Annotated in this window: 51 protein-coding genes, 1 tRNA gene and 1 pseudogene (2 of these 53 running past the window's edge); 20 read left to right on the top strand and 33 right to left on the bottom strand. The window is 41.5% G+C overall.

Annotated elements, in window-relative coordinates; all coding sequences use genetic code 11:
• From lgt to HUN01_RS14440, 5 genes are all read left to right on the top strand, one after another.
• Positions 1–652: the 3' portion of a prolipoprotein diacylglyceryl transferase gene (gene lgt, locus HUN01_RS14460; RefSeq protein ID WP_181931863.1), read on the top strand. The gene continues 224 nt to the left of window position 1, outside the view; the window shows 652 of its 876 coding nt (coding positions 225–876); the start codon falls outside the window, past its left edge; its stop codon occupies positions 650–652.
• Positions 653–862: 210 nt separating this feature from the next.
• Positions 863–1,687: a precorrin-4 C(11)-methyltransferase gene (gene cobM, locus HUN01_RS14455; protein ID WP_181931862.1), complete on the top strand. Its 825-nt coding sequence runs from the start codon at positions 863–865 to the stop codon at positions 1,685–1,687.
• A gap of 129 nt (positions 1,688–1,816) precedes the next feature.
• Positions 1,817–2,170, top strand: coding sequence for a phenylpyruvate tautomerase MIF-related protein (locus HUN01_RS14450; RefSeq protein ID WP_181931861.1), 354 nt, complete (start codon positions 1,817–1,819; stop codon positions 2,168–2,170).
• Positions 2,171–2,250: 80 nt separating this feature from the next.
• Positions 2,251–3,345: a dual-specificity RNA methyltransferase RlmN gene (rlmN, locus tag HUN01_RS14445; protein ID WP_181931860.1), complete on the top strand. Its 1,095-nt coding sequence runs from the start codon at positions 2,251–2,253 to the stop codon at positions 3,343–3,345.
• A gap of 107 nt (positions 3,346–3,452) precedes the next feature.
• Positions 3,453–3,923: a hypothetical protein gene (locus tag HUN01_RS14440; protein ID WP_181931859.1), complete on the top strand. Its 471-nt coding sequence runs from the start codon at positions 3,453–3,455 to the stop codon at positions 3,921–3,923.
• A 288-nt stretch (positions 3,924–4,211) separates the two neighbouring features.
• On the opposite strand, the gene HUN01_RS14435 is transcribed toward HUN01_RS14440, so the two are convergent.
• The 3 genes from HUN01_RS14435 to HUN01_RS14425 form a co-directional block, all read right to left on the bottom strand.
• The gene (locus HUN01_RS14435; RefSeq protein ID WP_084227354.1) at positions 4,212–4,394 is read right to left on the bottom strand and encodes a replication restart DNA helicase PriA; all 183 of its coding nucleotides are present in this window, start codon (positions 4,392–4,394) and stop codon (positions 4,212–4,214) included.
• 972 nt (positions 4,395–5,366) lie between these two features.
• Entirely contained in the window at positions 5,367–7,451 is a 2,085-nt protein-coding gene (locus HUN01_RS14430) for a LysR family transcriptional regulator (protein ID WP_181931858.1), read from the bottom strand.
• A gap of 22 nt (positions 7,452–7,473) precedes the next feature.
• Positions 7,474–8,523 carry an LLM class flavin-dependent oxidoreductase gene (locus HUN01_RS14425; protein ID WP_181931857.1) on the bottom strand — a complete coding sequence of 350 codons (1,050 nt, stop codon included), beginning with the start codon at positions 8,521–8,523 and terminating at the stop codon, positions 7,474–7,476.
• A 569-nt stretch (positions 8,524–9,092) separates the two neighbouring features.
• On the opposite strand from HUN01_RS14425, the gene sfnG reads away from it, so the two are divergent.
• The 3 genes from sfnG (at position 9,093) to HUN01_RS14410 (ending at position 13,260) form a co-directional block, all read left to right on the top strand.
• Positions 9,093–10,190, top strand: coding sequence for a dimethylsulfone monooxygenase SfnG (sfnG, locus tag HUN01_RS14420; RefSeq protein WP_181931856.1), 1,098 nt, complete (start codon positions 9,093–9,095; stop codon positions 10,188–10,190).
• A 270-nt stretch (positions 10,191–10,460) separates the two neighbouring features.
• Positions 10,461–11,669 carry an SfnB family sulfur acquisition oxidoreductase gene (locus HUN01_RS14415; RefSeq protein WP_181931855.1) on the top strand — a complete coding sequence of 403 codons (1,209 nt, stop codon included), beginning with the start codon at positions 10,461–10,463 and terminating at the stop codon, positions 11,667–11,669.
• A 406-nt stretch (positions 11,670–12,075) separates the two neighbouring features.
• The gene (locus tag HUN01_RS14410; RefSeq protein ID WP_181931854.1) at positions 12,076–13,260 is read left to right on the top strand and encodes an acyl-CoA dehydrogenase family protein; all 1,185 of its coding nucleotides are present in this window, start codon (positions 12,076–12,078) and stop codon (positions 13,258–13,260) included.
• Positions 13,261–13,288: 28 nt separating this feature from the next.
• Here the strand turns inward: HUN01_RS14410 and uvrC are convergent, their stop codons facing one another.
• Entirely contained in the window at positions 13,289–15,166 is a 1,878-nt protein-coding gene (uvrC, locus tag HUN01_RS14405; protein ID WP_181931853.1) for an excinuclease ABC subunit UvrC, read from the bottom strand.
• A 603-nt stretch (positions 15,167–15,769) separates the two neighbouring features.
• On the opposite strand from uvrC, the gene HUN01_RS14400 reads away from it, so the two are divergent.
• Positions 15,770–15,949, top strand: a complete 180-nt coding sequence (locus HUN01_RS14400) for a hypothetical protein (RefSeq protein ID WP_181932686.1) — start codon at positions 15,770–15,772, stop codon at positions 15,947–15,949.
• Between the two features lie 21 nt (positions 15,950–15,970).
• Here HUN01_RS14400 and HUN01_RS14395 read toward each other — a convergent pair whose 3' ends face one another.
• The 8 genes and pseudogenes from HUN01_RS14395 to HUN01_RS14360 form a co-directional block, all read right to left on the bottom strand.
• Complete coding sequence (locus tag HUN01_RS14395) at positions 15,971–16,393, bottom strand: response regulator (protein ID WP_181931852.1); 423 nt, start codon at positions 16,391–16,393, stop codon at positions 15,971–15,973.
• Positions 16,394–16,972: 579 nt separating this feature from the next.
• Positions 16,973–17,866, bottom strand: a complete 894-nt coding sequence (locus HUN01_RS14390) for an NF038130 family PEP-CTERM protein (RefSeq protein ID WP_181931851.1) — start codon at positions 17,864–17,866, stop codon at positions 16,973–16,975.
• A 403-nt stretch (positions 17,867–18,269) separates the two neighbouring features.
• Entirely contained in the window at positions 18,270–19,502 is a 1,233-nt protein-coding gene (locus HUN01_RS14385; protein ID WP_181931850.1) for an LL-diaminopimelate aminotransferase, read from the bottom strand.
• A gap of 66 nt (positions 19,503–19,568) precedes the next feature.
• On the bottom strand, positions 19,569–19,904 hold the full coding sequence (locus HUN01_RS14380; protein ID WP_069073954.1) for a thioredoxin family protein: 336 nt from the start codon (positions 19,902–19,904) through the stop codon (positions 19,569–19,571).
• Between the two features lie 98 nt (positions 19,905–20,002).
• Positions 20,003–21,040 (bottom strand): annotated as a pseudogene (locus HUN01_RS14375) (IS630 family transposase); the annotation flags it as partial.
• A 367-nt stretch (positions 21,041–21,407) separates the two neighbouring features.
• Positions 21,408–22,193, bottom strand: a complete 786-nt coding sequence (locus HUN01_RS14370) for a PspA/IM30 family protein (RefSeq protein WP_181931849.1) — start codon at positions 22,191–22,193, stop codon at positions 21,408–21,410.
• Positions 22,194–22,519: 326 nt separating this feature from the next.
• A complete protein-coding gene (locus HUN01_RS14365) occupies positions 22,520–23,272 on the bottom strand; it encodes a PspA/IM30 family protein (protein WP_181931848.1) in 753 nt (250 codons plus the stop codon).
• A gap of 320 nt (positions 23,273–23,592) precedes the next feature.
• Complete coding sequence (locus HUN01_RS14360) at positions 23,593–24,963, bottom strand: hypothetical protein (RefSeq protein WP_181931847.1); 1,371 nt, start codon at positions 24,961–24,963, stop codon at positions 23,593–23,595.
• Between the two features lie 180 nt (positions 24,964–25,143).
• Here HUN01_RS14360 and HUN01_RS14355 point away from each other — a divergent pair, with 180 nt between their 5' ends.
• On the top strand, positions 25,144–25,683 hold the full coding sequence (locus tag HUN01_RS14355) for a DciA family protein (RefSeq protein WP_181932685.1): 540 nt from the start codon (positions 25,144–25,146) through the stop codon (positions 25,681–25,683).
• Positions 25,684–26,125: 442 nt separating this feature from the next.
• On the top strand, positions 26,126–26,440 hold the full coding sequence (locus HUN01_RS14350) for a hypothetical protein (protein WP_181931846.1): 315 nt from the start codon (positions 26,126–26,128) through the stop codon (positions 26,438–26,440).
• A gap of 127 nt (positions 26,441–26,567) precedes the next feature.
• Here the strand turns inward: HUN01_RS14350 and menB are convergent, their stop codons facing one another.
• Positions 26,568–27,401 carry a 1,4-dihydroxy-2-naphthoyl-CoA synthase gene (gene menB, locus HUN01_RS14345; RefSeq protein WP_181931845.1) on the bottom strand — a complete coding sequence of 278 codons (834 nt, stop codon included), beginning with the start codon at positions 27,399–27,401 and terminating at the stop codon, positions 26,568–26,570.
• A 141-nt stretch (positions 27,402–27,542) separates the two neighbouring features.
• Between menB and HUN01_RS14340 the strand changes: the two genes are divergently transcribed.
• Positions 27,543–28,427: an Rpn family recombination-promoting nuclease/putative transposase gene (locus HUN01_RS14340; RefSeq protein ID WP_181931844.1), complete on the top strand. Its 885-nt coding sequence runs from the start codon at positions 27,543–27,545 to the stop codon at positions 28,425–28,427.
• Between the two features lie 234 nt (positions 28,428–28,661).
• Here HUN01_RS14340 and HUN01_RS14335 read toward each other — a convergent pair whose 3' ends face one another.
• Positions 28,662–29,753 (bottom strand): hypothetical protein, encoded by a 1,092-nt coding sequence (locus HUN01_RS14335; RefSeq protein ID WP_181931843.1) that lies wholly within the window; start codon positions 29,751–29,753, stop codon positions 28,662–28,664.
• A 230-nt stretch (positions 29,754–29,983) separates the two neighbouring features.
• Positions 29,984–31,738, bottom strand: coding sequence for a 2-succinyl-5-enolpyruvyl-6-hydroxy-3-cyclohexene-1-carboxylic-acid synthase (gene menD / locus HUN01_RS14330; protein ID WP_181931842.1), 1,755 nt, complete (start codon positions 31,736–31,738; stop codon positions 29,984–29,986).
• 165 nt (positions 31,739–31,903) lie between these two features.
• On the opposite strand from menD, the gene folB reads away from it, so the two are divergent.
• From folB to HUN01_RS14315, 3 genes are all read left to right on the top strand, one after another.
• The gene (gene folB, locus HUN01_RS14325; protein ID WP_181932684.1) at positions 31,904–32,272 is read left to right on the top strand and encodes a dihydroneopterin aldolase; all 369 of its coding nucleotides are present in this window, start codon (positions 31,904–31,906) and stop codon (positions 32,270–32,272) included.
• A 936-nt stretch (positions 32,273–33,208) separates the two neighbouring features.
• On the top strand, positions 33,209–34,492 hold the full coding sequence (locus HUN01_RS14320; protein WP_181931841.1) for a diguanylate cyclase domain-containing protein: 1,284 nt from the start codon (positions 33,209–33,211) through the stop codon (positions 34,490–34,492).
• Between the two features lie 36 nt (positions 34,493–34,528).
• Complete coding sequence (locus HUN01_RS14315; RefSeq protein ID WP_181931840.1) at positions 34,529–35,089, top strand: sugar O-acetyltransferase; 561 nt, start codon at positions 34,529–34,531, stop codon at positions 35,087–35,089.
• A 3-nt stretch (positions 35,090–35,092) separates the two neighbouring features.
• On the opposite strand, the gene HUN01_RS14310 is transcribed toward HUN01_RS14315, so the two are convergent.
• The 10 genes from HUN01_RS14310 to HUN01_RS14265 all read right to left on the bottom strand — a co-directional run bounded on the left by HUN01_RS14310 (position 35,093) and on the right by HUN01_RS14265 (position 47,632).
• A complete protein-coding gene (locus tag HUN01_RS14310) occupies positions 35,093–35,473 on the bottom strand; it encodes a calcium-binding protein (RefSeq protein WP_181931839.1) in 381 nt (126 codons plus the stop codon).
• Positions 35,474–35,910: 437 nt separating this feature from the next.
• Positions 35,911–36,894, bottom strand: a complete 984-nt coding sequence (locus HUN01_RS14305; protein ID WP_181931838.1) for a DUF1517 domain-containing protein — start codon at positions 36,892–36,894, stop codon at positions 35,911–35,913.
• Positions 36,895–37,468: 574 nt separating this feature from the next.
• A tRNA-Lys gene (locus HUN01_RS14300) sits at positions 37,469–37,540 on the bottom strand.
• A gap of 61 nt (positions 37,541–37,601) precedes the next feature.
• Entirely contained in the window at positions 37,602–39,851 is a 2,250-nt protein-coding gene (locus HUN01_RS14295) for a PAS domain-containing sensor histidine kinase (RefSeq protein WP_181931837.1), read from the bottom strand.
• A 354-nt stretch (positions 39,852–40,205) separates the two neighbouring features.
• On the bottom strand, positions 40,206–40,766 hold the full coding sequence (locus HUN01_RS14290) for a hypothetical protein (RefSeq protein WP_181931836.1): 561 nt from the start codon (positions 40,764–40,766) through the stop codon (positions 40,206–40,208).
• Positions 40,766–42,004 (bottom strand): glycoside hydrolase family 10-like protein, encoded by a 1,239-nt coding sequence (locus tag HUN01_RS14285; RefSeq protein ID WP_181931835.1) that lies wholly within the window; start codon positions 42,002–42,004, stop codon positions 40,766–40,768. The genes HUN01_RS14290 and HUN01_RS14285 overlap by 1 nt, the downstream gene beginning before the upstream one ends.
• 611 nt (positions 42,005–42,615) lie before the next feature.
• Positions 42,616–44,088 carry a glycolate oxidase subunit GlcD gene (gene glcD, locus HUN01_RS14280; protein ID WP_181931834.1) on the bottom strand — a complete coding sequence of 491 codons (1,473 nt, stop codon included), beginning with the start codon at positions 44,086–44,088 and terminating at the stop codon, positions 42,616–42,618.
• A gap of 189 nt (positions 44,089–44,277) precedes the next feature.
• Entirely contained in the window at positions 44,278–46,167 is a 1,890-nt protein-coding gene (gene glmS / locus HUN01_RS14275; protein WP_181931833.1) for a glutamine--fructose-6-phosphate transaminase (isomerizing), read from the bottom strand.
• Between the two features lie 359 nt (positions 46,168–46,526).
• The gene (psaC, locus tag HUN01_RS14270; protein ID WP_012411495.1) at positions 46,527–46,772 is read right to left on the bottom strand and encodes a photosystem I iron-sulfur center protein PsaC; all 246 of its coding nucleotides are present in this window, start codon (positions 46,770–46,772) and stop codon (positions 46,527–46,529) included.
• A gap of 623 nt (positions 46,773–47,395) precedes the next feature.
• Positions 47,396–47,632 carry a hypothetical protein gene (locus HUN01_RS14265; RefSeq protein ID WP_181931832.1) on the bottom strand — a complete coding sequence of 79 codons (237 nt, stop codon included), beginning with the start codon at positions 47,630–47,632 and terminating at the stop codon, positions 47,396–47,398.
• Positions 47,633–47,841: 209 nt separating this feature from the next.
• Between HUN01_RS14265 and HUN01_RS14260 the strand changes: the two genes are divergently transcribed.
• A complete protein-coding gene (locus HUN01_RS14260) occupies positions 47,842–48,210 on the top strand; it encodes a Dethiobiotin synthetase (RefSeq protein WP_181931831.1) in 369 nt (122 codons plus the stop codon).
• Positions 48,211–48,298: 88 nt separating this feature from the next.
• On the opposite strand, the gene HUN01_RS14255 is transcribed toward HUN01_RS14260, so the two are convergent.
• Complete coding sequence (locus HUN01_RS14255) at positions 48,299–48,910, bottom strand: hypothetical protein (protein ID WP_181931830.1); 612 nt, start codon at positions 48,908–48,910, stop codon at positions 48,299–48,301.
• Between the two features lie 158 nt (positions 48,911–49,068).
• On the opposite strand from HUN01_RS14255, the gene HUN01_RS14250 reads away from it, so the two are divergent.
• From HUN01_RS14250 to HUN01_RS14240, 3 genes are all read left to right on the top strand, one after another.
• Complete coding sequence (locus tag HUN01_RS14250; RefSeq protein WP_181931829.1) at positions 49,069–49,329, top strand: ribbon-helix-helix domain-containing protein; 261 nt, start codon at positions 49,069–49,071, stop codon at positions 49,327–49,329.
• 2 nt (positions 49,330–49,331) lie between these two features.
• Positions 49,332–49,637, top strand: coding sequence for a type II toxin-antitoxin system RelE/ParE family toxin (locus tag HUN01_RS14245; protein ID WP_181931828.1), 306 nt, complete (start codon positions 49,332–49,334; stop codon positions 49,635–49,637).
• Between the two features lie 126 nt (positions 49,638–49,763).
• Entirely contained in the window at positions 49,764–50,681 is a 918-nt protein-coding gene (locus HUN01_RS14240) for a WD40 repeat domain-containing protein (protein ID WP_181931827.1), read from the top strand.
• Positions 50,682–50,714: 33 nt separating this feature from the next.
• On the opposite strand, the gene HUN01_RS14235 is transcribed toward HUN01_RS14240, so the two are convergent.
• The 5 genes from HUN01_RS14235 to HUN01_RS14215 form a co-directional block, all read right to left on the bottom strand.
• A complete protein-coding gene (locus HUN01_RS14235) occupies positions 50,715–51,161 on the bottom strand; it encodes an HNH endonuclease (RefSeq protein WP_181931826.1) in 447 nt (148 codons plus the stop codon).
• Positions 51,151–51,411 (bottom strand): hypothetical protein, encoded by a 261-nt coding sequence (locus HUN01_RS14230; RefSeq protein WP_181931825.1) that lies wholly within the window; start codon positions 51,409–51,411, stop codon positions 51,151–51,153. Before HUN01_RS14230 ends, HUN01_RS14235 begins: the two co-directional genes overlap by 11 nt.
• A 72-nt stretch (positions 51,412–51,483) precedes the next feature.
• Complete coding sequence (locus HUN01_RS14225; protein ID WP_181931824.1) at positions 51,484–52,506, bottom strand: zinc-dependent alcohol dehydrogenase; 1,023 nt, start codon at positions 52,504–52,506, stop codon at positions 51,484–51,486.
• A gap of 105 nt (positions 52,507–52,611) precedes the next feature.
• Positions 52,612–52,797 carry a hypothetical protein gene (locus HUN01_RS14220; RefSeq protein ID WP_181931823.1) on the bottom strand — a complete coding sequence of 62 codons (186 nt, stop codon included), beginning with the start codon at positions 52,795–52,797 and terminating at the stop codon, positions 52,612–52,614.
• A 55-nt stretch (positions 52,798–52,852) separates the two neighbouring features.
• Positions 52,853–53,923 carry a glycosyltransferase family 4 protein gene (locus HUN01_RS14215; protein WP_181931822.1) on the bottom strand — a complete coding sequence of 357 codons (1,071 nt, stop codon included), beginning with the start codon at positions 53,921–53,923 and terminating at the stop codon, positions 52,853–52,855.
• A 456-nt stretch (positions 53,924–54,379) separates the two neighbouring features.
• Here HUN01_RS14215 and xth point away from each other — a divergent pair, with 456 nt between their 5' ends.
• The gene (xth, locus tag HUN01_RS14210; RefSeq protein WP_181931821.1) at positions 54,380–55,162 is read left to right on the top strand and encodes an exodeoxyribonuclease III; all 783 of its coding nucleotides are present in this window, start codon (positions 54,380–54,382) and stop codon (positions 55,160–55,162) included.
• 133 nt (positions 55,163–55,295) lie between these two features.
• On the opposite strand, the gene HUN01_RS14205 is transcribed toward xth, so the two are convergent.
• Both HUN01_RS14205 and HUN01_RS14200 read right to left on the bottom strand, forming a co-directional pair.
• On the bottom strand, positions 55,296–56,384 hold the full coding sequence (locus HUN01_RS14205) for a T3SS effector HopA1 family protein (protein ID WP_181931820.1): 1,089 nt from the start codon (positions 56,382–56,384) through the stop codon (positions 55,296–55,298).
• A gap of 100 nt (positions 56,385–56,484) precedes the next feature.
• Positions 56,485–57,671 carry the 3' portion of a phosphotransferase family protein gene (locus HUN01_RS14200; protein ID WP_181931819.1) on the bottom strand. Its footprint extends 55 nt past the window's final position, so 1,187 of the gene's 1,242 nt are visible here — the last part of the coding sequence; the start codon falls outside the window, past its right edge — the gene reads right to left on this strand; it ends in the stop codon at positions 56,485–56,487.

Below are 57,671 nucleotides of genomic sequence, written 5' to 3'. Positions count from 1 at the left end.
CGCACGGCTGTATTACGTTTTCTTTGAGTGGCCCAAATATGCTTCAACTCCAGAAAAAATCTTTGCGATTTGGGAAGGAGGTATTGCTATTCACGGAGCTATTCTTGGTGGCGTTTTGGCTGCGTTAATCTTTGCCAAAATCAAGCAGGTTTCTTTTTGGCAACTAGCAGATTTAGTAGCGCCTTCGCTGATTTTAGGTCAAGCGATCGGACGTTGGGGCAATTTCTTTAATTCTGAAGCTTTTGGTGATCCTACTGATTTACCCTGGAAGCTGTATATTCCACCAGACCATCGTCCTCTAGAATATGCTAGTGCTGATTACTTTCATCCCACCTTCCTCTACGAATCTCTGTGGGATTTAATGGTGTTTACGCTACTAATAACGTTGTTTTTCCGGTCTTTAGCCGGTAAGCCACGTCTGAAGGTAGGCACACTATTTCTAGTTTACTGGCCAGCTTATAGCTTAGGACGCTTGTGGATTGAAGGCTTTCGCACTGATAGCTTGATGCTGGGGCCATTACGCATGGCACAAGTAGTGAGTAGTCTGGGAATTTTATTGGGATTAGTTGGATTAGCTTGGCTTTACTTACTCAAACGCCCTTTACCCGATGTCGTTCCTACTTCTAAGGTAAATGGAGAGAGTGGCAGATGAGGGGAATGGGGAGTGGGGAGTGGGGAGTGGGGGAGAGGATGAATGACTAATGACAAATGACTAATGACAAATGACTAAAAAATAAAAAATGCCCCAGAGTATTCTCTAGGGCTTAACCAGGGTGCATCTACCATTACTATCTACTAGGGAAAGAGGGTGAATCCGGAAAGATACTGAAGAATTTGCCAAAATATTTTTTGAGAGATTGCCATGTGTGCTTATAAAAGTGAATATACAGAAAGTCTAAGCTATAAAAAAACACTATACGCTGTAGAACCATCTGTGTATATTGTCGGAGCAGGCCCCGGAGATCCTGATTTATTAACGGTGAAAGCGCAGAAACTACTGGCTGCTGCTGATGTAATTTTATTTGCTGATTCTTTAGTACCCGAACAGATTTTAGAACTTTGCCGAAAAGATGCGGAGATAATTAGGACTGCGAATCAGACTTTAGAAGAAATTTTGCCGATTATGATCGATAGGGTGCGATCGCAACACAAATCTCTAGTCCGGCTCCATTCTGGCGATCCTAGTCTCTACAGCGCCATCCACGAGCAAATGCACCTCCTCGCAGAGGAAGATATTCCTTTTGAAGTTATACCAGGTATCAGCGCCTTTCAAGCCGCTGCTGCCAAACTCAAAATAGAACTAACTGTCCCTGGTTTAGTTCAAACCATTATTTTGACTCGCATCAGCGGACGTACAGAAGTCCCCGCCACTGAAGAATTAGCAACTCTTGCAGCACATCAGGCTAGTCTTTGTCTGTATTTGAGTGCGCGTCACGTCGAAAATGCCCAAGCTAAATTACTCGAACACTATCCAGCCGAAACCCTCATTGCAATTTGCTTTCGCATCGGATGGCCCGATGAAAAAATCAGGGTTGTCCCTCTGAATGAAATGGCAGACTGCACTCATGAAGAAAAACTAATTCGCACTACACTTTATATAATCAGTCCAGCACTTTCGCCGGCAAGAGGGCGATCGCGTTTATATCATCCTGAACATAATCACCTATTTCGCTCGTCTCATAACTAAATGGTGGGAATTGGGTATTGGGCATTGGGGCATTGGTATTTATTCTCCTTGTCCCCCTCATCTCCCTATTGCCTCTGCGTTTCGGTAAACTTAACAATGTAATAAAATCCAAAATTCCAATTCAGTACTATGCCATTAATTAAAGTGCAAACTTCTGCTGAATCTCCTCAAAAAGCTGAAATTGAGTCAATGCTTTTAAACCTATCAGCCAAGTTAGCAAAACATTTGGGAAAACCAGAATCCTATGTAATGACTGCTTTTGAGCCAGGAATTCCCATGACTTTTGCAGGGAATACAGACCCGGTTTGCTACATTGAAATTAAAAGCATTGGCACAATGAAGCCAGACCAAACCGCAGCAATGAGTCAAGACTTTTGCCAGCAGATTAACCAAACTCTCGGTGTGCCGAAAAATCGCATTTACATAGAGTTTGCAGACGCCAAGGGTGCAATGTGGGGCTGGAATGGCACAACCTTTGGTTAATTCCCTCATCTTCTTTGGTCAAGACTAACTTGATCTGGCAGGTGTAGGATAGAGATTCAACACCAACTCGTGATTTTTTTATGTCTGCTACGCCTCTTGTATCTCAGGTTGACTCACACAACCCAGAAAAATCAGAATTAATCTCTCCCCTTCTCGGTGCTTCTTTGGCGGAGTTAACTGCTTGGGTGCAGCAGCAAGGACAACCTACTTACAGAGGAAAGCAGCTGCATGAATGGATCTATGACAAGGGAGTGCGATCGCTATCTGATATTTCTGTCTTCTCCAAACAATGGCGTGCAGAATTAGCAGAAGTTCCCGTAGGGCGCTCAATTTTACATTACCGCTCTGAGGCTCCCGATGGTACAGTCAAATATCTTTTACGATTAGCAGACGGTCAAATTATTGAAACTGTTGGCATCCCCACCTTCGCAGAAAGGGGAGATGGCCCAAAATCCCGTCTGACAGTTTGTGTTTCTACTCAGGTGGGTTGCCCAATGGCGTGTGATTTCTGCGCTACTGGTAAGGGAGGCTACAAACGCAACCTAGCACGGCATGAAATTGTTGATCAGGTGTTGACTGTGCAAGAAGATTTTCGGCAACGGGTTAGCAATGTCGTATTTATGGGACTGGGTGAACCTTTGTTGAATACTGAGAATGTCCTAGCAGCATTGAAATCTCTAAATCAAGATGTCGGTATAGGACAGCGATCGCTTACAGTTTCTACAGTTGGTATTCGCGATCGCATTCGTCAGTTCGCGCAAAACAATTTGCAAATCACTCTGGCTGTGAGTCTTCACGCACCCAACCAAGCACTACGCGAAAAACTCATCCCCAGCGCCCGCGCCTATCCTCTAGAAGATTTACTGGCTGAATGTCGGGAATATGTGGAAATCACTGGACGCCGCGTTACCTTTGAATATGTTCTTCTCGCGGGTGTTAATGATCTACCAGAACATGCATTGGAACTTTCAAAATGTATGCGAGGATTTCAAAGTCATGTGAATTTGATTCCTTATAATCCCATTCAAGAAGTAGACTATAAACGCCCCAACCGCGATCGCATTGAAGCATTTGTCAACGTCCTCAAGCAGCAAAATACTGCCGTTAGTGTGCGTTATTCTCGTGGTTTAGAAGCCGATGCTGCTTGCGGGCAATTGAGAGCCAGTAAGAATTAAACAAGCTCAGAGGTCAGCAATTGCTCCAAAAAGACCTCGGTAAAAATTGTTATATTAAGGTTAAGCGATCGCTAAAACCAATCTATAACAATTGACGAGATAATTCTATGTGGAATCGCTCATTGATTCTTAAATTCTGGCTATTAGTGATTGTTCTTGCAAAAGCTTTGCCAATGAATTCTGCTGCATACGGACAAATAATTCAGACAAATCCTCAGCAACCTGAATTATTTCAAGAAAGAATGAGACAACAACAAGAGGAGCAAATTCAACAAACACAAGAGAAATTGAAGGAAACATGGCTACGCCTAAACCTTCAACAGCCCCAACAACAACAACAACAGAAAATACAACAGCAAGAATTTACACGACAACGGCAAGAACTAATACGCCAGCAACAACTGAGAATACAACAACAAGAAACAAGACTACAACAGCAAGAATTTACCCGACAGCAACAACTGAGGATACAACAGCAACAACTCAGACAAGATCAACAAATTAGACAACAGCAAGAATTGAGATTAGAACAACAGAGACGACAGCAACAACTAAGACAACAGAATAACAAGCTGTGAAGTGTTCAAAATTTCAGATAAATAACTTTATCAATAAGAATTCTGTAGGAGTTGATGCAATACGGTTCGGTTAAGGCAAGAGACGCGATAAATAGCTGTCTTTATAAGAATCAGTCCTTTGTAGAGACGGCGATTTATCGCGTCTTTGCGATTAGGGTTTAAAACCTAGACCCTGATGGGCGAAACGATGATTAAATATTCTTCCTTATTAAAACTCTATCCATAAAGGGATAGAGTTTTCTGTATTCTTAAAAATTAGAGAAAACATTCTCAAATTTTCAATTTATCTTATCTAGCGGGTGCATGAATACCAGGGGCATAAGCCTCAATCACTTTGCCGGTGCGAGTACAACTAATCATTAAGTAATCACAACTTGGGCATTGTGTGCGAGTTAATTGGCTATCAGAAATATAGTAACGCTCTGCATGACTACCACAATTTGGGCAGTAAATCTTTTGTACTGTCTGCATTTTAAAACCCCTGGTTGTAATTATTTTTTATTTGGTAAAGCTACAAGTTAAACCCGTAAAAATTCTGGTTCGACCCAACTTAACAAACTGCTGTAATATTGGTTGATTATTTTAAACAAAATTTCAGGTTTGAAAACTTTTCGATATCTTGATCTATTATCCTAGAATCTAAGTGATTTTACTCTCCTACTTTAGATACATAAATTATTTTTTATTTAAATGCTGCTTAGAGATTTACTGATCCCCATGATTAATGCCTTGAGAGAGCCTTGTTTATAGTCATTTCAGACGAATACAAAAAAAGCCGTTCTTGTATTCAAAAATTAAAACCCATAAATTACTGTATCTTTAGCCACAAAATCTCTATCTTAAGATTTAGTTAATATTTGCCGGCAATATTTTTTATTGAAAGCAACGGGAAACTCTATCCCCTTGTGGGCAACTACGGTGCACACACAAGTCCTGAAAACCTAGCTTAATAAGACTTTTCGTGTTTCCTCGTTCCCATACTCTGCATGGGAATGCATTCATTGAGTCAGAGACTCAATATCTGACTAGAGGCAGCAGCCCTAATAACCCATTCCCATGTAGAGTATGAAAACGAGATAAACGAGAGAACAAAGAGAAATCAATCGAGCTTTTTTAGACTTGTGTGTACACAGTCGCTTGTGGGTAGAGAGGGATAGTCACCTTATCGCTTGGGGAATTGGGCATTGTTAAGAAGGCAGAAGACAGGAGGCTCAGTCGGAATCCCCATAAATAAATTTAGGGGATTTAATAAGGACGTATTTTTCCTTGCGCTGCGCGTCTCGGAAAAAATATTTTTATTTTGTTTCATAAATAAATTTACTTGCTCTAAACCCTTTTGGCAGAGGGCAAAAATTGTATTTTCTTCCTTCTGCCTTCAGCAAGAACTGCCCTCTGCCTTTCTTCGGTAACTTCTTCCCCATCCCGCAAGTGGCGTGGATTTTTTCATCCTAAACTGGATATTGCTGTGTGATTGCTATCTTCATTTGGTAGGGGTAAATTGTACTTATCATAGAGAACTTTTATATGTCTGCTAAACTGTTCCTCGACAAAATAGCTGCTAGAAAATTCACTTGCAAAAGAAACCTGGTGAAAGTGATAATCTATATTCAGCAAGTTGTAGACAAGTCTTAAGAAATAATCATCTATCCAAAAATCTAGATCAAATAGTGAAATACCATATTTTCCTTCCAACCTGCGATTTAAAGTTTTCAGTAACCAAGACCATTGAGGTTTGAGAGTCGGATCGATGCGATTACCAAATACAGGATTAAAAAACTGATTTACTTGAGTTGTTCTCACATCAATTACTTTAGTTAATAAATCTGCCGCATTGATTGGAGATGAATTAAACCAATAGTTCGCAACTACTAAATCATGTAAATAAGCAACTACAATTTTAGGATTTTCTTTAATGAACTGTGAGCGACAAACAATTCCTCTAATTGATGGAATTCTTAAACTAATTGTTTGAGATAAAGGCAGCTTTCTCACAAAAGTATAAGCTTCTAAAATGGAGGCAAAAGTATGACAACATACGTAAGCATCTATAGTTTTATTCGCCAAGCTCTTACTTGCTTTCCGAGGATCTTCATTCACTAACCTACAATCTTTACTGACATCCAGATCATAGAGATCAAAAAGAGTAATGATGAACCTATGAGCATTTGAACCAAATAAGGTAGAAATTCGTTTACCTTTTAGATCCTGGACAGTATTTATAGAAGAATCTTTGTGTAGAACAATATTTATATCTTGACCCAAAATATTATACGAAGCAATCCCAATTAATTTAGAACCAAAACTTAAATCATCAAAGAATTGACTACCATTATTCAAGAGAGAAATATCATCTAAAATACAAATATCTAGTTCTCCACGTTTCATCTGTCGGTTCATTTGTTCCCCAGAAGCAAACGGCAGAATTTGTAACTCGAAATCTCGATTAATTTCAATATTTTTGAACATAGCCTGTTCAAGTGATGAGGCTTTCTGTAAATCAGAAATATACTTAGTCCCATATCCAGCAATAAACTGTCCTATGGAATCTCTCTGAATACCTATCCTAAGAACATTTTCTTCTTTGGGAGAACAGCTACCTAAAAATAGATTTACGTTGGGCAAACTTTCTAAATTATCTGGATCTAGTCTAAAACTTCTTACCAAGCTCTCTGCGGATATTAACAATTCACTAAATCGAGGAACATGAAGATAAATTCCATATTCATTAATATCTTGAATCGGAAAAGTTAAAACTTGGTATTGAGATATGATATCAGCTTGACAAAAGTCGGGTAAAATCGTTAGCTTTTGATTTTTGTCAGCGTATTTTAGTACATCTTGATAACTGTGTAGAACTTGTACACCGCTTAATTTGTTCATCAAAAACTCATTTTTAGATAGTTCCTGATGAACCTCATCTAAAAGCACAATATCAGTCAGGTCGATATCATTTATTTTAACTAGGCTATGCTCATTGAGATATTTACTTGCCCCAAAGGAAACCAACAGCATTTTATGAGTTTTTAATCTAGTGCAATGGTGTTCTTCTTTGTATCCAGCGCAACTGTTGAGCAAGAGATCCATTTCTAGGAGTTGAGAATTGGAAAAAAATCTATTATTTTTAACCGTAATTTCTTTAAGATTTCTACCTGGAAAACAAAGCTGAAATCGCTGCAAATATTGTTTGAGCCAGACTTCTAAAATTAAACTAGTAGCTCCCAATATCAAATCTTCGCCTTCAGCGCTAAATGTTGCCTGAAATTCTTCTTGCAGATTTTCTACAGTTTCTACGACATTAAGTGTCTGGGAAATCAATTTCCTGCCTTTATTAGTCAAGCATATAGAGCCAGGTGAGCGATTTAGGAGAATTACTCCGAAATAATCCTCTATTTGTTTGACTTTTTTACTAATTAGCGCTTGACTATAACCTAGTTTTTGTGCCGCTTTAGAGAAGCTACCACAGTCATCTACTGCTTTTAAGATTTTGAGGTGATTTAGGGTAATATCTTCGAGTTTAATCTTATTCATGCTAGGTGAGGTAAGATTTTAATTACAAGGTAATTAAGCTACTCTGCTGTCTATATTCGGAAATAACTAGTTTGTGGAAGCGAATAGTGTCTTCTAACATAGATTCAAATTTCAGTACTATTAAGTCAACGCCAACGGCTTCGTATTCTTTCAGGCGTCGAATAACAGTATAGCGATCGCCAACCAGTTGAGCAGATAAACCGAGATTGGCTTCAATGGTTTGACTGATGTCTAGTTTGTTGTGGGCGACTACATTCGGATCGATTTGCTCTTGAAAGTACTTAATCTGCTGCTGATCGGCAGAACGGTAAATCGCTTCTAATCTGTCTTCGGCTTGGGAAGTATCTTCACCAACGATCGCAAAGGCACTCATTGCTACTTTAATCTGACGACCATAGCGATCGCTAGCTAATCTTTTCACTTTCTGCACCAATGCTGCCGTTTTCTCAGGATCATCAGCGTTGATAAATAGATAATCTCCCAGACGAGCTGCTAGGTTAATTGCCCGATCTGATTCCCCAGCAATGAAAATGGGTGGTGTTGGTGTCGGCTGATCTGCGAGAATACCACCCTTAATAGTGTAGTATTTGCCAATATAATTAAAGCCTTCGACTGTCCACAGCCCCTTGATTACATCAATATACTCTTCTAATCGGGCGTAGCGATCGCTGTGAGGTAGCCAGATATCTCCATAGCTTTCTACTTCTAATTTCCACCAACCTGCAATACCACTGAGAGCAAATCTGCCTTTACTCAGTTGATTTTGAATGTTTGCACTCAAATTGGCAACCACCGCAGGCAGTTTAAAACCAGGTTGTACGGCTGCAACAATCTTGATCTTCTTGGTGTTCAAACTTGCTAAAACTGCTGTAATCCAAGCGTCAGCGACATTATATTTAGGCCCATGAACTGCATTTAAGTAATGTTCCGGAATGTAATAGAAGTCATAACCTAACTCGTCTGCTTGAACTGCCAGTTTTACCAAATCTTGGGTGGATAAATTAGCCTCATGGTTGACAACGCGCAACCATCCACCGCAGACCGGCGACCAAATTCCAAACTGAAGTGTCATAAATCTTTTTCCTGTGCCTTTTTTTACGAGACATTCAATTAACTACTATATCTATATCTTTTTACCGTTGTTTAGTAGCTCACACTACCACATTTATTTCTGCCATGTATAGTTGCAGATGACAGATGAGAAGCATTTATTTATCACGATATGGAATAGTGTCGATACTTTGTCGAGTCTGATTCCTGATTGCTTTGAATGAATTAGGATAACAGCCAGCAAGTATAAAAAATAATTAAATACACAGGGAAATTGGGCAGTATTCCAAAATGGAATATGGAAATGGAATTTAAGTATATCGAGTCACGACATCAGAAAAACCGTTGTGATAAAGTCTGATTCATTAAAACTACGGTAGCACAGTCGAGTTATGGTATATTGTCACCATCAAAGAATTGTCTACTTGTAAACTAAAAGCAGTTTGCAACCAATCTCAAGCTTTCGATTTTGACTAAAATTTTGCTCTATCAAGTTTCAGCTGATTTGTTAGTGATGACAAATTAGATTTTGTTGCTTCACTTGCAAACTTAGATAAATAACCAAGCAATTTCAATTACAAACGCACAATTATGGTAGATATTAAGTTCGCGTACTGGATTCCCAACGTCAGCGGTGGGTTAGTTGTTAGTAAAATTCCCCAACGCACAGATTGGACTTACGAATATAATGCTCAACTAGCTCAGACAGCTGAAGAAGTTGGATTTGAATATGCTCTAGCACAAGCCAGATTTATCGCTAGTTATGGCGCTGAGTACCAGCTAGAGGCACTTACAACTGTGTCGGCTCTGGCTCCTGTCACCAAGAAATTGAAGTTGATTGCAGCAGTTCACCCTGGATTGTGGCATCCGGGAGTAGTTGCCAAAATCGGTGCAAGTATTGATTTTCTCTCTAACGGTCGGTTTGCTCTAAATGTAGTTAGCGGTTGGTTCAAAGACGAATTCACTATATATGGTGAACATTGGTTAGACCATGACGAACGATATCGTCGTTCAGAAGAATTTATCCGCGTTCTCAAGGGTTTGTGGACTGAGGATGAATTTCACTTCAAGGGCGACTTTTACCGCATTAACGGCGGTTGGGTGAAGCCTAGACCAATTAATCAGAATCCCCACCCGGAGATATTCCAAGGTGGTAACTCCAAAGCAGCGCGGCGGATGGCTGGCCGCGTCTCCGATTGGTATTTCATGAATGGTAACACCATAGAAGGCGTGAAAGAGCAGATTGCAGAGGTATCTGAATTAGCGAGTCTTGAAGGACGCACAATTAAGTTTGGTTTGAATTCCTTTATCATCGTGCGAGATACGGAAGCAGAAGCCCATGAAGTATTGCGCGATATTATTGCCCAAGCCGATGTAGAGGCGGTGAAGGGATTTGGCGAAGCCGTGAAACAGGCGGGATCTTCTACTCGTGAAGGTCAGGGAATGTGGGCGAATTCCAATTTTGAAGACTTGGTGCAGTATAACGATGGCTTCCGATCGGGTTTGATTGGCACGGCTGAACAAGTAGCTGAAAAGATTCGCCAGTTCCATGCAGTGGGAGTCGATCTAATTCTTGGTGGCTTTTTACACTACACGGATGATTTGCCTGCATTTGGTAAGACAGTAATACCAATTGTGCGCGAACTTAAATCTAATCGTCGGACAGCTGATGAGTTGGTTGTGGTGTAAACAGGAGGCAGAAGATGGATTGTTTATATCTGATTTGGAGTCTAGCGTTCTGTACCTCATTGACTTGCAAACTCCTGTACTTTGTTGGTTTTGTAGATTGAAGCTGTTATCTAAAACAGCTACATCCACTCCTACAGCAAATACCAACGCTTACTACAAGTTCAAATTCGAAAAAGAACTCTACGTATCTCTGCTCAAATAAATATATTTTGCGTTGTCTCATATTAGTGGCGATTATGAGTCACTCAATCACAAGCAAGGAGTTTTACCATGACATCAGTAATTAATACTGACCAGAAGGCGCATATTATTCGGGATGACAAAGAAGCGATCGCGATCGCTCACGAATTAGCAGCGGAGTTTGCCAAAGGAGACTCAGAGCGCGATCAAACTCGGCGTTTGCCTGCTGAGGAAGTGGAAAAGTTTTCCCAGAGCGGATTGTGGGGAATTACAGTTCCTAAAGAATACGGCGGTGCTTTTGTCTCAAGTGCCACCCTCGCAGAAGTAGTTAAAATCATTTCCGAAGCTGACTCTAGCCTCGGTCAAATTCCTCAAAACCACCTCTACATGGTGGAAGCAGTCCGGTTGGATGGTACGGATGAGCAGAAAAAGTTCTTCTTTGATTTGGTTCTACAAGGTAAACGCTTTGGTAACGCCTTCTCGGAAATTGGCACTAAGTCTGTGAACGATGTGCAGACAAAATTAACACCAGATGGATCTGACTTCGTACTCAACGGACGCAAATATTACTCTGCTGGGGCACTATTGGCACATTGGGTTCCTGTGATTGCCAGTAATCCAGATGGTAAAACAGTGGTGGCATTTGTCGAAAGAGATGCCGAAGGATTAACCCTACTTGATGATTGGACAAGCTTCGGACAGCGTACCACTGCTAGCGGCACTACCATTATTGAAAATGTGAAAGTTAAGTCAGAACACGTGATTCCGCACTATTTAGCCTTTGAGCGGGCCACACCAATGGGTGCGATCGCGCAAATCATTCAAGCTGCTGTAGACGTGGGAATTGCTAAAGCCGCAGTCCGTGACACCATCCACTTTGTTCGTAACTATACCCGCCCTTGGGTTGACAGCAATTTAGAAAAAGGCTATGAAGATCCGCTGACACTATATAACTTAGGCAATGTCCAAATTCAGGTTCACGCTTCTGAAGCATTGCTGCGTCGTGCAGGCGAATTTCTTGACGTTGCCAACGAGTCAGGCTTAGAAGAACCCAAGGTAGTTGAGGCATCGATCGCAGTTGCCGAAGCCAAAGCTTTAGCCACCGAAGCAGCTTTACTAGCTACCAACAAATTGTTTGAACTAGCAGGTACTAAATCCACATTGGAAGAATTCAACTACAATCGCCACTGGCGAAATGCCCGCGCTCACACACTCCACGATCCCGTGCGTTGGAAGTACTACGCTGTTGGTAACTACTTCCTGAATGGTGTCTATCCCCCGCGCCATCCTTGGTTGTAATTGCAGCATTCTCTATTTTAGATTTTAGATTTTAGATTTTGGATTAGGAAATTTTCTCAATCTAACAGACGCTCATAGATCCGGTTTCGCAAAGTGATCGCAAATCTAAAATTGAAAGATTTTTTGAAGTTTTGAGTTTGTAATTATTCAATCCAAAATTTAAAATCTAAAATGTAACAGAATGTTGAAGAATCGCCATCCCTGAGTTTGAATCGTGAAGGGCATTAGAATAATTCGTAATTTAATTTTTAACTACGAATTACAAAATCTGCATTTTTTGTTAGTAAGTATGTGCAATAGTATTTTCATACTAAAATATTTTTGTGAACCTATTTTAAATTCAAAGTTTTTCCAGCCAAATTTATAGTTACTTCTCACAAGAAGGTTACAGGAGAAGTGGTAAAGTATGCAATTAATCGAAACGAAAGAGTCTCAAAATTATCTTGATATAGCTAAGTCTTTAGCAGAAGAATTTGCCCAGACTGCTGTAGAACGGGATGTCAAAGGGGGAACGCCAAAGCATGAACGCGATCGCTTGCGCCAAAGTAACTTGCTAAAACTCATCGTACCCACAGAGTACGGTGGTTTAGGGCAAAGCTGGATTACCGTTCTGCAAATTACCCGCGAGTTTGCTAAGGTTGATAGCTCCATTGCTCACGTATTTTCTTACCACCATCTAGGTGTAGTAATTCCGCATATCTTTGGTTCGGCAGAGCAAAAACAGCGATATTACTCAGAAACTATTCACAATAATTGGTTTTGGTGCAATGCCCTCAATCCTTTAGATAAAAGAGCTACTCTGACACCGGAAAATGATTATTTCCGTCTGAATGGGATTAAAAGCTTTTGCTCTGGCTCTCAAGACTCGGATATATTGCCCATCACTGCCATTCATCAGGAAACTGATGAATTGAATATTTTGGTAATTCCTACCCAACGGCAAGGCGTTACTGTTCATCATGATTGGGATAATATCGGGCAACGTCAAACAGATAGTGGTAGTGTTACTTTTGAGAATGTGTTGGTGTACCCTGACGAAATTCTTGGTAGTAGAGACAAACCCAGTCAACCCTTCATTACTATTCGTGCCTGTTTAACTCAATTGAATCTTGCTAATATTTACCTGGGAATTGCTCAAGGAGCATTTGAAGCTGCTAAAACATATACTTCCACTAATACAAAACCTTGGCTGACATCGGGTGTAGAGAGTGCAACCCAAGATCCTCACATCCTCCAGCACTATGGCAAAATATGGGTTGAACTCCAAGCAGCTAAGAGCTTGACTGAGCAAGCTGGAGAATTACTACAAGCGGCTTGGGAAAAAGAATGGTCACTCACCGCCGAACAACGTGGGGAATGTGCGCTTTGCGTCGCTACTGCCAAAGTTGCAGCGACTAGAGTCGGTTTAGACATTACCAACCGCATTTTTGAAGTTATGGGCGCACGCGCTACTACGGCAAAGTACGGCTTTGATCGCTATTGGCGTAATCTCCGCACGTTCACTCTCCACGATCCGGTAGATTACAAAATTCAAGAGATCGGAAATTGGGCGTTAAATGATGAACTGCCAAAACCCAATTTTTATTCATAAGTAAGTCCGGGAAATTTGTGATGTCACTTCAAGCAGGATGAAAATAATCGTAAATTTCTTGAGCCAAACGCGGCCCAATTCCTGCTACTTCCGCGAGTTGCGTGGTTGTCGCTTGCCGAATGTAGTCAACTGAGCGGAAATGCCCTAGTAGCAGCTTTTGTCGATGATGTCCTAAGCCAGGAATTTCATCTAAACGCGATCGCTTCAATTTATCACTACGTTGCTGACGATGGAAACTTACTGCAAATCGATGCGCTTCATCGCGCAACCGCCGCAACAACTGCACCCCTGGTTGTTCTGCATCAGTTGTCAAGGGTTTAGATTCTCCCGGTAAAAAAATCTCTTCTCGCTGCTTCGCTAAACTCACAACTCGCAAGTCTTCTAATAAATTCATCTCTTGCAAAATGGCGATAACTGAAGATAGCTGACCTTTACCGCCATCAATCATGATTAAATCAGGCCAGTCAGGATTACCCAAACGTGCTAATTGCTGATTTTCCCCATACTTACGAAACCGCCGCCCAATAACTTCAGCCAGACTGGCAAAATCATCTGAATGTCCTGCTGTCACAGTAGGATTTTTAATTTTGTAGTGGCGATAGTGCTGTTTGGCCGGTAATCCGTCGATAAATACCACTTGCGAAGCTACAGCATTTGACCCCTGAATATGGGAAATGTCATAACCTTCAATGCGGTGGGGTGCATCTGGTAAATCGAGAATGTTGGCTAAATCTTGCATTGCTTGGTGATTGCGATCGCCAAATTTTTGCATTCTTTGCAATTCATACTGGGCATTTCGCTCTACCATCTCAATTAATTCTGCCTTAGTTTGGCGCAAAGGAGTCAAAATCGTGACTTTTTTACCTTTACGGTGAGTTAAGACATCCGCCAATATCTCCACATCTGGTAAATCATGCTGTACCAAAATCTCTAAAGGTATTTCCACTGAGTCAGCAGTTTGGTAATGTTCCTCCAAAGCTCGTTGTAAAATAGCTCCCGGTTCTGCGTGAGCATCCGCCACAAAAGCTAAACGTCCTACCAATTGACCAGCGCGAATCTGGAATAGTTGAATGCAGGCGTGCTGTTCGTCGGCTGCCAGTGCGATCGCATCCCGCGAAACTGTATCATCTGGTAAGGAAACTTTTTGGTCAGCTGTCAGCGACTTTAACCCAGAAATTTGATCGCGAATCCGCGCTGCTGACTCAAAATTCAAGTTTTCGGCGGCGGCGCTCATCTGTTGAGTCAAAATATCAATCAGTTCTTGAGTTCGACCTTGAAAGACCATCGCCACCTTTTGCACAATTTTGCGATATTCTTCTGGTGAAATCAGCTTTTGACACACACCCGGACAACGGCCTAAATCATAATTCAAGCAAGGACGGTCTTTGAAAAGTGGTTGAGGTCGTTGTCGCTGGGGAAAGATGCGTTTGCAGATACGGACAATTTCTCGCAGTAATCCAGCATCAGTATAAGGCCCATAAAATTTATCCTTTTCTTTGCCGAACTGGCGTTTACGGGTAATAAAAATTCGCGGATAATCTTCTGACCAAGTGATGCAGAGATAGGGATATTTTTTATCATCTTTGAGCAGCACGTTAAAGTATGGCTGGTGCTGCTTGATCAAATTGGCTTCGAGCGCTAGAGCTTCGGCTTCAGTATCAGTGACAATGAATTCAATTTCTGTCACCAACTTGACCATCGTGGCAATACGTTCACTCTTGTTGTAGCCATCCCGGAAATAAGAACGGACACGCGATCGCAACTTACGTGATTTACCTATATATATAATGCGATCGCTGTTGTCCCGCATAAAATAAACCCCCGGTTCCGGTGGAATTTCGGCTAGACGGTTTTCCAGTCGTTCTGGCTCTTTAACCAGCGGTAATATTTGCGTAGATATTGTCACAACGAAAATTAGGTAATCTTTCTCTATTTTAAGAAAAATAATTTTTTCGTGCCGATTTAACGAACTATTTATCAAGTAAATATAAAGTTGGCATCATGATCTACATACACCAGAGTACTGGTGACTGGGGATTAGTGACTAGGTGGTAATTTACTGTGCGTCTCTTGCCTTAACCGAACAGTATTGCCCTAACCCTTTCCGCCTTCGGGAAGGTGGAACAATTTTGACCTAGCTTTTTAGGAGATAGGTCAAAATTGTACTTCACACTTGTCGAGAACCGCTATAGTCATCAGTTGCTACTGTCAGAATCAAAATTTTCTTTTTTGAAGATACAATTAATATTTTAAAATTAAGAGTATTTTTTTATTTAAAGTTTTTTCTAAAGATATTTTTATCTTATACTCACTTACTTTTTCTGCATTTTAAAAAAATATATTTAAATATTGCTTTTATAAATATAATATAAAATTTTTATTAATCTCCAGCATTTAAGTTTTTTTATTGAACTTATAGTATTAAGCGAATTAACGGATTTAGTAAATCAAATTTACGATTATGATTGAGAATATAGCTATTATAATGATTTTAAGTAAAAGCCAAACTATGAACTTACAAGATTTTGAAGCCCAGTATCGTGAGGCTATGGCTGAAACTCTCAATGAGCTACAAACGGCAGTTTTATTGTTAGCACAAGTACAACAAAAAATTTCAACCATTGGCAGTTCTATACAAAATATTAGCGAGCGTGTGGAAGAGTTCATCGCTAACCAAAAAGCAGAATAAATTCACGCATAGCACAAAACTTTATCTGGGGCGACAAGTAAACTGTTCTTCAATTGCAAAGATGAGATCCTTGAGTTTTAAAGGTTTGACAAAATAGTGACGTGCGCCCAAACTCAGGGCTAGTTCCTGGTCTGCTTTAAAAGCAAAGGCTGAAACCACAATAATAGGTATTTTTGACAACTCAGGTTTTTGCTGGACTTGTTTTAAAAGCGAATAACCGTCAACATCTGGCAATTTCAAGTCTAGTAACATTAAATCTGGCTGGAATTTCTCTATAGTTGAGAAAAAATTAGAGCCTTCTGATAAGCTTTGGACATCGTACCCACAGTAAATTAGATAGTCACTCAGTAACATTCGATTGAGATAATGGTCTTCAACTAGCAAAATTCGTCTAACTTTGTTTGACTGCAATGGCTCATCTATATTGAGTAATTGTGCTCTCATTACTACCTATTATCTGATTTTTTTTAAGTAAAAGCCAACAATTATTACCATAAACTAAAACGGTAGTGCATTTAAACCGTGAAAAAAATAGAAGTTTGACTTATCTAAATCTAGTCAAAGATATAAAAAAATTAAATTTCGCTGCGCTACAACACTTAAATGATAGTATCCTTAAATATAATTTAATCAAAAATTAAGCTTTTTTTTACAGACTTTTTCTAAATTTTAGTATTAAATCAACGATAGCTTTTAAAAATTGAATTGCCGAATTTGTATTAGTAAAACTACTTAAGTAATACTGTAATTAACCGTATGGTAATTCCCCTTCCCGAAACAGATTTCATTTGGATATGAGGGGAAGTAATACTAAGTAATACCATTTCACGAAATCTATATTACAAACACGTTGGTAGGGGCATAGAGATGCAGAATATTACAAGCGATTCATTCGTTGCAAATGTTTTTAGGAATAGTATAACCTAGAAGATTAAATTATCTTACAGTTTGCAGAAATTATTCATCAAAAAAGGGAGCTAATAAATAGCTCCCTAACTTTTTTGTCGTTTTTAACCCACAATCTTAAATAGATGCTTTTTTAAATTTTCGTTGGGTAGCAAATACACCAGCAACACCTAGCACACCCAGTATTATTGATGGTTCTGGTACTGCTGTGGGAGGCACACCTTGGATGGTAACTTCATAGTTGCCACTGTGGGACTTGCCATCAGCACCTACTCCTAAACTGTTACTTAGCCCACTTTTTGTAGCAGAAAAGCTGTAAAGGAAATCAGTCTTGTCATTGTAGGTAACTTTAACAACTTCACTAGCTTGGAATCCAGTTTTGAGAAAACTAGCCAAGAGTGGTGATATAGGACGATAGTACTCTTTTAAATCAAAGTGACCGGCTAACCCAATTTTAATATCGCCAGTGATGTCATTTTGATTAACATAAGAGATATTAGGGTCGCTGGAGCGTTGAAAACCATTGCTGCTCAAAAACATATTATAGGCTGTAGGGATTAAATTTGCTCCTAAACCCGCTGCCTTAGCAAATTCGTTAAACCAAGTATTTGCAAAGTTCTTTGCTCCATAGTTTGTACTCAATTCTGAGCCAGTACTAAACCAATCTGTTGCTGTCAGACTGCTCAAGGTGATACTTTTGTCACCAATTTGCCCTGTCAAAGTGGTGTTTTTGGTGAAATCAAAACCAGACCCTTCACTGCTAGCTCGTAACTCTACGTTTCCAGTAGGATTTGCAGCATTACCATCCAGAACTTTCTGGATGTTTGTCTGGGTATTTGGCACAAGTACAGTACTGTTACCTGACACATCATAGATTAAATAATCACTTGATGCTGTTCCACCTATGGTAGCACCAGTGAGTGTTCCAGCCTGTGCTGGTACTATGGCAAGAGCGCTCACACCAATAGCCATTGAAGCACCAATTACAAGTTTCTGAAAAGTCATCTTCATTGTTTTCAAGTCTCTGTCAGTTTGGAAGTTAAGTTTTAAACTATTGCCGTTTTTAGGCTTGGGCTGTCTTGACTACAGGCTTTTTGACAATATGGTTGCTTAAAAACGCAACCTACATCGTTAGCCGTCTTTGGTAGTTTTGCGTACAAACCCAGTTTAAGAAACGGTGAGACCTGATTGGGTAAAGTTCATGCTGATTATCAATGAAAAGATGACTAATATTTATAGACTTTTATGCGTATAATTACAATTATATTCAAAATGGCAGAGTGATTTTAAATACAACTTATTGTTTTAGTAGAATACAAGTATTCGTAGGGGCGCACATATGTGCGCCCCTACCGTGTGTTCTCTCCATAGACTTTGCTGCAAAAAATCTTTGGTGTTTGGTTTGAGAAGAAATTTAATTTAGGAATTCAGCAATTCTTTCTACAGCAGTTTCTAACAAAGGTGGCTCATGCACCAACGCAAAACGGACATATCCTTCTCCAGATTTGCCAAAGCCAGCACCTGGAGAAGCAGCTACACCAGTTTGTTTGACTAGCTGAGTACAAAATTCTACAGAGTTTTGACTCCAAGATGGGGGTAACTTTGCCCAAATGTACATTGTGGCTTCGGGAGTGGGAACTTTCCAGCCAATGCGATGTAAAGCTGTAATGAAAGCATCTCGGCGCTTCTGGAAGGTTGCAACGGCCGTTTTCACCCCAGCTTGCGGGCCAGTCATGGCTGCGATCGCACCATTCAAAATTCCCCGATACTGATTAAAATCAACGGCGGCTTTTACCTGGCGTAAAGCATTAATTAACTGCGCATTTCCGATGGCGTAGCCAATGCGGAAGCCGCCCATATTGTAAGACTTGGAAAGGGTGAAAAATTCTATCGAGACGCTTTTCTCTGGATCAGCTTGCAGAATCGAAGGGACTAGGGATTTTGGATTTTGGATTTTGGATTTTAGATTGGGAGAAGAGTCTACCCAGTCTCCGGTCTGCTCAAATACCAAATCTACGTAGGGGAAATCGTGAACGAGGACGAGATTGTGTTGCTGACAGAAGGCGACAGCTTCTTGGAAGAAAGATAAGGGTGCGATCGCAGCCGTGGGATTGTGAGGATAACTTAATACCATCATCCGCGACTGCGCCAAGACTGGGGCGGGAATATCAGCAAACACTGGTAAAAAATCGTTTTCTGCCCGTAATGGCATTGGGTAGATTTGGCCACTTGCTAGGTAGACTCCCCCCGCATGGGAGGGATAACCTGGATCGAGCAACAGAGCAAAATCCCCTGGATTGAGTATTGCTAGAGGTAAATGGGCTGTACCTTCTTGAGAACCAATCAGAGGTAGTACCTCAGTTTGAGGATCTACTCTGATGCCAAATTTTTGTTCATACCATTTGGCTGCGGCTTCGCGAAATCCTTGGGTACCGTTAAATAACAGATAGCCGTGGGTACTGCGATCGTGGAGAGATTGGGCGATCGCGTCGATGACGTGTGCCTCGGCTGGTAAATCAGAAGACCCCAAGGACAAATCAATTACCTGTCGTCCAGCGGCCAAAGCGACTGCCTTGGCTCTGTCCATATCAGCAAATACATTAGATTGTAAGGGTTGTAAACGTTGTGCAAACTGTATGTTAGTCATTAGTCATTGGTCATTAGTCATTGGTCATTAGTCATTGGTCATTTGCTATGAACTATGAACTATTGACTAATTACTGCTTAAGTGAGTATCTAAAAGAGCGAGTAATTTATCTTTTCCGATAACTCCCTCAGTAGATTCTAGTAGTTTATCTCCTTGAAATAGTCTGAGGGCAGGTACACCTTCCACTTGGTACTGCTTAACAGTCAGTGGGTTAGGGTCAATTTCCATCTTAACGACTTTGAGGCGATCGCTATATTTGGTAGCGGTTGAGTTAATCAGGGGCGACATCAATTGACAAGGCCCACACCAGGAAGCCCAAAAGTAAACTAATACAGGCTGCTCGGCTTTTAACACTTCGGTTTCAAACTCAGCATCAGTTATGGTGATTACAGCCTTACTCATTGCAGTCTCCGTCAGGTGGCGATCAAAGTTGGCACACACAATACTTTATCTCAAAGTCGTCAATAGTCCATAGTCAATAATTTATAGTTATTATAGGACTAATATTTGATTTCTGAAAAAGCTCCGTACATTTGAAGAGTCGCAAAATCAAAGGTAGTGTGCCGGATAAACCACTCAAACATCCATTTGAGATGTGAGAACGAAGGAATCAAGGCACAGAAACGCCGCACCCAGGTTTTAGCTTGTAACCAAATATCCTCAATTGGATTTTGTGACGGGCAATTAGGAGCAAAGCGGACGCAGTGAATTTTCCACTCCTCTTGAGACAAATCTTGGTTTACCTCGCCTAAAAAGTTTTGAACCAGATGTGAACGATGGTAAGAAGCACCATCCCAAAAAAGAAGTAATCTTTGATTGGGGGACTGATCTAATAAATAACGTAGATAATCAATTGTATTTTCTGAGTTACCTGCGTTATACGCTTTTAGTAGTAAGCTTCCCTCCAGATAGTCAACTGCCCCGTAGTATGTCTGTTTGTCTCGTATATTAACAACTCTCACTGCTATTTCTTGGTCAGTTTTTCCCCAGACATACCCACTTAAATCTCCCCACATTAAATGACACTCATCAAGCAGCAATACTCTCAACTTTCCTTCTTCAATTTCCTGCCGATGCCTTGCCAATAGTGTTTCAATCTCTTTTTTTTTTGCAGCAACAGCGTCCTCGTCAGCTTTTGGATTTAAAGAAGTAGTTTTCTTCCAACTAATTCCTGCCGCATCAAATAAGTCATAATAGCTCCGCTTTGACTCATAAGTTACATCATATTCAAAAAGCCAATTTATATTCGAGTTCACCAAGTTCCCAACATTCTTTTGTTTGCAACCAACTTAAAACTTCTTCTCGTTGTTGAGCAGTTAAGTAACTTTTTTTTTCCCCTTGTGGTTCAGGCGCAGTCCCGAAATTCCATCTTCCTCATAAGCTTGCTTCCAGCTTGTTATCGAACCCAGTGACACATCTAAAATTGTTTGAATTTCCTCATACTTGTAGCCTTGATAAACCAATTTGACTGCCAACGCTTTCCTCACCTCACGCGCATCTGGGCGATCATCTATAAATTCTTGTAGTTCTGCGATCGCGGCTTGTAGATGCTGGTTTATCATTGTTAGCTATTAGACAAATATTCTGTCCGTATTATCTCGTAGTTTTTTTCAGAAATCAAATATGATTCCTATAGCCCTCTTCTGTCACTTTCCGGGAAAGTGATCGCTAGAAGCCTCATGAGGCAATCAATACAAGCTATACTATTAGAAAAAAATAGGACTTGTATTTGTTATTAGAAAATAATCGCGCAATCGCTTGTTATACAAAAGCTCTAGATTTTAGAAAAGGCAAATGTTTTCGGAGAGTGACAGAAGAGGGATAGAACTGTTAACTATTGACTAATGACGTAAAATCCCACAGCCAATAGGTGTGGGACTATCTCAAATAAGTTTTCTGCCAATTTTACAGTTGATCCAATTGCTTGCGTAAAGAATCCAATTCGGCATCAACCACCTCATTAGATTTGGGATTAGAAGCAGTGGTTTCTTGTTGTTGCGGTGGCAGTTGAGCTTGATTTTGTGGAGCTGCGGGTGGTAGCATTTGCGCTTTCAAAGCCGCCAATTCATCATCAACATCGCTACCACCTTCCAACTGGGCAAATTGGGTTTCTAAATCTGCACCTGCTAACTCTCCTAGTGCCTGTGCACGGGATTCTTGCATCAAGACTTTTTCTTCCATCCGCTCGAAGGCAGACATTGCACTGCTGGTATTCATCCCACGCACCATGCCTTGGAGTTGCTCTTGGGCTTTGGCAGTGGTAATCCGAGCTTTAAGCATTTCTTTCTTGGTCTTAGCTTCAGAAATTTTGCTTTCTAGCTGGATTAAATTGCGCTTGAGGGTTTCAACTTGAGTGCTTTGGGTATCTAAACTAGCTTTGAGGGCAGTACTGGTGTCGGTATAGGTTTTTTTCCGCTCTAAGGCTTGTCGTGCTAAGTTCTCATCACCTTTTTGTAGTGCCAGTTGGGCATTGCGTTGCCACTTATTGATTTCATTTTGGGCATCATTGTACTGTTTCTCGCTACGTTTTTGGGCGGCGATCGCCTGAGCTACTCCCTGACGAAGCTGCACCAAGTCTTCCTGCATTTCCAGGATGGCCTGTTCTAGCATTTTTTCGGGGTCTTCGGCTTTGTTAACCAGGTCGTTAAGGTTAGAACTAACTACTCGCTTAATGCGATCGAATAATCCCATAACTTTGTTTTTCCTTGTGTACTTTACGCTTTTTGTTGGACAGTTAGCTTTTTTACTTTTTTAATAGCTACCTATTTCAATGTAATCTTTCCGGCTTGAATCAGTACCTCCCAACAACTCTTAATTGTTAAGATATCTCCAAACTGGGGTAATTAGCCGAACTTCAAGAAGAGGCAGGGGGCAGGGGGCATGGGGCATGGGGCATGGGGCATGGGGCATGGGGCATGGGGCATGGGGACAAGGGGAAAGACTTGTTTCAAGTTCTCACCTCTTGTCCCCTTGTCCCCCTTATGTCCCTCATCTCCCCCTGCTCCCTTGCTTGTTTTTCAAGAGTCCTGAGTGTTGGGTAACTGCTGTTGGGGAGGCTGTGTCTTCTGATTCTCCTCAGTGAGGAGATTGTTGTGCTGTGTGTTTTCTGCCTGGTTTAAAACCTGCACCTTCATCGCTGCCAATTCGGCATCTACATTATTATTAGATTCCAAGGAAGTAAATTGTGTTTCCAAGTCGTCGCTACCGAGTTGAGCGATCGCTTCTGATTGAGCTTCTATTTGCAAAACTTTTTCTTCCATGCGCTCAAAGGCGCTCAGACTGCTGGTGGTAGAAACTCCGCCGAGCATTTCCTGGAGTCGAGAAGACGCTTCGGCAGAACGGGCACGAGCGATATACATATCTTTTTTTGTTTTCGCCTCGGAAATTTTTAACTCTAGCGATCTCATATCCTTTTTTAGCCTAGCTACTATATCGTTTTGCTGCTCTATTTGGGAAAATAGGGCTGTAGCGGTTTCTTTATAAGCTTGACGCTTAGTCAAAGCTTCGCGTGCTAGAGGTTCGTTGCCTTGTTGCAGCGCCAATTGGGCGCGGCGATACCATTCTTCTGTTTGAGAGTTGGCGGCGGCGGCCTGTCGTTCAGTACGTTTCTGGGTAGCGATCGCTTGTGCTACACCCTGCCGCAACCGTACCAGATTTTCCTGCATCTCCAAGACAGTTTGCTCCAGAATCTTTTCTGGATCTTCTGCACCGCCGATCAAACTATTGAGATTAGCGCGAATCACCCGTAGGATACGCTTGATTAATTCCATATCGGCTCTCCATTCACGAAACTCAGTAATGAGTGCTGAGTGCTGAGTTTTGAATTAGTTATGGAGTGCTGAGTGTCTAGTTAAAGTCCTAAGTATAATATTTTTTGTCATAGGGTAATTAGGGAGTGCTGAATGACCAGTTAAAGTCCTGAATATAATATTTTGTGTTGTAGGGTCGTAAACAAACAAGATTTTGTGTCTTACCATTCAGCACTCAGCACGGGCTAAACCCTAGCTATCCGCTAACAGCACTCAGCACTCATTGACTCAGCACTCAAAACTCAGGACTGTTATCTCATGGTATCGTAGATTTTTGCAACTTATGGCTGCTGAACCCGTGCCTTAATTCCTCTTGCCTGTAACAATTTCATGTGTTGTTGTACTTGCTCTTTAGTCTTAAAAGCACCCAGATAAATCAATTCTTTGTTGGGTGATAAATAAGCATCAGGAATTACTTGCCGTGCTGAGGCATAAGCCGCGCCTTTATTATCTATCACTACATGATAAAACCCATCTGTGGCTGGTTTGATTTCTGCATCCGGCTGTGGTGAGGTTGCGATTGGCTTAGGCGAGGTTTTTGCTGTTGGAGTGGGAGGCAAATTCAGGGGAGGCAAAGATTGTAGCGTCGGTACTGGTGCTAAGGTGATCGGATTTGTCGGTTTTAGGGCTGTGTTGGGGTCAGGTAATGCCGCTTGAGGATTTGTGGGGTTTTGGGGAACGATTGGATTAGGCACTACTGCGAGAGTTGGTTGGACTTTGGGTTTTAAGCCAACTACATCCTTGGGATCTCTCACTTCAGGAAACTCTTGGGCAGCTAGATTGGGATACTTGGGTATAGATGTACTTGGTGGCTGGATTTGAGGTTGAGCATTACTCCCAACTTCCTCAGTATTTTCTGGTACGGGAGATGATTTCCCGTTAAACAAATTACCTAAATTCCATTGTGGCAAGCTTTTGGGATTGAACACTACATAACCCAAAGTCAGACTCGCCAGCAATAGCAGTAACATTGAGCCGATACCCAAGGGTGATAGCAGACTGTCGCTAGAATTGCTTGGTTTCTTAGTTTCTGGTTGTTCTTCTGTCAGACTTCGCAGCAGTGCTTCACTAGATTCCAAATAGTCATCTGGGTGCTTAGGAGTTTCATCTGGCTGCAAGAGATTTTCGCTCTGAGTATTTTTAACGATCGCAGGCACAATGCTACTAGTAAAGTTGGGCGGGGGTGGTGGAAGTTGAGTTTGGGTTTTAGCAGAATCGGAGATGGAGGCAATATTAAGATTATTCAGTGCCTCGGTTTTTGGCGTAGCTGGCGCTGGGTTTATCTCAGGATTCACAGCTACAGAAGATGGAGGTGGGGGTGGTACGTCAATTTTTGCTGTAGCTGGTGCTGGGGTTCCCTGATGATTCACGGGTACAGATGCAGGCGGTACATTGTTTTTAATTTCCGTTCCTGATGACTGAGTTTTTCCCGATGTTATATGAGCAGTCAACCCCAATTGTTGACTGCTCATATAACTTGCAACACGGGACTGCTTAGATGACACCAAGCCAGTTCGCGTGCGTCGGTATCGAGCTAACTCTTGATCTAGAGGCACTTCTAAACTCGCGAGTGCTGCTGCTAGTACTGGTTTCAACCCAGGTGTTTTAGACGATTGATTAGTAGCGGAGTCGTTCAGAGGGTTTTGAGTCATTGCTTCTGTACCTCAAACATAGACTGTTGGAATTAACTTTAGATATATTTGTGACAATAGTAGCGGAAATTATCTAAATAGATAGATTGGGGACTGGGGACTGGGGACTGGGGAAATAATAACTCCTAACTCCTAACTCCTAACTCAGCACTCAGCACTCAGCACTCAGCACTTGGAATGATGTCGTTGAAATCAATAAATGATATTTTAGGTGTTCTAGAAAAGCAGGCTCAATGGCAGGAGCAGCCATTTCAACGCCTGCTCAAGTGTTGGGCAGAAGTTGTTGGCCCAGTAGTTGCCGCAAATACTCGACCATTGTCAATTCAGCGCGATGTTTTGTCGGTAGCAACTTCTAGTGCTGCTTGGGCGCAAAACATGACTTTTGGTCGCACATCTCTGCTTTTAAAGTTGAATAAAAAGCTGCCAACGCCTTTGGTTGATATTCGCTTCTCCACTGCTGGCTGGCAAAATCCGTCGGTGGAGAGAAAACAGCAACAAACGGTTTCGCCCCATGAGCATCCCAGTTACCTTGGTGATGAGATTAGCCGCCCTGATATGACACCCACTAAGGATGTGAATGCTGCTTTTGGGAATTGGGCGAAGGTGATGCGATCGCGATCGCATGGCTTACCTCTTTGTCCCCAGTGTCAATCTCCCACCCCACCCGGTGAACTCCAGCGCTGGGAAGTCTGTTCTGTCTGTGCTGCTAAAAAGTTTTAAAAGCAAAATAGTTTAACGATTATTAGTTGAGCAGAATTTATCCTGAAGTAACTTGCTGCTCTCACATAAAATAGTTCTGATTCTTGAGAAAAAAGATATTTTCCTGTTAAAATGTGCCGAATGTGGTAGATAAAACATACTATTTATCTTAAAATCTATGCCTTAATCCATCCTTAAGGAGGAAGTTAAAAGGCTGGATAAATCAAAAGCTTTACTTTTAGTCTTGATCCCTAATAAGTTTTAGCCAAAATCTATAGGTGATCACTCTAACGATTATTGAAATATATAACAAGATTATAAAAATATCCTGAAGTTTATTTTTTGCTTGGGATCGCTGAAACCTATAGAAAATAATGACTTTTTGGCTCTTATACGTCTTTATATATAGAAGCAGAATATAAGGATGAAATTTAGCCAGAAACTGCACTAAAGATTAATCCAAATGAAACCTATTAAAGTTTTAGCATCTGCCTGTAAATATTGCCGTCATTACCAGCCAGAAGGTCGCCGTGGTGGAACGTGCCAGCAGTTAGGAGCGCCTGTTCAAGCAACTTGGAAGGCTTGCTCTTTGGCGCTCCCACCTTTTGCACCTTCTTGGGAAACCTTGGAAGATGCTTGGAGTTTGCCAGATGCAGCCCCAGTTTTAACATCTTCTCAATCTCTAGCCTCAGATTTAGACAATGCTGCTCTTGCCCCTGTTGAGGAAATAACTGTCTCCATATCTGAACAGGTAAAGACTAAAGCAGTTGTTATTTAGTCATCCATTATTACTGAATAGAGTTCGTAGTCTGCTTAAGATAAGATTTGTTTTTAAGATATTTAGTGCTGTAAATTTTGACATCTACAAAAATCGCACCCTTTAGTGAGGTGCGATTTTTGCAATTTTAAGGTAGCCAAGGAAAAGAGCGGAAATCTGGTGGACGCTTTTCGAGAAAGGCTTGTTTGCCTTCAGACCCTTCTTCTGTCATGTAATAGAGTAGGGTGGCATTGCCAGCAAGCTCTTGTAAACCAGCTTGTCCGTCACAATCAGCGTTGAAGGCGGCTTTGAGACATCGAATTGCGATCGGGCTTTTTTCTAAAATCTCCTGCGCCCATTGAATACCTTCGGCTTCTAGTTGTTCTACTGGGACGACGCTATTAATTAAGCCCATTTCTAGAGCTTGTTGGGCATCATATTGGCGGCAGAGAAACCAAATTTCTCGTGCTTTTTTTTGCCCTACAACGCGGGCGAGATAGCTAGCTCCAAAACCACCGTCGAAACTGCCGACTTTCGGCCCAGTCTGTCCGAAAATGGCGTTATCGGCAGCGATCGTAAGGTCGCAAATCAAGTGTAGGACGTGTCCGCCACCGATCGCATATCCCGCTACTAGAGCAATCACTACTTTCGGCATGGAACGAATCAGGCGTTGTAAGTCCAGCACATTCAAGCGGGGGATACCAGTATCATCCACATAACCCGCATGTCCCCGCACACTTTGATCGCCACCAGAACAGAAAGCATATTTACCATCAGTGTGGGGGCCATAGCCTGTAAATAGGACGACACCAATAGTAGTATCTTCACGAGCATTACAAAAAGCGTCGTACAGTTCAAAGACAGTTTCAGGACGGAAAGCATTGCGTTTGTGGGGACGGTTGATGGTGATTTTCGCAATGCCATCAGTTTTTTGATACAGAATATCTTCGTAGGTTTTGGCTGTTTGCCAGTTAATTTGCATTGGTATGGAGTGCGCTGTTGTGCTTGAGAATTTTATCGTGGACGTAGGGACATGCGATACCTGCGGTGGGCTACGCCTACGCTCAAATTGGTATCTCAAGCCTTTACAATTTGGTAATTGTCTGGGTGTTGAGGAATAAAAATGCGACGTGACACCATCTTCTACAAATTATTTAAGCAATTTCCCGGTTTGCTGTTTGAATTAGTAGATGAACCACCTCCAGAAGCGGAAAACTACCAGTTTGAATCAGTTGAGGTGAAAGAAACGGCGTTTCGGATTGATGGAGTGTTTTTACCTCCCGCTAATGCAGTTTCCAAAACCGTCTTTTTTGCAGAAGTGCAGTTTCAGAAGGACGAAGACTTATATCACCGCTTCTTTAGCGAATTATTTTTGTTTCTCTACCGCAACTCTATCCGTTACGATGACTGGTTTGGAGTCATAATTTTTGCTTCTCGCAGCTTGGAACCTTCTAACTCAACGATTCACCGCGCTTTATTAGAAAGTGGTCAAATCAGGCGGGTTTATTTGGATGAGTTGGGGGATTTGCGAGAACAACCTTTGGGATTGGGTTTGATGTTGCTGACAAATGTTACTTCTGAAACGGAAGCAGTAGAAGGGGCGCGGTTTTTGTTGGAGCAAGCACAGCAACAATCGGAGCAAGCGATAATTGATTTAGTTACGACGATTATTGTTTACAAGTTTTCTAACCTTAGTCGAGAGGAGATTCAAGCGATGTTGGGACTGAATTTGGAAGAACCACGGGCTATTCTGGAAGCGAAGGAAGAAGGGCGAGAGGAAGGAAAGATCGAAGGAAAGGTTGAAGGACGAGAGGAAGGAAAGGTTGAAGGAGAAAGAAGGATCGTTTTACGACTATTAAATCGGCGCGTGGGTAATATTCCTGATGCGCTTCTGTCCCAGATTCAAGAGTTATCGGTGGAACAGTTGGAAGCTTTAAGTGATGCTTTGTTGGATTTTTCTTCTCTTGCTGATTTGGAAGGGTGGTTACAAGGTGAAGTAAGCGGATAAGTTTCACCAAGAGACGCAGAGAAGAAGGGCGATCGCACTACAAATAAAGTTTCCCAAAGTGAAGAAGCATTTGCAGACACGCGGGTATATCAGAAACGATGGAATAAAAAGTGCGATCGCTCCTCCTGCGACTGTTAAAACGACTATTTGCTGAAATTTGCTTAAGAAGGTTGTTGGAATTGAGATTGCGATCGGGAACTTGGAACGGTGGTTATAAGCCAGTGTAAATAGACTTTAAGTTATATTTATGTTATTAAAAGCCATTCCTATACCGCCAGGAAATAATCCTAGTGTAATTATCTGATACTCAGGAACTAATTTGATGATTGTTCCTGTTGACCACAGATGAATAAAAACTACTTCTAAATATTCCGTCTCAATTTTAGGTTTTGCGCCTTCCAACATAAAATTAATAAGTATTTCATCTGATGGAAACACTAAGCCGTGTTTATTAGGCCCGCCCACTGTAATTAATAAGTGTTCAATTTCTTGCTTATCATGTTTTTTCACCAGCCTATGTAATTCAGCCCATCCCTCTTCTCGATTGTGTACTGAGGTATAAGCTAAACCTATTTCAAACCCAGTGAACTGGAAAAAGCGTGTGGAAGGAACACCATTAGACATAGGAACGACATAAAAAATACATCCTTTTTCAGTATTTACTAACCCAAGGTTTGGTGCTTGAGATGGTAATTTCCCTCCTGGTATCTGCAAACACACTGGATTTACATTAACCGTGCCTAGCATTTCAATAATTTGGTCAATACCTTCTGTATCATTTGCTCGATGTGGATAATTATTACTATTAGAATTCCCAAAACCGAACCAAGTATAAACAAGATAACCTCTCAAATTTAAAAACTTTTCACGTGGTCTATCTAAAATTTTCCTACGAATATTTTCAAATAATGCATTAACCTCACGCCGACGGCTAACTGTAAACTGAACACAATCTAAAGAAACTGTTACTCCTTTGAAATTACAAGAAAAGTCTGGTGGATTATTACCTAGTTGTATGTGAGTATATTCAATTTTTCCTGTTGCTAAAGAGTAATCAGTTAAAAAACGTTGAAGGTGCAAATTTTCTTGTTCTTCTTTTGATAACTGTTTATCTAAATGTAAAAGTGGAATTGGCCATTCATAATTGATGATTATTTGATCTACTGAATCTTCTATACTCTTCCCACGTAAACCTGTAATAGTTGCACTTCCCCACGGAGCCAACTGTAAGAACATTCCCGTAGCAGCTAAACCTTTATCAATATAGATCGGGTAGGCTTGAAATAGTCCTGTATCTTTTAAATTAGAATTATTTGTTTCAAACATTTTAATTAGAGTACTTGAATTTTAAATGCTAATTCTGCATGAATAAAGTACCATGATAATAACTAATTTAGCTGTGTCACGCCACTACTAGCGCGACATAGCTAAATTGGTGCAATAGAAAGATTGAGTTATGTTTCTAAAATATCAATATTTTCAAGATTTATAATGTACTCCTTTAGGCTTGCCACGCCACTACGTGGATTTAAAAAATCAAATATGAGTACCTATGATTAAATCTTAATATTTGTGGCAAAGTTCCTCAAATTATCCTGTCGCCACTTAGCATCTCTTTTACGATTTGTCTGCAACTCTAAAACTCGAATTCCTGTGGTTGGTAGTGGATTTAATCTTTGCTGCAACTGCTGCCAAGAAGTAATCAATTCATACTGCACATTATAAGTAGCGCATAACTGAGCAAAATCAATATCCTGGGGTGTGCCAAAAAACTCTTCAAATGGTGGATCAAATTTGGCAATGGGCAACATTTCAAAAATACCACCGCCGTTGTTGTTGATTAACACAATCGTCAGATGTCCGACAAACTTATTGCGGATTAAAAAACCATTGGTGTCATGTAACAAAGCTAAATCTCCCGTTAACATCACACTACTTTGCTGACGATGGGCAATTCCTAATGCTGTGGATAATGTGCCATCGATGCCATTTGCACCCCGGTTAAAGTGCGATCGCACTCCTAAATTATTCGGTTTCCAGAAATATTCCACATCCCGCACAGGCATACTGTTGCCAATGAACAGAGGCGTTCCAGGCGGTAAAATCTGAGAAATTAACCAAGCTGCTTTACTCTCAATGATTTCATCTATTTTCCCCATCGTCTGATCAACAGCTAACCTAACCTTAGTTTCCGCATCACACCATTGCTGCAAATATTTTGAGGAGAAAGATAAATTTCCCTCCTCTACTTTGATGTCTTCTACAGATGTCCGTAAATGCGTCGTTCTCCCGTGCAAAGGATCGAGGTTTTGGTCACTGGGATCAATTACCCAGCGTCGGGGTTGGGTTGCATCTATCCAGCTACGCAGTTCTTTACTTGTAGGCATTTCACCTACCTGAATCACCATTTCGGGTGCTAACTGCTTTGCTAGTTGCTGATTTCGCAAAATCAGGTCATAAGTGGAAATTAAATAGGGGTTGAGTTCGGCATAATTTCTGACTGGGGAGAGTCCCTCTGCTAGCACAGGCCATTTGAGAGTTTGGGAAAGGTGCGCGATCGCTCTACAATACTCTTCTGGTTGCTGCGGTTGAGCAACACCTGCGATAATAATGCCGCGATCGCATTCTTTCCATTCTTTGGGCATTGGGCATTGGGCATTGGGCATGGGGCATGGGTTTGCTATCCCTGCGAAAAAGTCTTCTGGATGAAATTGCGATCGCAAATAACTCAAGTCGGTTCCATCTGGTACAGGCGCTAAGGGATCGCGAAAGGGAATATTTAAATGTACTGGCCCCTTTGTAGGAGTTTGCGCCCTTTCCCAGCTATGAATTACCGTTTGTCGCAGGTAAGCTAGCATTCCCAGATCGGCGGAGGGTAAGGCTAACTCTGTTTGCCAATTTGGGTAGTTTCCATATAATCTCAATTGATCTACAGTTTGCCCAGAGTGACAATCTCGCAATTCTGGGGGTCTATCGGTGGTTAATATCAACAGTGGTACGCGACTATATGAGGCTTCGATGACTGCTGAATAAAAGTTGGCTCCTGCTGTACCAGAGGTGCAAACTAGTACCACAGGGCGTCCGGTTGCTTTCGCTTGTCCCAAAGCAAAAAAAGCGGCGGAACGTTCATCGAGAATGGAAATCGCTTCAATTTCAGGTGCTTGTTGAGCAAATGCGATCGCTAAAGGTGTAGATCGTGATCCAGGACAAATGATGGCACAAGTCAATCCCAACCGCTTTAGCGTCTCTGTTAAAATATAAGCCCAAAGTTGATTAACATTTTTAAAGGCGATCGGCATTAAATCATACATAGCTATAAAACAATCTTAAATTTTAGATTTCGTCTAGGGAAATTCAATTTAAAATCCATCAATGCGGTGATGGAACCCAACACCGTCACGCGAGTTTCTGGGAAAGAAAATCCCCAAGCAAACTTTCCACTTTCTACAAAATGCCCAATTTGCTCTCAAACTTTTATGGACTGCATTCATTTAACGGGAATTCGCGGCTATGGCTACACTGGGTATCTACCAGAAGAACAGGTGCTAGGACAATGGTTTGAGGTGGATGTAAGGTTATGGTTGGATATCTCCACAGCGGCCAAGACTGACGCGATCGAAGACACTTTAGATTATCGCAGCGTCATTAGCTTGATACAACATCTCATCAAAACGTCTAAATTTGCGTTGATAGAGAAATTGGTAGCAACGATCGCAGATTCTATTCTCCAAGAGTGCGATCGTGTAACAAAAGTCCAAGTCACTCTCAGCAAACCTGCTGCACCTATTCCAGACTTTGGTGGCAAAATTAGCATTGAACTGACTAAAAGTAAGTCCAATCTCTAAAGCACAAAACGTGTTTTTTTCTCAATATCTATAAGTCAGCAAAGAAAGGGGGGTTTAGCCCGGATTTCTCACCCCACCTCTCAAAGCCTGCGCTTGTGTAGGGGAGCAGGGGAGAGTTCAAATACCAAGTTCTTTCCCCTCTGCTCCATCAAACGCCTGAAGCTTGTGAGAAATACGAGTTTAGGTGGAGCGTGGAAGGATCTCACAAACAGAATCTTTCTTGCCATTGCCCCCAGTACCCACTCATTCTCAAAAAACTCAAAAATCCCGCGTTCTGCTGATGAGCATTTAACTTGCATATTTTCAGATCGCAGGATTTGTGATTAAGCATTAACCAGGAGCGATTAATAGTTCTAAGTAACATCCTTTAACTTACCATTCAAAATTTAAGACAGTTTCAGACGGCAATTTAAATCCCGATTTAGACAAAAAACATTTGTAGCCAAAGCGGTATTAAATTCTTTAATTCCAGATAATGATTAATTTTTAGTAGCAATTGAATGGATGCACATTATTGTATTACATACAACACACTCTATTAACTTTTTCAACTTATATAAAAGTAGTAGATTGTGATTATATCAACTTTTATTCTTGATTATTTTTTACATAAATACTATACTTGGTATCTACACTTTGCTTAAAAAACGATTGTATATTGTTGAGAATCAGTTCTTAATTGCTGGTAATTATACGGCAATTTATACATTTGATGTTAATAACATGATATTAGCCGCATTAAATAATCAAAATTAGCTTTGACAAGCACAGAAATTATGGGAGGTTAATAACATTACTATTTGATCGTTAGTCAGTATTTTTATCAAGCAAGAAAATAGGGTAGGAGAGAGATTGTTTATGATAAGATAATGACTTTTTGATTGAGTTTGACACCCACAATAAAAATCTGAACCTTAGCAAACAGGTTGTTTTAACATGTTCGCCCGAAAAATCCTAGTTGTTGAGGATGAAAAAGTTATAGCCTCAAATATTAGAAAAAGTTTACAAAAATTAGGTTATTCAGTTTCAGAAATAACTAAGTCTGGTGAAGAGGCAATAAAAAAGGTAGCAGAAACTCATCCACATTTAGTATTAATTGATATCTGCCTAGCTGGGGAAATTGACGGTGTGCATGTGGCGGATATTATTCAGAATCACTTCCATGTGCCTGTAGTATATTTAACAGAGTGTTCAGAATATAAAACATTACATAAAAATCAGCTAAGTGAGCCTTTTAGTTACATAGTCAAACCATTTCTTGAAAGTGATTTACATTTTGCCATTGAAATGGCTCTGTATAAACATCAGAGTAAAAAAATATTATACGAAGAAAAACAGAGGCTAGGAGCAATTATAAACAGTATGGGCTGTGCAGTGATTGTAACTTATGCAAATGGTTGTATTCAAATGATGAATCCCATTGCAGAACTAATGACTGGTTGGAAGCAAAGTGAAGCATTAGGTAAGGATTTAGTAGAAGTCGTTAACTTAGTTGACAAAGATGTAGGAGAAACAATTGAAAATTTAGCCACATACGTAATGGAAGCAGGTGAAATTTTCAATTTACCAGAAAACTGTACACTGATTACCAAAGAGGGCAAAGAAATAGCGATTGGGGATAATGTTGCACCCATCCGCGATCAAAAGGGCAATATTACTGGCGCGGTTTTAGTTTTTCAAGACATCACCAAGCGCAAGCAGACAGAGGCGCAACTGATCCGCAATGCGTTTTATGATGGGCTGACAGCATTACCGAATCGTGTTTTATTTTTAGACCGGCTCAGACAAACAATTGAACGTAGCAAACGCAGAAGCGATTATTATTTTGCAGTTTTATTTTTGGATTTAGATGGCTTCAAAGAGATTAACGATCGCTTTGGGCATGGAATAGGGGATGATTTTTTAGTCGCGATCGCTAGACGTTTAGAGTCGTGTTTACGCAGTGGCGATACTGTAGCACGATTTGGTGGAGATGAGTTTACTGTTCTTTTGGAGGATATTAAAGACATTACCGACGCCACCAATGTCGCTAAACGTATTCAAGACTCATTGCGATCGCCAGTTAACCTGAATGGATATGAATTATCTGCTACAGCTAGCATTGGTATTACTTGGAATTTTAGTAATTATGAGGAGCCTGCTACTTTGCTGCGAGATGCTGATATTGCGATGTACCGAGCGAAACGGCAGGGAAAAGCTACTTATGCCATATTTAGTTAAATAGTTATTTTTGTTGCCACTTCAAATAAGTCTGTCATGGAAAAAACCGAAAAACAGAAAATGCTCGCGGGGGAATTGTATCTGGCGGAAGATCCAGAATTAGCTGCCGAAAATAAGCGGGCTAGCCGTCTGTTGCGAAGCTACAATTCTACAACTGAAGAACAGCAAGAGCAACGCCAGCAAATTTTGCAAGAATTATTTGGAAAGATCGGTGAAAAAGTATTCATTGTGCCGCCGTTTCACTGTGACTATGGCAGTAATATTTTCGCTGGCGACAAATTGTATATGAACTATGGCTGTGTAATTTTAGACTGCAATCCAGTTCACATTGGTGAAAATGTCTTGTGCGCTCCTTATGTACAAATTTATACTGCTTATCACCCAACAGAGCCGGAAATTCGTCTTTCTGGTAGAGAATTAGCTGCCCCAATTAACATTGGTAACAATGTCTGGATTGGTGGCAGTGCAATTATTTGTCCAGGTGTAACTATTGGTGATAATACAACTATTGGTGCTGGCAGTGTAGTTGTCAAAGACATACCTGAGAATGTTGTCGCTGCTGGCAATCCCTGCCGCGTCATTCGGTATTTGTCCTAGAGTTTAAAACTTATATCCTCTAGCAATCCAATAGAGCCAGTCTGCGATCGCTTCTTGAGTTTCACTATCAGCATCAATGGCTGCTATTTCAGATAACTTTGCAGAATATACATCTTCATCCTTACCATTAAGGTAAGCCACTTCTACCAACATATCTTTTAAGCACTCATCATCTGGGGCCATTCCCAGCACTTCCACTTGTTTCTCCTCGACGGAACCTGATTTGCGTCCCTTCTTAGTCCATTTAGCCAGAAAGGGAAAATTCAGAGTCTCTTCGAGGTAATAATACCAACCCATAGCCCGGTCTTCTTTGTCTTCAGCATCTACAATGATTTCTGTTTTAATGCGATGCTCTCGCTTTTCTTCGGGTTCAACACTAGGCATAAGATAACGCTTTGCGTATAATGCATTTTGATAATACTACCAAAGTTTTGACTAAGAATAATTTTTCTAATACATATTGATTACTGAGTTAACTACCCTGCCGTAAGACGGACGGGGCTTCCCAATTCATCTCAGTATTTTTTCATGAATCATTCCGGATTGCTACAAGTAAGTGGGCAAGAATAAATCAAACTACATTAAGTAATGTAAAATTCAATTTAATTAGCTCGTAGTAAGGGCTTTAGCCCTTAAGAGAGGACTAAAGTCCCCACTACAAACCTTTAATTATTTACGCCCACTTACTTATAAGCTCTACAAAAAACCGCTTGTCATTGACAAACGGTTTTCTAGTTGTTATTCCCCTCAAGGGGAAACTGATTTCTTTCGCCAAGATGCCAAGTTATTTCTTAGCAGTAAAGCGCCAAATTTTTTAGAGATTAAACAAGTCTCAAATCAGGATAATTTGCCAACACATCATCAGATGTCAGGGTATCATTTTCGGCTTGCGGAGTCCAAAGAACTTCAATTGCTAGAAGTTTGTCGCTAGGGATGCTACCAATTTGGCGCAAAGCTTGACGCAAATCATCAGCACTGTTAATCGCTGTAGGGATGTCAAACTTACCTAATGTTGCCGCTAGTAAGGTGACGATAATGTATTCACCAGGGCCTTCGGTAAAGAGGCGGGTGGGGTTGTCGAGTTCACCAGCCGGCGGTAAAGCATCTTTGGCAAGGGCTTCTCTTAGCTGGTTGTTGACGTTAGAAAGAGTTTCTTCGCTAAACTTGCTGCGTTCTGCCAGTGACAGCCGATTAAACTGACCTTCAGCTGAATTCAAACTGGCTTGTTGAGTGCCACCACCTGCATATACAAAGTATTCGGGGTGACGGAGTAAAGCTAGGCTGGCTTCTTGGAGAACTTCTGCTCTACCCTCTGGGGTGTTAGTATCAGCAGTTTCAGCAATGTGGTTGAGTTCATTTTGCAATTCACGGGCTTGAGCTAACAAACCTACTTGCAAACGAGTTACAGAAACCGGAGAGTTACTGCTGTAATCTGCTTCTCCAGCTTCGCCGCTAGAGACACGGCGGAAAGTTTGCAATAAGAAATTAGCGATCGCCAAGAAAATTAAGATGGTAAATATACCACCAAATCCTCCCCCAATACCCCAGAAGGGAACTATGAAGGGAAAGCCAAAGCCACCACCAAAACCACCACCAGGATAGTATCCGCCCCCACCAGGAGGTACAGATGTGCGCGGTGTATAGGTGCGACTAGAAGGCGCTCTAAATGAGCCACCACCGATGCGACCCCCACTGCGGGCTGCTAATGCACCATCGGCGTGACCAAGAGCCAAAGCTAACACTAAGCTTAGGGCTAAGAAGGTTTTTAACAGCGGTTTGATGGTTTGTTGTAGTTTTTTATGCATAATACAATCGCTTGGAAAACGGAATTATTTATGATTTCTCCCCATACTGGTAGGAGTGTTGCGGTATGTCGCTAACGCCAGCCCGTAACAAGCAAGCGAGTTTGTAGCATTTACGTAGCATTTATTTTTAGAGGCTACATATTTAATTTACCGCGTCTTATCTTCGGTAGGTAGCGATCGCAGGGGGGATTTCTCGACTGGGGAACCGTACCTGAAGATATGTTGAAGAAGAATTCAGAAGTCAGAATTCAGGAGTCAGAATCTAATCAGTAGGGAATTCAGACCCGCGACTTTCTTGTTGAGCACCAAATCTACGATTTGGTGGAGGTATTAAACCCGGTTATTCATCCACCAGTCATACAGAATTCATTCTGAATTCTGACTCCTGACTCCTGTTTGATAATTTGCTGTCCAGTGGAAACCCTAAAGATTCGACTGGACTGCTAAAAAGCAAGAGGGGTTTTTAGTTAAATTAGTCAAAGCTTTATCGCTGTTTATCCCCGAAAATTGGGGATTTCCGAGCGCGGCACTTGCTCGATTTAGGCAAGGGTAAATTTTGGAGGGATAGAAAGGATGGGTGACGAGGGAATCGAACCCGCAACCAATAGATTAAGAGTCTACTGCTCTACCGTTGAGCTAGTCACCCACACAAATAACAATAGTAGCACAACTCCTGACAATTTAGCTAGTGCCGCACCAAAAAACAGTTAAAAGGGGAATTTGACAGCGAAGGTGGTTTGACCTGCTGCACTTTCTACATAAATTGAGCCGCCTAAATGTCTGACCATTTTCTGCACTAATGCCAATTCCAGTCCAGTGCCGCTATGTTTCCAAGGATCGTGTTTGGAAAGGTGATAGAAAGGCTCAAAAATCCGTGACAGTTCATTGCTGGTAAGCTCTATCCCAGAATTTGTAATATTAAGCTCTACTGCATTCCCTATCAGTTGAGCCGAAACTGTAATGGATTCGCCTGCTGGGGTGTATTTGCAGGCATGGTTGAGCAGTTCGGTGACAATTCGCTCCAAATCAGTGATATCTGTCTCCAAAGGCGGTAGCGCATGATCAACACTCAGGTTTAATTGCTGTCGCTGGCAGTTGGTGAGGTCTCGAAAAGACTCGATAATTGGGTGAAGCCAACTTTGAAAGTCAATGGCAATCAAAGTTGGGGGATCGGGTTCGGCTTCGAGATATGTGAGTGTGAGTAGGTCGTTAATTAATTTGCTTTCTCGTCCACACTCGTTATGTAGAATCTGCAATAGTTGCGGAACTATTTCTATCTCTGATATTTCTGCTGGGGTGAGGACACTTTCAAGCGTTTGGACTGCAAGGCTAATGCTAGTTATTGGTGTCCGCAGTTCTTGAGACAAAGTTCTGAGAAATTGGTTTTTTTGCCGATCGCATTTTTCTAGTTCTTTTACCTGTGTCTGAGTTTGTTTGTAAAGCTGGGCTTGACGAATGGCGATCGCACATTCATTTGCTACCTGCTGCATTAGCTCAATTTCAAATTCATCAAAGGCCTCTTGTGATGGTCTTGTCAACCAAATATTTCCCAAAATCCCTTGAGTATCGAAAATTGGACAAGCCATCTGGGACATAACTAACAAGTTTGGCTGCCATCCAGGCACAATTTCCAAAAATTGCAAAGTTTGTTTCTGCAACAACGGCTGATAGACTTCAAGACGGTCTGCAATCTGTCTGGTCAATCCCTGAAACTGGGGTAAGTTTTTGGTGTACTCGTAAGTAACAGTTACCAGGGTTTTGCAGGTGCTATAGAGTTCGATTTGGCAACAATCAAGATTGAGTAACTCTGCTAATTCCTGGGTGAGAGTCTGCAACACCTGAGTTTGATCCAGACTGTCGCGGATTTGTTCTGTCATGCGTCGCACCAAGGCTTCAAAGTTTCGCACCTGCTGCAACTGATTTATGTGCTTCTGTTTCTGCAACTCCATCTTAGTTTTGAGATCCTTGATCTGCTGATGAAGTTCTGCCTGTTGGACAGCAATGCCGATTTGAGTTGCCAACTGCTTTAGCAAGTCAGTTTCCGTTTGTTGCCATTGACGCGATTCACGGCAATGCTGGGCAATCAATAGCCCCCACATATCTTGCTCTTTGAAAATCGGCACGACAAGATTGGCTCTAATCTGCAAAGATGCCAGGAAATCTATATGGCAAGGGTGCAATCCGGCTGCATCAATATCTTCGATGACTTGAATACAACCTCGTCCGTAGTGTTCTGGATGTTTGCCACTGAAGCCGGGATCAATGATGTTTTTTCCCAACAGGAGATCATCAGCAGCGACAGTTGATTCGGCAATGATTACTCCACTGCCATCAGTCTGGAAGCGATAAATTAGCACGCGATCGCAATTCAAAAACTGCCGCAGTTCAATTGTAGTCTGATGCAGAATTGTCTCTAATTCTACAGATTGGTGAATTCGTCCAGCGATCGCTTCTAGCAGTTGCTCTCGTTCAGCCTGGTATCTGATCCCTTGTTCTGCTTGCTTAACAGAGGTGATATTGCTACTAGTACCAATCAGTCGATAAATCCTAGAGTTAGCATCTCGTAGTGGCGTCAGAGTCGTACTCCACCAAGTGGGAATTCCCTGGAATTGCAAACATTGTTCGTAAGAAATAGTTTTGCCAAATAGCACGCAGTCATTATAATGCTGACGCACCCTTGCAGCATCGATGGGAGAGAGAATATCCTCTGGTTTTTTGCCCCGAAGCTCATCTGAGCGAATACCTATCCACCGCTCATGAGTGGGATTAAGTGCCACATATCGAAAATCTCCGTCCTCCAGAACATCAACTACGAAGATTGATGCCTGCACAGAATCGTACATGCTTAGTAGAAACTGCTCACTACTGCTTTTCTCATCTACTTCTGTGCCGAAGAGAATCTGAGGTGGTGATAATTTTGTCAACTCCATAGTTGATTCTGCTGGATTTATATTCATGCGAGAGTCCCACTCTTGTATTACTGACTCTTCTAGGCGCTCTCTGATCGTTAAGCTTGTAGTAGATGCACTTTAGCGCCTATAGCAAAGTATTGTCAGCTGTTGCTCATTGAAATTTGGATCTTTCTCTACTTCTTGTCAGAAATCTAGGAAAGCTAAATAGGAGTCAGCTTAACAAATCCTGCTTTTTGAAGGCGAAAATACATTTGCAGGTTAGGGCAAACTTTCTAAAATTGATTTTTAACGGTTTTTAACGATTTTTGCATATATCTAAGTGCAAGTATCAGTATATGTGAATTAAATTTATTATTCTTAATAAAGAGAGTGAGCTTACGTAGGCGTAGCCCGCCGTAGTCATCGCAATTTGTGAGCATTGATCCCTGTGAGGATACCAACCAGCAGCCAAGTGATGGCTAATCCCATAACTTCGCCGAAGAATAACTGCGTCCAGTGGTGCAAAAGCATCCCGATAGTAGAACCTACAGGGATAGCAACAGCCCAACTTGCCGAACAGACTAATATCCATCGCCACGCCTGATACTGGGGAATTGCCAACCATTGAGCCAATCCAATTCCGAAGCCGCCAAGCGCACCATAAATGGCCCCAGACAGGATTCTCTGAGGGAGAATTTGAGTGCTAGGTACAATCCAACCTACAGCACCAATACCGATAGCGGTGATAATACTCCAACCCAAAAGACTTGACCAAATCCACCTGATACAAAATATAGGTTGTTTGAGAAGACAGCCTTGAGGAAGTGCGATCGCAAATCCGCCGATAGCAGCCTCTACCAGTCCAATATCAGGTTTTTCGCCGACTTCAATTAAGAGTAAACTCAATAAAAAACCGCCAAAAGTAGCTAAAGTCCACAGCAATGCAAAGCCAAATCTAGTATTTCCAGGCGCAAATGGCATCAAAGTTTCTTTGGTGGTAATAGTCTGACAGTTTTAGCATTAAACATCTCAAAAAAAGCTTTGCGTCGTTGTTGGGGTGATTCTGGTACGATGTAACCCCAAAGACTCTCCCAGTAAAAAAATGAGATACCATCAAAATTGCGATCGCGCACTACCTGAACCTGTTCTCTCACTTGTGCGATTTTCACCGGACTACGCACGGTTCCCGTTGATATCCCAATTCCTACAGAAATTAGACTTTGAGCCAATTTCACAGGTGGTTGTTCTAGTTGAGCGATAAAAGACTTTTTATCATTTCGATATACCTGTAAAATTAACTCATCAACTAAACCTTTTTTTACCCAATTTTCCCAATCTTGTAAATAGTATTTGTAGGCAAAAGCTTGAGGATTGGGAGACAAAGATATTTTAACTTTAGGCTTAATCGCCTTGACAGCTTGATAAATTTCTGCCATAAAATCCGTAATTTTATCTGCTCGCCAACGCATCCATTTTGAGTTAAAAGGATCACCAGGGGGACTTTTGCCTTGGTGTTCTTGCTGGTAGAGTTCTATAGTGAAGCGATCGTAGCCAAACTGTACAGGCATCCCAAAATGATCGTCAAGCTGAATACCATCCACATCATAATCTCTGACTACTTCTAAAATTAGCTCTTGAATAAACTCTTGCACTTGTGGATGTAAAGGATTCAACCAAGCCAGCTTAGTTACTAAAATATTGTCGATTTCTTCTGGTGGAGCATTTTGGATAGAATTTATACCTTCTTGCCCAATTGTCAACCAGTCAGGATAACGCCTTGCTAATTGTGAATAATGCGGCGTCATAAACCCGTATTCAAACCAGGGAATGACTCTCAAATTTTTATTTTTAGCAAGTGTCACTATCTTTGCTAAAACATCCTGTCCCCCGTGCATGAAATTGAGCAAAGGTTGAGTTTCCGAGCCTGTAGTCATTTTAGCTACAGCACTTTTATAAAAAGTGTGTCCTCGGTTCCAAACTACAGGATAAATTGTATTAAAATTAAGAGCCGACAATTGATTTATGGCACGGTTAATACCCCAAGGAATAAATAGTACACCACTAGCAACATTAGTGAGCCAAACGCCGCGAATTTCTGTAGTTAAAGGAATTATTTTTTGGGAATAAACTGGCTGTGAAGAGAATGAAAAAACTGTTAAAGCGACTACTAATCCCCAACATAGAAAGTAAGAAATACAACGGCGAGCAACCCGATTCATTTGTAAGCGTGACCTAGTGCGATCGGAATATATATAACTACAAAATAAAGTTATAATCCTCCGGATGATGTAAAGGAATCATGATTAAGAATTCAGGAGTCAGAATTCAGAATTCAAAATAATTTCAATAATACGGAGCCAATTTTGTTCATGAATATACTTAACTATTCCCAAACATGATAACTCCTAATTCCTAACTCTTAGAGGTTTTTTTTAAAGTGTTTTGTTGTGACTTTAGGCACTTTTAGATACCCCTAAGCACACTAAAAAAGGGGAGCCGAATTAAGCTCACCCTTTTTAGGGACTTTCAAATAAAAAAACATCCCAAATTTCTTGGAGGATGGGTGTCATTGGTGTCAACTTAACGTCAAAGCAAGTCTATAAATAGCTTTTAGATTGCCTCGTTCCCAGTCGGAGACTGGGAATGCTCGTCGTTGAGGCTCCGCCTCCCTTCCTGGCGGCAGAGCCACCAGGAGCCGCATTTCCAGCCAGAGGCTGAAAACGAGATTTGAAAAGGGTTTTAGCTTAAGTTGACAACAATGGTAAGATGCCCACCCCACAAGGAGCTTTCGCAGTCGCAGTCTCCAGTTCCGCTCCTGACTTCCTTCTTCTTAAAATCTTTCCACACCTTCAAATTGTTTGATAGCTGATGCATTTGCTGCTTCACCACAAGTCCGTGGTGTGGGAAATATCTTTTCAGGATTTGCTAACCCTTTGGGATTAAAAACTTGCCGCACCCATTGCATAGTTTCTAAATCAACTGGGCTAAACATCTGTGGCATATAACACTTTTTCTCTGCACCAATGCCATGTTCTCCAGAAATACTACCACCAACTTGGACACAAAGGTTAAGAATTTTTCCACCCATTTCTTCTACTTGTTCTAATGCTCCAGGCACAGAATTATCATAAAGAATTAGCGGATGAAGATTGCCATCACCAGCATGAAATACATTAGCAACACGATAACCATATTGTTGACTTAATGTCTCAATCTCATGCAGAACATAAGGCAACTGAGTCCGAGGAATTACACCATCTTGGACATAATAATCTGGGCTTAAATGTCCAGCAGCAGCAAAAGCAGCTTTGCGTCCTTTCCATAATTTCAATCTGGTTTCTGGGTCAGTCGCAGAAGTGACATTACGCGCACCATTCTTTTTACAAATTTCGATAACTCGCTGTTTATTCCCTACAACTTCCACTTCTAAACCATCAATTTCTATGAGCAGAATGGCAGTAGCATCGCGGGGATAACAATTAGTTGCAACAACATCTTCAACTGCATTGATACTGAAGTTATCCATCATTTCCATCCCACCAGGAATAATTCCGGCGCTGATGATGTCAGAAACAGTTGCCCCGGCAGCTTCAATACTAGTAAAATCTGCTAACAGCACACAAATTGATTCTGCACTTTTGAGAATTCGCAAAGTAATTTCCGTAGCAATTCCTAAAGTGCCTTCAGAACCAACAAAAACACCTGTTAAATCATAACCAGGCATTTCTGGAATTTGTCCGCCTAAATCGATAATTTCTCCTTCCGGGGTGACAATTTTTAATCCCAAAACGTGGTTAGTGGTGACACCATATTTGAGACAATGTACGCCACCAGAATTTTCGGCAATGTTGCCCCCAATCGAGCAGATAATTTGACTAGAGGGGTCAGGAGCATAGTAAAAACCAGCACCACTGACAGCTTGTGTCACCCAACTATTAATCACTCCTGGTTGTACAACTGTGCGTTGATTTTCCAAATCAATGCTGAGGATTTGCCGCATTAATGAGGTAACAATCAAAACAGAATTTTCAACAGGTAAAGCGCCACCAGATAGACCAGTACCAGAACCGCGGGCGATGAAGGGTATAGAATATTGATTGCATACCTTCACAACTTGGGCAACCTGTTCTGTAGTTCTGGGTAACACCACCACAGCGGGACGTTGGCGATAACCAGTTAAACCATCGCATTCATAGGTAATGAGTTCTTCGCGGCGTTGCACCACACCATTTTTACCAAGGACAGCCTCAAATGCTTTGATAATGGGTTTCCAGTTGCGTTGTTTTTTATCTTGAGTAAGCATAGGTTCTTAAAATTCAAGGTAGATGTATGGAGTATTGCAGACTTTTTTGGAACCGCAACTTTTTCAGTGAATGGGTGTGAATTGCAAGAGTAATGGAAAACTGATAGGTAATAATTAAAAATGGCTTCTGCAAGCGATCGCACTTCTTCAAAAGCCATTTTACCATTAAGTAAAAAGTATAAAATTATACTATTCTACTGTTACCGATTTGGCCAAATTTCTTGGCTGATCGACATCCAAACCGCGACGGGCGGCAATATGATAAGCCAATAATTGCAAAGGTACTACTGTGAGAATCGGAGAAAGTAATTCTTCCACATGAGAGACGGGAAGAAGATCGTTAAAGATTTCCGCAGCTTCGCCATCTTTAACTGGAGTCACCCCAATTAACCGAGAATCTCTGGCTTTGGCTTCTTGGGCATTGGAAATTACTTTTTCATAAACACTACCAGGAATTGCGATCGCAACTACTGGTACTTTCGCATCTAAAAGTGCAATGGGCCCGTGCTTCATTTCTCCAGCCGGATACCCTTCGGCGTGAATGTAGCTGATTTCTTTTAATTTCAATGCCCCTTCCAAAGCAATCGGGAAGTTAATCCCCCTACCTATAAAAATGAAATCTTGGGTTTCGGCGAATTCATGGGCTAGCTGTTCGGTTAAACGTTCCTGACTTTCCAAAGTTGCCTCAATTTCTTTGGGAATCTGCCGCAACCCGTTAATAATTTTCTCTAATGTGTCTTTGGAAACTGTCTGACGACGAGCTGCTAAATCCAATGCCAAAGCATAAAACGCCATCAGTTGAGCAGTAAAAGTTTTTGTCGCCGCGACCCCAATTTCAATTCCCGCTAGGGTACTGATGACATGCGGTACCATATCACCAAGACTGCTTTCCGGGCGATTGGTAATGCCCAGTAGTCGCGCTTGATATTTGGGTTCTTTCCCCTGGCGACGTTCTTTTTCCATTGCCAAAGCTGCTAAGGTATCAGCGGTTTCACCTGATTGGGTAACACCAATAATCAGCGTGTTTGCCGTCAAAGGTGATGGTGCATAGCGATACTCAGAAGCGTAATGTACCTGAGTTGAAATTCCTGCTAATTGTTCGATTAAATATTTTCCGATTAATGCTGCGTGCCAACTAGTACCACAGGCGAGGATCTGAATTTGTTCTAAATCGGTATATAAATCTGTCGGTAAACCAAGATTAATTGGGGATTCGATAGATTCGCCTGGATTAAAGTATGCTTCTAAACTAGCTCTTACTACCCCTGGTTGCTCATGAATTTCTTTGAGCATGAAGTGTTTGAAGCCCTGCTTCTCAACCATTGCAGGATTGAAGTTGAGTAGCCGGGGTTGTTTTTTCAGCCTGTCGCCAGCAAAATTGTAAATCTCAACGCCCAAAGGTGTGAGGCGGGCAATTTCGCCATTTTCCAGAGGTAGCACCGCACGGGTGTAGGCAACGATCGCAGGCGTGTCAGATGCACAAAAGAATTCCCCTTGGCCAAAACCAATTACCAAAGGTGCTTGTTGGCGCACAACAATCAATTCATCGGGGAAGTCAGCAGAAATAACTGCAAGTGCAAACGCCCCGCGCAAGTGGTTAACGGCTTGGCGAATTGCTTCTAAGAAGGGAGAGGAGGCAGATGAGGCAGATGAGGGAGGAAGATTCTTTAAAAATTCGGCGATGAGATGGGGAATGACTTCGGTATCGGTTTCAGACCGAAATTCGTGTCCTTTTGCTTTGAGTTCTTCGCGTAACTCACGATAGTTTTCGATAATGCCATTTTGCACCACCGCCACTCGCTTTGCCGTATCCAGATGGGGATGGGCGTTGTACTCTTCTGGTTTACCATGAGTTGCCCAGCGAGTGTGACCAATACCAATTTGGGCAGGAGTTTCTATTTGTTCCAGTTTAGAACGCAGGTTATGAAGTTTGCCTTTTGCCCGTACACAAGTTACCTCACCTTCCCAAATAGTGGCAATTCCAGCAGAATCGTAGCCTCTGTACTCTAGTTTTTCCAGCCCAGCCAGTAAAATGTCTGTCGCCGCTTGAGTGCCTATATATCCAACAATTCCGCACATTGTTCACACCACTTTTTTTCAGGATGATTAAATCCAGTATAGTGTTTACCACAAACTCGACGTTTTGCAAAGAAAAAAGGGAGTAATTTACTCCCTCTACCACTAGGTATTGTTATAGACTTTAGGTTTTTTTACAGCAGATTCCCCGTCAGCTTTTGACTTGACGGTACAAATACGGCTTCTAAGATTTAGATACCCAGAGATTTTATCCCCAATCTAAAATTGCGATTTCATCAAGAGTGCTGAGTTCCGAGTTCCGAGTTCCGAGTGAAGAATCAAAAAATTGTATTTGTGATTTACTTCTTTTTATCTCAGCACTCAGCACTCAGCACTCAGCACTCCGATCAGCACTCAGCTTTTTAGTAGGCTAGACCCATACTGCGAGTTGTTTCAGCGCCCAGGTAAACCCGGATGCTCAAAAAGTCGGTGGGACAAGCGGTTTCGCAGCGCTTACAGCCCACGCAGTCTTCTGTACGGGGTGAAGAGGCTATTTGAGCAGCTTTACAGCCATCCCAAGGAACCATCTCAAGTACATCAGTAGGGCAAGCGCGGACGCATTGGGTGCAGCCAATGCAGGTATCGTAGATTTTTACGGTATGAGACATTGAAAAAACGGCTCCTTTCGAGTGTTCTTCTCTGCGAAAGAATCATAATCAACGCATAGTCTACCGCAGTGGTTGATAGGCCGTAATCAAAAGGCTACATAACTTCAAACAATGTAATAAGCACCCAAGATATTTGTTTTTGCGCGATTGTCCCATTGACTTATTAATCAGCAACATCACAGGAGCGTATTTATCCCAGTGATATACCATGATGGGGTTGAATAGTAAAGACAGATGAAACAAAAGTCAATTTACAAAACTAGATGAGAAAGTTATCTATGCTACTTATTGATTGGTAACTATGTACCGTCAAATAGAGCCAATCTATAACGAAATGTTAACTGTTAATCGAAAGTGCCAAATTAATTTTATGGGTAATAATCTGATTTTGCGATCGCTACTTCTCCGTGTAAAAAGAAAAAATTTGGCTATCTAGGTGACATAGAAAGTTGTGACTATTACTGTTTAACACTGCTTTTTCTATGTAAATGCTCAATTTAGAGACTGCGATCGCAGCTATGTTTTTGAGCGATCGCAGTCAGTAATTGTAAGGAAATGCTCACAGATAACTTGTATATTTGACTGTTCAAGTCTGGCAATCTCATAAATTTTACTCCTAGAGTTCAGAGTATTTCCGAAATTGCAAATTCATCATTTATAAGGGGAATTTCTGTTTGAATTTTTGGCTCACAAGGCATCACTTCCAGTTGTTCTTCTGGATTCTTAACATCAGGCAATTTATCTTTTATATACTCACTTTCTCGGATTTGTCTAGCAATACTTTCTAACAGCCAAAGCTGTTCTTCTACAGACAAGGCAAGGATGGAGCGCTCAATTTCTAGTAAATTTGACGATATCATTTTGTTGTTGATTCCTAGTAAGGTGTATTTTTCAAAGATATTATATTCAGTCTATCTGGTTAACCTAGAGCATCGCAAATTCCCGATCATTTTCCCCACGCCTATCTTTTCACAAATCATAAGAGATTGCTAGAAATAACTAGAAGCCAATTCTATGACTTTTTAATTAGGTATTCCTGCTGAAGTAAAATGTACGCTAAACTGGCTACATGAATTACGAAACAGCTCGGAAACTCCTCATAGATCAGACAATCACAACCGAGGAAAACCCAGATGCGCTGTTAACGCGTATGAAACAGGGGAAACCACCGGTACCCGGTCAGATCACTTCGATTTTATTAGCATTGAAAGTGGTGTTTGAAGCCCTCAAAGATGCAAAGAGCCTAGACCGAGAACTGGCTTTGGCCCTTTATCAGTTAAGTATTAAGGCGCAACAGCTATTTGGCGCAGGGCGTAAAGCTGGCATTGATTGGCCGCCACTTCTGAAAGAAGATTTGCTACGCATTTCCTTAGCATCTGAAAGTATCTTTTCGGGTACATGGCAAACCCTAGCTCAGATGGAGTTGGGGAAGTTGTAGGATAGGGATTGAGTAATCTTTTAACGAGAAGGGATACAGGGATGGAGGGATGAGGGAGACAAGGGGAATAACCAATGCCCAATGCCCATTAACGAATTTGCAGTTCCTTTTCTAATTTGTCTAGGTCAGTTTTAAGCAAAACCGTCATTTGACCAGTAAAAGCTTTGCCAGTCTTGGGTTGGGCAATTTCCACCCAATATACATAGCGATCGCCTACTCGTAATTCTCCCTTCAAGGCTTCCCGAATCGGAGTTCTGGCTAGACGCGCTGAGTTAACTACCTTTTGGTTGGGATATTGATACACGACTTGGGCGCGATCATAGTCTTGATAAATCTCTAAGCCATAAATTACCCGCAAGGATTCTTGAAGGCGCTCAAATGTCATGCCGTTAATAGCATCATACATAGCAATGCGTTCAGAGCGAATTCTGCCTCGGTCTTTAGAAAACTCCACCCTACCAGGAGGCAATACCGACGCTTGAAAAGTGAATCGTTGGGCGGCTGTATCAGTCTTTTGTACAAATAATTGTTCTCCACTCCTGGGGCGGAGTGTGGGATGTGCTTTAATCCAGGTGCCTACTTCTTCTGTACTTTGCCCTGGTAAAGCATTAGCTTGGGAATCAAAAAGCGTTCCTACGCACAGCCAAGGCACTAGAGAAAAAGGCAAAATTAAGTAGTTAAGTAGAGATTTTTTGAGCATTTTGCTGTTCAGGATTTTATAGAAATTTCCCAATTCGGGAGTAACCATAGTCTTCCCGTTTTTCAGCAAGATTATTTCAAGCGTCAACCTAACTTAAGACATCAGGGATCTTACTTATCAACGCTTTATCATAGAAAAAGCCAAGGAATGGAATTGTTATGAGTATTACATTTAGCCCAGAGCAAGAACAAATAATTCAAGTTTTGCTAGCAACAGGTCAATTTAACAATGTTGATGAAGTAATTCAAACTGCATTGCATCTTTTAGCAGAAGAGACTCTTTCTCAGCAAGTATGGCTAGAAGAAACTCGCACCAAGATTGATGAAGGGATAGCATCACTTGAAAAGGGAGAAGGAATTGATGGTGAAACTTTTGTAAATCAGCTTTTAACACAGTTGAAGCAAGCAAAAGAGGCTTAGGAATGAATCGGTACATTATCTCACTCCCTGCTTCTCGTGATTTACAAGCGATCGCAGATTATTTCGCCGTAGAAAATGTTGAGGCTGGTGAGCAACTTTTATATGCGTTTAATCAAAAATGTCAACAACTCGTTAGCTTTCCGAATATGGGACGAAAATACGAGGATTTGCGTCCCAACCTTAGAGGACTTCCACTGGATGGGTATATTATTTTTTACATGATTATTGGTGAAGGAATTGAAATTGTCAGAGTTGTCAGTGGCAGACGCAACTTAAAATCTCTGTTTGCAAATCCAGAAAAAATGTGATTTATAACTAGTTGTTAAATATCCTATTATGACTGGGAACACTATGAATGAGCTTACTGACTCGCAATGATTGGTTGAACGAGAAAAGTTTGCTCCGTTAATTCCAGAAAATATAGGAGTACATTTATGGTGTCATGGCTTACAGCAGCACAGTGGAGATGTGTTCAAACTTTCACGGGACATCAAGGATTGCAGTCTGGTGTGAACTCTGTTGCTTTTAGCTCTGATGGGCATTTGTTAGCCAGTGGCAGTGACGATAAGACAGTTAAGCTGTGGGATTTGCAAGCAATGCGTGAGATCCAGACACTCACTGGTCATAGAGGTCCTGTTCGCCAAGTCGCATTCCACAACAAAGGTGATATTCTTGCCAGTGCTTCTTTTGACAGAACTATCAATTTGTGGGAAGTGACAAGTGGCAGAAAAATTAAAACGCTTTTTGGCCACTACGATGAAGTATCCTCAATCTCTATTAACTCGTCTACCAATCTGATGGCTAGTGGCAGCAACGATGGAGATGTGAAACTGTGGAATTTGACGACTAAAGAGGAGATTAAAACTCTATCTAACTCAAATCCTCAAATTATCGAGGCAGTTGCATTCAGCCCTGATGGGAAAGTACTTACCAGTGGCGGATGGGACAAGACTGTAACACTATGGGATGTAGAAACTGGACAGTTAGCGCGTAAATTTTCAGCCCATTCACAGAAGATCCGTTCAATCACTTTCAGCCCCAACAGTCAAATTTTAGCGAGTGCGAGCAACGACAAAACTATTCGATTATTTGATGCGTCGAGTGGGCGCGAAGAAAGTTTGCAAGGTCACTCTAAGGCAGTAGTATGTGTGGCTATTGACCCAAGTAGCACAATGTTAGCAAGTGGAGGTGATGATAAGGAAATTAAGATTTGGGACTTAAAAACCAAGAAAGAAATGTGTACTCTTTCTGGTCATGAGTCCTACATTATGTCTGTTGCCTTCAGTCCAGATGGAAAACTTTTGGCTAGCAGCAGTCATGATAGAAGCATTAAGATTTGGCAACGTGGATAGATTGTCAGCAGTCTAACATCGCTAGTTCAAGCATCAAAGACGAGGATCGTCTACAGGTGGATGCCAGCCTCCTTGTATCCATAACTGCCTAGATTCTTGGATAAATCCTTGGTTGTGAAATTCATCATTGATATCTAGTCGATGACAAGTTGCTCGACCTGTAGCACTTTTGCCAACGATCTTTAGTCCATCGCCTGTCCAGATGAAGTGATCTACCCACCGTTGCTGACGAGGATTGAATAGGGCGACTTCTTGCTGAGTTTGAGGATCAACGCCAGTTGTGAAATTGTAACGACGCTCATTACAGCGACGACAAGCTAGAGCTAAGTTGTTAGCTTCATCTGAACCACCTAATGATTGTGGAACAAGATGATCGATTGTAAAGCGATCTGAACTGGAGCGTTCTGGAGAGTGGCAATATTCACACAGATATTTAGCTCTTTCGCGCACAAACTGCCGAGTGCTATCTTTAACACCCACGATTGGCAATCAGTTTAGCGTTAACAAAAGTTAGGATGCGTTCTAGTTCAGCAATTCCAGCATATTCGGCTTCTTCTTCAGGAGTCAGCAATTCAGCTTTCCGTTTCTCAAGCAATTCTTCTAGACGAGTATGTAACTCATCTGTGAACTTAGCAAGGTTAACATTATCAACTTTTTCAATGGTGATGCCAGAACGTAGCCATGATGAAGGCTCAATCATCAATACTGGGGTAATGACTTGAGGAGTCATAGTAATTTAGCCTAAGTCTGTGTTGCTATATCTAGTTATTGTAGTGTGCCTGATGAATTGCTCGCCAAAATACTAAGGAATCATCGCTACCTTAATTACTTTACGCGCCTTCATCTCACAAAACACCTGTTCTAAATCTTTTAATGGTCGCTGTTCACTAATAAGTAACTCAAAGGGAATTTTGCGACTAGCTATCAATGATAACGCCGATCGCACATACTCTGGTGTATTATGAAACACGCCTTTGATGGTAAGTTCGCTATAGTGTAGCTGTTCTGTATTCACAGTAATGCTTGTATCCCGTGGACATCCACCGAATAAGTTGACTGTTGCACCAGGACGAGCGCAGGCGATCGCAGTTTCCCAAACACTTGGTACACCAGTGGCTTCAATCACCACATCTGCGCCCCATCCTTGGGTAATTTCTTTCACTACACTGGGAATATCCGGGATTTGATGATAATTAAAGGTCTGGGCTGCACCCAATTTCTGACCAATTTCTAACCTGTGGTTATTACCTCCCCACAGCAAAACCTCAGCTTTCTCACTCAACGCCGCCACAAACATTAGCCCGATCGCCCCATCTCCTAAGACGACTACTTTATCTTTGGACTTAATATGAGAACGCGCTACACCATGCAATACACAAGCTAAAGGTTCAGTCATGGCTGCCAATTCCCACGGCAACTCATCGGGAATCTGCAACAAATTATGCTCTACTATCGGTGCAGGAATTTTCAGGTATTGGGCAAAGGTACCATTATTCCATGTCAAATTTGGACATAAAGAATATTCTTGACGTTGACAAAAAAAGCACTTCATGCATGGAGCAGAATTATTAGCGACAATGCGATCGCCTACTTGCCAATTTGTCACCCCTGCACCCAAGGCAACAATTCGCCCAGCAGCTTCGTGACCAAACAGCGTCGGTAGTTTTAGCATTTTGGCATGACCACCACGCCGCCAAACTTTCAAATCTGTACCACAAGTTGTTGCTGCCCCCACTTGGATTACAACTTCGCCAGCCGCCGGAGTGGGGTCAGGAACTTGCTCTAGGCGTAAATCTTCTTGCCCATAAAGTAAGGCTGCTAACAAAACTTTAAAACCTATCAATTAGCTACATCCGATTTTACCAGTTGCAGCTAATTGATAGGTCTAAACTAAATCAGTATTGATTTTTAGTAGGTTTTATATGAAAAACTAGGTATTCACCGCTGGCTGGGGAACCACTCCAGTGTTCCGGGTTTCCACATTAGGCAGGCGAGTAACAGTTAACAGCGGTACTTCTTGTCGGCACGACAGGCAAAACCAATATAGTTCACCATGACGGGCATGACGCAGGAGGGAACCACCGCAGCATGGGCAGGTGTTGGCTCTCGTACTCATACCAATGTCCTCCTTAAAAAAATTGTTGTTTTAAGCTCAGTAAAAAAAGCAGTTATTAAAACTGGATGTTGGCTGCATGAATGCGGCCATTCGATTCTAGGTGGTCTTTAATAATTTGTCTGTAAACAGCTTCATATCCGTTAACCATTTGGCTAACACTAAAGTTATTTTCCACATATTTTCGGCAGGTTTGACGATTGAGTTCCAAAGCTGGTGGAATCATTGCTGCCATTTCTGCATAGCTTTTGCAGATAAAACCTGTTTTGCCGTGAGCAATCACTTCAGGTACGGAACCGAAATTCATGGCAATCACTGGTGTACCAGTTGCCATTGATTCAATCATTACTAAGCCAAAAGGTTCTTGCCAATTAATGGGGAAAAGAGTTATGGCAGCATTGCCCAGAAGTTCAGTTTTTTCGGCGTGGGTAATTTCACCTAAATATTCGATTTGCTGACCATCTATGTGGGGGGCAATCTCTTGTTCAAAAAACTCAGAGTCTTTGATATCAACCTTTCCTGCCATCTTCAAGCGCCAACCACTCTGTTTAGCAATGGCGATCGCATGTTGCGGCCCTTTCTCTGGTGAAAAACGACCTAAAAATACCAAATATAAAGGTTCTGACGGTTGGGCTACAAATGGGTAATCTGCTAGCTCAATTCCGTTATAAACCGTGTCAATATAATTGAGATCGATTTGACGCTGCGAGTTACTAATACTGACATAAGGTTGCTTTTGGTGGTAGCTAAATGCGTGACGGTTGTCAGTCGTAAAATTATTATGCAGCGTATGGACTGTAGAAGTTGCTGTTATCAAACTCGCTAAAGGTAGTGCCGAAATCCCTACATGAGAATGGATAATATCGAATTGGGCAGCATCTTGGTAAACTTGGCTCAGTTCTAGCATTTCGTACACTGCATACTCTTTCACATTTGGGTCTGAGCGCAATGCACGCGGGTAAACGGCTTGTAAATTAGCCAAAGTTTGAGAATCGCCAGAGGCAAATAAAGTTACCTTGTGACCGCGACGAACAAGTTCATCAGTTAAGCGACTCACTACCAGTTCTATTCCTCCATAATTAGGAGGTGGAACCCTTTCCCATAAGGGGGCAACTTGAGCGATTTTCATACGTTTTTTTGGTTCAGTCTATGAAATCATCCTCAATAATGAGCTACATCATTATTTTATGAGGAAAGAGCATTTCTACTTACTATTTTGACATTTAAATTAACCTAACAGGCTAGCAAAAACGCAATAATAGTTAACCGTACCGCAAACTTTCTACCAACAAATCTAACGGTCTATCGGTGAAAGTCAATCCTGACCTACACTTCTAACCTATCGCTAATCTATTACTTGTTGCATCTGTCTTGGGGATCATAATGCAGTAAAATATTTTGTAGCAGAACTTACAAAATTGAATATTTTGTAGCTGACAATACTAAAATGTTCAATAGGATCAAATAATTCAAACTGTGTTTAAGGGAAATTAGGAAATGAAACAGGAATTATAAATATTAAGTAATTGTACAATAATTACATAATTTGTAATTAGTAATTTACAAAAATTCTGATAACTAACTAATGAAAATCGCTACTTGGAACGTCAACTCAATTCGCACTCGCCTTGAACAGGTTATCGATTGGTTAACCCTGAATCCTGTTGATGTTCTCTGCTTGCAAGAAACCAAGGTTATGGATGCTGAATTTCCGCGATCGCCTTTTGAGGAATTAGGCTATAACCTTTATATATCAGGACAAAAATCCTATAATGGCGTAGCCATAATTAGCCGCCAGCCACTTTTAAATGTAAGTAGCGGGTTTAGGGCAATTTTGCCAGATTTACACCACGAATGGGACGAGCAAAGGCGAGTGATTACAGGTGTAATTGATGGTATTCGGATTGTGAACTTATATGTTCCCAATGGTGCAGCAGTAGGAACTGAGAAATACGAGTATAAAATGCGCTGGTTGACAGCGCTACATGAGTATTTGCGATTGCTTGTGCTGTCACACCCTGCAATTTGTGTGTGCGGAGACTTCAACATTGCCTTAGAAGACAAGGATATTCACGAGCAGGTGAGTACAGAAAATCACATTATGGCAACAGAAGCAGAGCGCCAAGCCTTACGGGATATTCTGAAACTGGGATTTGCCGATGCTTTTCGCAAATTCACCACAGAAGGCGGAAATTATAGCTGGTGGGATTATCGCGCCGCCGCCTTCCGTCGCAACTTAGGTTGGCGGATTGACCATCACTATCTCACACCTATCTTGTATGAGCGTGCTAAAAGTTGCATCATCGATGTCGCACCCAGAAAATTAACCCAACCCAGCGACCATACGCCGGTAATTGTGGAATTTTGAATTGATTATTGGGCATGGGGCATTGGGCATTGGGCATTGGGGAAAAACTTGCTGCAACTTCTCCTATGCTCCTTTACTCCCTTATCTCCATGCCCTATGCCCTATGCCCCATGCCCCATGCCCAATTAATCAATCAATTTAAAGGCTTATATATATCCTCAGAACTGGGATTGAGATAAGGACGCTGTAAATCTATTAGATGCCGCGCAAAGTGTTGGTCAATCGTCCTCATCCGTTCTTCCATCGCATTCTTACCTTTTTGCCAAGCTTCCAACAAAGCATTAGCGACGATTTGACAACGGTTCATCCCAAAACTTTCCTGTGCGGCAAATTTTTGGGTTGGTTCTTCAGCTAAACCTAACCCTGGGGCTAAAAATTTCGTAAACAAAGGGATTTCGGGCTGGAAATGGGATTGATTTTCTTGATAAACAGCCTGAAGAATTGTGCGAATTGCTGGATAGTCGGGGAGTTCAAAATAGAGTAGCCCCGAATCATAACGTCCGTATGCACAGGGATTGTGGAGAACTTGAAAGCTAAAGGGAATCGAGGCTGCATTCAATTGCAGTGTCAAGCTTTCCATGAGAGCGATCGCACCTGATGGCGTAAAGTTAAAGTAGATTCGCCCTGCTCCTAAATCAACATCGGGGTTACTTTGCTGTTCCTGTCCGACATTGCTAACTGCTAAGTAACAACCGTTTTGCAGTCGATTTTTGGGCATCCAGATTGCTACCATATCACCCACTTTGGTAGATTTCTTACTGGATTCTAGATGGCAATCTGGCTCAACATAAAGTGTTAAACCGCCTTTAGTCACCGCCATAGTCCCATCAGGTTCTTTCCGCAACACCTGCCATCTAGAGTCAAAGTAACCTATGCCGTGATTACTGGCGTGCAGCTGCTCGTAAAAGTCCCAATCAATTTCTAAAATGGAATTATCTGCTAAATTATCCTTTGGGGAGCGATTAGTACTATCAGTATTGACTGCTAAAGTAGTTTGCAGAGAGCCATTGTAATAGATTCCATAGAGAAAATTTCGTAGTAGTAAAGTCAGATACTTCTGTTGTAAATCTACGGAATTTTGCTGAAATCTGTCGGCTATTTTAGTCGGTAGAGCAAAGGGTTGATAATTGGGATGGTAAATACAAAAATTTGACTCAATCTGGATATTCTTAGCAATATCAAATAGAGAAGTTAGGGGTTGATTGATAGAGGAATTTAGCATTAATCCATTCAGAAATCAAACTTTAACAAAATAGAATTCAGGAGTCAGAATACAGAATTCAGAATTGGGTGTTCTTTTGAAATTGTTCTGCTACCTATTGCTAACAACCACGCAGCCGAGTTTTTTCGTAATAAATGCGAAGTAATTGCTGTTCTTTTACAGGCTGAGGAAATTTATGAATCTTTGCTACAGGATTCAGGATTTCCGACTCTGATATCCCGAAAATTGTCAGTACAGCTTGCTCCGGCATCGTGAGTAGACTTTTAGCTACTTGGAGCATACAAATATCAGCATTATTAAAGTATTTCCGGCACGTAATCATATCTTGAATTTGATGAATCAGTGCCAGTCCCGCAAACTGGATAACGCGCAAAATAAAGTCACTGCGGTATTCCAAAATCATGGGGAAAGCATTCACATAAGCCCTAATCAAGGCAATAAGTGAAGGTTGTAAAATCTCTAACGGTGTTAACGCCAAATGTAGAGATTCTTCTAACTCAATGGTGGGGTCTACTACGAGGCTGTTGAGCCAAATTCCTAAGTAGCTTGCCAGTAAAGTTCCTAAATCAAAAGCTGGGTCTCCCCAAGAACAAGCTTCCCAGTCAATTAGTCGTACTAGACAATTGTCTAGTTGCTCCCATCTGGAATGAACCAAAATGTTGCTCAATTTCAGGTCGTTGTGAGTCAAGCAGCAAGGATTCCAGTCATAAGCCAAATCTGCGATCGCAGATTCTAAACTCTCGTACTGTTGATAGAGAACATAGAATTTTAGTGCATCCGTGGGAATAGCCCCAAAAATCTCCGGCCCAATTGACCCTACCCCTTGGGCTGGATTGTAAAAGCCATAGCGAAACTCTCCTTGGGGAGCAGTTGCCATAAAATCCTTATATTCTCGGCGGTTGTAGGTGGCGCGATGCAGTCCCGCCAAAGTCGTGCCGATAGCTGAAGCAATTTCTTGTGGAAAAATCTCATTGTTGTGGTACAATTTCGCAAGTTCTAGATACTCACTCAGATAATTGCAGACAAGAATAGAATTTTCTTCGTCAAAATGCACCACCAATGGTGCGATCGCTGAAGTATTACCTAGAACTGGAAACTGTTGGAGGAGTTGGTGAAATAGCCACTCCTGAAACAATTCATGAGGCGCGGCGTCATTGTTGTTAACGTTACGTTCTTGTTTAATTAGCAGTTTACGATTATCTGCTAAAGTCACTACTAAATTGAAATTGCTCTTACTATTTCCTGGCAACTCAGATTTGTCTGATGGGTTATCTTCTGAGCTACACA

It is taken from the genome of Nostoc edaphicum CCNP1411, assembly GCF_014023275.1.
In the GTDB taxonomy this organism is placed as follows: Bacteria; Cyanobacteriota; Cyanobacteriia; order Cyanobacteriales; family Nostocaceae; genus Nostoc; species Nostoc edaphicum_A.
Note: the sequence above shows the minus strand (reverse complement) of the source record. Positions and strands in the feature narration are given on the sequence as shown.

What these genes read in the sequence shown, in the direction of transcription:
- psaC (WP_012411495.1), bottom strand. Translation starts at nt 46,772, where the DNA reads ATGTCTCATACCGTAAAAATCTACGATACCTGCATTGGCTGCACCCAA.
- HUN01_RS14240 (WP_181931827.1), top strand. Translation starts at nt 49,764, where the DNA reads ATGGTGTCATGGCTTACAGCAGCACAGTGGAGATGTGTTCAAACTTTC.
- HUN01_RS14385 (WP_181931850.1), bottom strand. Translation starts at nt 19,502, where the DNA reads ATGACTAACATACAGTTTGCACAACGTTTACAACCCTTACAATCTAAT.
- HUN01_RS14365 (WP_181931848.1), bottom strand. Translation starts at nt 23,272, where the DNA reads ATGGAATTAATCAAGCGTATCCTACGGGTGATTCGCGCTAATCTCAAT.
- HUN01_RS14395 (WP_181931852.1), bottom strand. Translation starts at nt 16,393, where the DNA reads ATGAGAGCACAATTACTCAATATAGATGAGCCATTGCAGTCAAACAAA.
- menB (WP_181931845.1), bottom strand. Translation starts at nt 27,401, where the DNA reads ATGCAAATTAACTGGCAAACAGCCAAAACCTACGAAGATATTCTGTAT.
- HUN01_RS14205 (WP_181931820.1), bottom strand. Translation starts at nt 56,384, where the DNA reads ATGCTAAATTCCTCTATCAATCAACCCCTAACTTCTCTATTTGATATT.
- HUN01_RS14335 (WP_181931843.1), bottom strand. Translation starts at nt 29,753, where the DNA reads ATGTTTGAAACAAATAATTCTAATTTAAAAGATACAGGACTATTTCAA.
- HUN01_RS14290 (WP_181931836.1), bottom strand. Translation starts at nt 40,766, where the DNA reads ATGCCATTTGCGCCTGGAAATACTAGATTTGGCTTTGCATTGCTGTGG.
- HUN01_RS14285 (WP_181931835.1), bottom strand. Translation starts at nt 42,004, where the DNA reads ATGAATCGGGTTGCTCGCCGTTGTATTTCTTACTTTCTATGTTGGGGA.
- HUN01_RS14415 (WP_181931855.1), top strand. Translation starts at nt 10,461, where the DNA reads ATGACATCAGTAATTAATACTGACCAGAAGGCGCATATTATTCGGGAT.
- HUN01_RS14220 (WP_181931823.1), bottom strand. Translation starts at nt 52,797, where the DNA reads ATGAGTACGAGAGCCAACACCTGCCCATGCTGCGGTGGTTCCCTCCTG.
- HUN01_RS14380 (WP_069073954.1), bottom strand. Translation starts at nt 19,904, where the DNA reads ATGAGTAAGGCTGTAATCACCATAACTGATGCTGAGTTTGAAACCGAA.
- glmS (WP_181931833.1), bottom strand. Translation starts at nt 46,167, where the DNA reads ATGTGCGGAATTGTTGGATATATAGGCACTCAAGCGGCGACAGACATT.
- HUN01_RS14450 (WP_181931861.1), top strand. Translation starts at nt 1,817, where the DNA reads ATGCCATTAATTAAAGTGCAAACTTCTGCTGAATCTCCTCAAAAAGCT.
- HUN01_RS14320 (WP_181931841.1), top strand. Translation starts at nt 33,209, where the DNA reads ATGTTCGCCCGAAAAATCCTAGTTGTTGAGGATGAAAAAGTTATAGCC.
- sfnG (WP_181931856.1), top strand. Translation starts at nt 9,093, where the DNA reads ATGGTAGATATTAAGTTCGCGTACTGGATTCCCAACGTCAGCGGTGGG.
- HUN01_RS14435 (WP_084227354.1), bottom strand. Translation starts at nt 4,394, where the DNA reads ATGCAGACAGTACAAAAGATTTACTGCCCAAATTGTGGTAGTCATGCA.
- glcD (WP_181931834.1), bottom strand. Translation starts at nt 44,088, where the DNA reads ATGCTTACTCAAGATAAAAAACAACGCAACTGGAAACCCATTATCAAA.
- HUN01_RS14360 (WP_181931847.1), bottom strand. Translation starts at nt 24,963, where the DNA reads ATGACTCAAAACCCTCTGAACGACTCCGCTACTAATCAATCGTCTAAA.
- HUN01_RS14265 (WP_181931832.1), bottom strand. Translation starts at nt 47,632, where the DNA reads ATGATATCGTCAAATTTACTAGAAATTGAGCGCTCCATCCTTGCCTTG.
- HUN01_RS14310 (WP_181931839.1), bottom strand. Translation starts at nt 35,473, where the DNA reads ATGCCTAGTGTTGAACCCGAAGAAAAGCGAGAGCATCGCATTAAAACA.
- HUN01_RS14260 (WP_181931831.1), top strand. Translation starts at nt 47,842, where the DNA reads ATGAATTACGAAACAGCTCGGAAACTCCTCATAGATCAGACAATCACA.
- HUN01_RS14425 (WP_181931857.1), bottom strand. Translation starts at nt 8,523, where the DNA reads ATGACACTTCAGTTTGGAATTTGGTCGCCGGTCTGCGGTGGATGGTTG.
- HUN01_RS14295 (WP_181931837.1), bottom strand. Translation starts at nt 39,851, where the DNA reads ATGAATATAAATCCAGCAGAATCAACTATGGAGTTGACAAAATTATCA.
- HUN01_RS14390 (WP_181931851.1), bottom strand. Translation starts at nt 17,866, where the DNA reads ATGAAGATGACTTTTCAGAAACTTGTAATTGGTGCTTCAATGGCTATT.
- HUN01_RS14400 (WP_181932686.1), top strand. Translation starts at nt 15,770, where the DNA reads ATGAACTTACAAGATTTTGAAGCCCAGTATCGTGAGGCTATGGCTGAA.
- menD (WP_181931842.1), bottom strand. Translation starts at nt 31,738, where the DNA reads ATGTATGATTTAATGCCGATCGCCTTTAAAAATGTTAATCAACTTTGG.
- HUN01_RS14355 (WP_181932685.1), top strand. Translation starts at nt 25,144, where the DNA reads ATGTCGTTGAAATCAATAAATGATATTTTAGGTGTTCTAGAAAAGCAG.
- HUN01_RS14215 (WP_181931822.1), bottom strand. Translation starts at nt 53,923, where the DNA reads ATGAAAATCGCTCAAGTTGCCCCCTTATGGGAAAGGGTTCCACCTCCT.
- HUN01_RS14305 (WP_181931838.1), bottom strand. Translation starts at nt 36,894, where the DNA reads ATGCATAAAAAACTACAACAAACCATCAAACCGCTGTTAAAAACCTTC.
- xth (WP_181931821.1), top strand. Translation starts at nt 54,380, where the DNA reads ATGAAAATCGCTACTTGGAACGTCAACTCAATTCGCACTCGCCTTGAA.
- HUN01_RS14255 (WP_181931830.1), bottom strand. Translation starts at nt 48,910, where the DNA reads ATGCTCAAAAAATCTCTACTTAACTACTTAATTTTGCCTTTTTCTCTA.
- cobM (WP_181931862.1), top strand. Translation starts at nt 863, where the DNA reads ATGTGTGCTTATAAAAGTGAATATACAGAAAGTCTAAGCTATAAAAAA.
- folB (WP_181932684.1), top strand. Translation starts at nt 31,904, where the DNA reads ATGGACTGCATTCATTTAACGGGAATTCGCGGCTATGGCTACACTGGG.
- HUN01_RS14250 (WP_181931829.1), top strand. Translation starts at nt 49,069, where the DNA reads ATGAGTATTACATTTAGCCCAGAGCAAGAACAAATAATTCAAGTTTTG.
- HUN01_RS14440 (WP_181931859.1), top strand. Translation starts at nt 3,453, where the DNA reads ATGTGGAATCGCTCATTGATTCTTAAATTCTGGCTATTAGTGATTGTT.
- HUN01_RS14340 (WP_181931844.1), top strand. Translation starts at nt 27,543, where the DNA reads ATGCGACGTGACACCATCTTCTACAAATTATTTAAGCAATTTCCCGGT.
- HUN01_RS14410 (WP_181931854.1), top strand. Translation starts at nt 12,076, where the DNA reads ATGCAATTAATCGAAACGAAAGAGTCTCAAAATTATCTTGATATAGCT.
- HUN01_RS14245 (WP_181931828.1), top strand. Translation starts at nt 49,332, where the DNA reads ATGAATCGGTACATTATCTCACTCCCTGCTTCTCGTGATTTACAAGCG.
- HUN01_RS14370 (WP_181931849.1), bottom strand. Translation starts at nt 22,193, where the DNA reads ATGGGATTATTCGATCGCATTAAGCGAGTAGTTAGTTCTAACCTTAAC.
- rlmN (WP_181931860.1), top strand. Translation starts at nt 2,251, where the DNA reads ATGTCTGCTACGCCTCTTGTATCTCAGGTTGACTCACACAACCCAGAA.
- HUN01_RS14350 (WP_181931846.1), top strand. Translation starts at nt 26,126, where the DNA reads ATGAAACCTATTAAAGTTTTAGCATCTGCCTGTAAATATTGCCGTCAT.
- HUN01_RS14430 (WP_181931858.1), bottom strand. Translation starts at nt 7,451, where the DNA reads ATGAATAAGATTAAACTCGAAGATATTACCCTAAATCACCTCAAAATC.
- HUN01_RS14315 (WP_181931840.1), top strand. Translation starts at nt 34,529, where the DNA reads ATGGAAAAAACCGAAAAACAGAAAATGCTCGCGGGGGAATTGTATCTG.
- HUN01_RS14230 (WP_181931825.1), bottom strand. Translation starts at nt 51,411, where the DNA reads ATGACTCCTCAAGTCATTACCCCAGTATTGATGATTGAGCCTTCATCA.